Origin of the sequence: Klebsiella sp. 54, assembly GCF_018223875.1 — a bacterium.
GTDB lineage: Bacteria > Pseudomonadota > Gammaproteobacteria > Enterobacterales > Enterobacteriaceae > Klebsiella > Klebsiella quasipneumoniae.
Window position 1 is genome coordinate 227280 of record NZ_JAGRRA010000001.1, and the last position, 55715, is coordinate 282994.

General features: G+C 59.3%; 54 protein-coding genes and 1 riboswitch (2 of these 55 cut by a window edge). Of the genes, 31 read left to right on the forward strand and 23 right to left on the reverse strand.

All coding sequences use genetic code 11. The annotated features are described in order from the left end of the window. Positions 1 to 198: the 5' portion of an inorganic phosphate transporter PitA gene (gene pitA / locus KHQ24_RS01000; RefSeq protein ID WP_004204940.1), read on the reverse strand. The gene continues 1299 nt to the left of window position 1, outside the view; the window shows 198 of its 1497 coding nt (coding positions 1-198); the start codon lies at positions 196 to 198; its stop codon lies off the left edge, out of view. A 229-nt stretch (positions 199 to 427) separates the two neighbouring features. On the opposite strand from pitA, the gene KHQ24_RS01005 reads away from it, so the two are divergent. Next, complete coding sequence (locus KHQ24_RS01005) at positions 428 to 1621, forward strand: NAD(P)/FAD-dependent oxidoreductase (protein WP_004204939.1); 1194 nt, start codon at positions 428 to 430, stop codon at positions 1619 to 1621. A 39-nt stretch (positions 1622 to 1660) separates the two neighbouring features. On the opposite strand, the gene KHQ24_RS01010 is transcribed toward KHQ24_RS01005, so the two are convergent. From KHQ24_RS01010 to KHQ24_RS01045, 8 genes are all read right to left on the reverse strand, one after another. Continuing rightward, on the reverse strand, positions 1661 to 2674 hold the full coding sequence (locus tag KHQ24_RS01010; protein WP_032456703.1) for a magnesium transporter: 1014 nt from the start codon (positions 2672 to 2674) through the stop codon (positions 1661 to 1663). Positions 2675 to 2730: 56 nt separating this feature from the next. After that, a riboswitch (M-box (ykoK) riboswitch) is annotated at positions 2731 to 2912 on the reverse strand. Between the two features lie 98 nt (positions 2913 to 3010). Continuing rightward, positions 3011 to 3409 (reverse strand): nickel-responsive transcriptional regulator NikR, encoded by a 399-nt coding sequence (nikR, locus tag KHQ24_RS01015; RefSeq protein WP_211777091.1) that lies wholly within the window; start codon positions 3407 to 3409, stop codon positions 3011 to 3013. After that, on the reverse strand, positions 3397 to 4188 hold the full coding sequence (nikE, locus tag KHQ24_RS01020; RefSeq protein WP_135683842.1) for a nickel import ATP-binding protein NikE: 792 nt from the start codon (positions 4186 to 4188) through the stop codon (positions 3397 to 3399). Before nikE ends, nikR begins: the two co-directional genes overlap by 13 nt. Beyond that, complete coding sequence (gene nikD, locus KHQ24_RS01025; RefSeq protein WP_064189856.1) at positions 4185 to 4949, reverse strand: nickel import ATP-binding protein NikD; 765 nt, start codon at positions 4947 to 4949, stop codon at positions 4185 to 4187. The genes nikE and nikD overlap by 4 nt, the downstream gene beginning before the upstream one ends. After that, complete coding sequence (gene nikC, locus KHQ24_RS01030; protein ID WP_004202068.1) at positions 4949 to 5782, reverse strand: nickel ABC transporter permease subunit NikC; 834 nt, start codon at positions 5780 to 5782, stop codon at positions 4949 to 4951. Before nikC ends, nikD begins: the two co-directional genes overlap by 1 nt. Further along, positions 5779 to 6723, reverse strand: coding sequence for a nickel ABC transporter permease subunit NikB (gene nikB / locus KHQ24_RS01035; RefSeq protein WP_211777092.1), 945 nt, complete (start codon positions 6721 to 6723; stop codon positions 5779 to 5781). The genes nikC and nikB overlap by 4 nt, the downstream gene beginning before the upstream one ends. Beyond that, the gene (gene nikA, locus KHQ24_RS01040; RefSeq protein ID WP_064189857.1) at positions 6723 to 8291 is read right to left on the reverse strand and encodes a nickel ABC transporter substrate-binding protein; all 1569 of its coding nucleotides are present in this window, start codon (positions 8289 to 8291) and stop codon (positions 6723 to 6725) included. Before nikA ends, nikB begins: the two co-directional genes overlap by 1 nt. A 137-nt stretch (positions 8292 to 8428) precedes the next feature. After that, on the reverse strand, positions 8429 to 9289 hold the full coding sequence (locus tag KHQ24_RS01045) for a LysR family transcriptional regulator (protein WP_017899988.1): 861 nt from the start codon (positions 9287 to 9289) through the stop codon (positions 8429 to 8431). Positions 9290 to 9386: 97 nt separating this feature from the next. Here KHQ24_RS01045 and KHQ24_RS01050 point away from each other — a divergent pair, with 97 nt between their 5' ends. From KHQ24_RS01050 to arnF, 8 genes are all read left to right on the forward strand, one after another. Then, on the forward strand, positions 9387 to 9893 hold the full coding sequence (locus tag KHQ24_RS01050; RefSeq protein ID WP_012540376.1) for a phenolic acid decarboxylase: 507 nt from the start codon (positions 9387 to 9389) through the stop codon (positions 9891 to 9893). Positions 9894 to 10289: 396 nt separating this feature from the next. Beyond that, a complete protein-coding gene (arnB, locus tag KHQ24_RS01055; protein ID WP_004202075.1) occupies positions 10290 to 11429 on the forward strand; it encodes a UDP-4-amino-4-deoxy-L-arabinose aminotransferase in 1140 nt (379 codons plus the stop codon). Between the two features lies 1 nt (position 11430). Further along, a complete protein-coding gene (arnC, locus tag KHQ24_RS01060) occupies positions 11431 to 12414 on the forward strand; it encodes an undecaprenyl-phosphate 4-deoxy-4-formamido-L-arabinose transferase (RefSeq protein ID WP_004202077.1) in 984 nt (327 codons plus the stop codon). Further along, positions 12411 to 14396 (forward strand): bifunctional UDP-4-amino-4-deoxy-L-arabinose formyltransferase/UDP-glucuronic acid oxidase ArnA, encoded by a 1986-nt coding sequence (arnA, locus tag KHQ24_RS01065; RefSeq protein ID WP_032456699.1) that lies wholly within the window; start codon positions 12411 to 12413, stop codon positions 14394 to 14396. Before arnC ends, arnA begins: the two co-directional genes overlap by 4 nt. Further along, positions 14393 to 15295, forward strand: a complete 903-nt coding sequence (gene arnD, locus KHQ24_RS01070; protein ID WP_004202080.1) for a 4-deoxy-4-formamido-L-arabinose-phosphoundecaprenol deformylase — start codon at positions 14393 to 14395, stop codon at positions 15293 to 15295. Before arnA ends, arnD begins: the two co-directional genes overlap by 4 nt. Continuing rightward, positions 15295 to 16950, forward strand: a complete 1656-nt coding sequence (gene arnT / locus KHQ24_RS01075; RefSeq protein ID WP_004202082.1) for a lipid IV(A) 4-amino-4-deoxy-L-arabinosyltransferase — start codon at positions 15295 to 15297, stop codon at positions 16948 to 16950. Before arnD ends, arnT begins: the two co-directional genes overlap by 1 nt. Continuing rightward, on the forward strand, positions 16947 to 17285 hold the full coding sequence (gene arnE, locus KHQ24_RS01080; RefSeq protein WP_004202083.1) for a 4-amino-4-deoxy-L-arabinose-phosphoundecaprenol flippase subunit ArnE: 339 nt from the start codon (positions 16947 to 16949) through the stop codon (positions 17283 to 17285). The genes arnT and arnE overlap by 4 nt, the downstream gene beginning before the upstream one ends. Continuing rightward, the gene (gene arnF, locus KHQ24_RS01085; RefSeq protein ID WP_023319275.1) at positions 17285 to 17665 is read left to right on the forward strand and encodes a 4-amino-4-deoxy-L-arabinose-phosphoundecaprenol flippase subunit ArnF; all 381 of its coding nucleotides are present in this window, start codon (positions 17285 to 17287) and stop codon (positions 17663 to 17665) included. Before arnE ends, arnF begins: the two co-directional genes overlap by 1 nt. Here arnF and KHQ24_RS01090 read toward each other — a convergent pair. Then, positions 17662 to 18711, reverse strand: a complete 1050-nt coding sequence (locus tag KHQ24_RS01090) for an AI-2E family transporter (protein WP_004202085.1) — start codon at positions 18709 to 18711, stop codon at positions 17662 to 17664. The genes arnF and KHQ24_RS01090 overlap by 4 nt on opposite strands. A 133-nt stretch (positions 18712 to 18844) precedes the next feature. Here KHQ24_RS01090 and KHQ24_RS01095 point away from each other — a divergent pair, with 133 nt between their 5' ends. Continuing rightward, on the forward strand, positions 18845 to 20065 hold the full coding sequence (locus tag KHQ24_RS01095; protein ID WP_049004445.1) for an MFS transporter: 1221 nt from the start codon (positions 18845 to 18847) through the stop codon (positions 20063 to 20065). On the opposite strand, the gene KHQ24_RS01100 is transcribed toward KHQ24_RS01095, so the two are convergent. Together KHQ24_RS01100 and KHQ24_RS01105 are read right to left on the reverse strand one after the other, a co-directional pair. Further along, entirely contained in the window at positions 20066 to 20623 is a 558-nt protein-coding gene (locus KHQ24_RS01100; protein ID WP_017899984.1) for a DcrB family lipoprotein, read from the reverse strand. It lies immediately after the preceding gene. Between the two features lie 73 nt (positions 20624 to 20696). Further along, entirely contained in the window at positions 20697 to 21362 is a 666-nt protein-coding gene (locus tag KHQ24_RS01105; RefSeq protein WP_004202088.1) for a 7-cyano-7-deazaguanine/7-aminomethyl-7-deazaguanine transporter, read from the reverse strand. A gap of 206 nt (positions 21363 to 21568) precedes the next feature. Here KHQ24_RS01105 and tusA point away from each other — a divergent pair, with 206 nt between their 5' ends. Next, entirely contained in the window at positions 21569 to 21814 is a 246-nt protein-coding gene (tusA, locus tag KHQ24_RS01110) for a sulfurtransferase TusA (protein WP_002920858.1), read from the forward strand. A gap of 190 nt (positions 21815 to 22004) precedes the next feature. Here the strand turns inward: tusA and zntA are convergent, their stop codons facing one another. Next, entirely contained in the window at positions 22005 to 24215 is a 2211-nt protein-coding gene (gene zntA / locus KHQ24_RS01115) for a Zn(II)/Cd(II)/Pb(II) translocating P-type ATPase ZntA (RefSeq protein WP_211777093.1), read from the reverse strand. Between the two features lie 78 nt (positions 24216 to 24293). Further along, entirely contained in the window at positions 24294 to 24920 is a 627-nt protein-coding gene (locus KHQ24_RS01120) for a lysoplasmalogenase (RefSeq protein ID WP_004202090.1), read from the reverse strand. Between the two features lie 150 nt (positions 24921 to 25070). Between KHQ24_RS01120 and KHQ24_RS01125 the strand changes: the two genes are divergently transcribed. Beyond that, positions 25071 to 25421: a DUF2500 domain-containing protein gene (locus KHQ24_RS01125; protein WP_074194550.1), complete on the forward strand. Its 351-nt coding sequence runs from the start codon at positions 25071 to 25073 to the stop codon at positions 25419 to 25421. A 13-nt stretch (positions 25422 to 25434) separates the two neighbouring features. Here KHQ24_RS01125 and KHQ24_RS01130 read toward each other — a convergent pair whose 3' ends face one another. Together KHQ24_RS01130 and rsmD are read right to left on the reverse strand one after the other, a co-directional pair. Continuing rightward, positions 25435 to 25710 carry a DUF1145 family protein gene (locus KHQ24_RS01130; RefSeq protein ID WP_004202092.1) on the reverse strand — a complete coding sequence of 92 codons (276 nt, stop codon included), beginning with the start codon at positions 25708 to 25710 and terminating at the stop codon, positions 25435 to 25437. Continuing rightward, positions 25700 to 26296: a 16S rRNA (guanine(966)-N(2))-methyltransferase gene (rsmD, locus tag KHQ24_RS01135; RefSeq protein WP_004202093.1), complete on the reverse strand. Its 597-nt coding sequence runs from the start codon at positions 26294 to 26296 to the stop codon at positions 25700 to 25702. The genes KHQ24_RS01130 and rsmD overlap by 11 nt, the downstream gene beginning before the upstream one ends. A gap of 182 nt (positions 26297 to 26478) precedes the next feature. On the opposite strand from rsmD, the gene ftsY reads away from it, so the two are divergent. The 4 genes from ftsY to rpoH all read left to right on the forward strand — a co-directional run bounded on the left by ftsY (position 26479) and on the right by rpoH (position 30844). Then, complete coding sequence (gene ftsY / locus KHQ24_RS01140; RefSeq protein ID WP_062914635.1) at positions 26479 to 28002, forward strand: signal recognition particle-docking protein FtsY; 1524 nt, start codon at positions 26479 to 26481, stop codon at positions 28000 to 28002. Positions 28003 to 28004: 2 nt separating this feature from the next. Continuing rightward, positions 28005 to 28673, forward strand: a complete 669-nt coding sequence (ftsE, locus tag KHQ24_RS01145) for a cell division ATP-binding protein FtsE (protein ID WP_004202097.1) — start codon at positions 28005 to 28007, stop codon at positions 28671 to 28673. Then, positions 28666 to 29721, forward strand: a complete 1056-nt coding sequence (ftsX, locus tag KHQ24_RS01150) for a permease-like cell division protein FtsX (protein ID WP_002920816.1) — start codon at positions 28666 to 28668, stop codon at positions 29719 to 29721. Before ftsE ends, ftsX begins: the two co-directional genes overlap by 8 nt. Before the next feature lie 268 nt (positions 29722 to 29989). Next, a complete protein-coding gene (gene rpoH / locus KHQ24_RS01155) occupies positions 29990 to 30844 on the forward strand; it encodes an RNA polymerase sigma factor RpoH (RefSeq protein WP_002920815.1) in 855 nt (284 codons plus the stop codon). Between the two features lie 52 nt (positions 30845 to 30896). Here the strand turns inward: rpoH and KHQ24_RS01160 are convergent, their stop codons facing one another. After that, positions 30897 to 32420: a PLP-dependent aminotransferase family protein gene (locus tag KHQ24_RS01160; protein ID WP_004202101.1), complete on the reverse strand. Its 1524-nt coding sequence runs from the start codon at positions 32418 to 32420 to the stop codon at positions 30897 to 30899. A 118-nt stretch (positions 32421 to 32538) separates the two neighbouring features. On the opposite strand from KHQ24_RS01160, the gene KHQ24_RS01165 reads away from it, so the two are divergent. From KHQ24_RS01165 to livJ, 3 genes are all read left to right on the forward strand, one after another. Continuing rightward, positions 32539 to 33804 carry a 4-aminobutyrate--2-oxoglutarate transaminase gene (locus tag KHQ24_RS01165; protein WP_004202103.1) on the forward strand — a complete coding sequence of 422 codons (1266 nt, stop codon included), beginning with the start codon at positions 32539 to 32541 and terminating at the stop codon, positions 33802 to 33804. Positions 33805 to 33951: 147 nt separating this feature from the next. Continuing rightward, complete coding sequence (locus KHQ24_RS01170) at positions 33952 to 35196, forward strand: aromatic amino acid transport family protein (RefSeq protein WP_017899980.1); 1245 nt, start codon at positions 33952 to 33954, stop codon at positions 35194 to 35196. Between the two features lie 257 nt (positions 35197 to 35453). Next, complete coding sequence (livJ, locus tag KHQ24_RS01175) at positions 35454 to 36557, forward strand: branched chain amino acid ABC transporter substrate-binding protein LivJ (protein WP_002920812.1); 1104 nt, start codon at positions 35454 to 35456, stop codon at positions 36555 to 36557. Positions 36558 to 36994: 437 nt separating this feature from the next. Here livJ and KHQ24_RS01180 read toward each other — a convergent pair whose 3' ends face one another. The 3 genes from KHQ24_RS01180 to panM all read right to left on the reverse strand — a co-directional run bounded on the left by KHQ24_RS01180 (position 36995) and on the right by panM (position 40282). Then, positions 36995 to 39040, reverse strand: a complete 2046-nt coding sequence (locus KHQ24_RS01180; protein WP_211777094.1) for a DUF2207 domain-containing protein — start codon at positions 39038 to 39040, stop codon at positions 36995 to 36997. Positions 39041 to 39043: 3 nt separating this feature from the next. After that, positions 39044 to 39586 carry a LemA family protein gene (locus KHQ24_RS01185; RefSeq protein ID WP_043522571.1) on the reverse strand — a complete coding sequence of 181 codons (543 nt, stop codon included), beginning with the start codon at positions 39584 to 39586 and terminating at the stop codon, positions 39044 to 39046. Between the two features lie 312 nt (positions 39587 to 39898). Beyond that, complete coding sequence (gene panM / locus KHQ24_RS01190) at positions 39899 to 40282, reverse strand: aspartate 1-decarboxylase autocleavage activator PanM (RefSeq protein ID WP_048295678.1); 384 nt, start codon at positions 40280 to 40282, stop codon at positions 39899 to 39901. A 423-nt stretch (positions 40283 to 40705) separates the two neighbouring features. Here panM and livK point away from each other — a divergent pair, with 423 nt between their 5' ends. The 10 genes from livK (at position 40706) to ugpQ (ending at position 50789) form a co-directional block, all read left to right on the forward strand. Beyond that, entirely contained in the window at positions 40706 to 41815 is a 1110-nt protein-coding gene (gene livK, locus KHQ24_RS01195) for a high-affinity branched-chain amino acid ABC transporter substrate-binding protein LivK (protein WP_032456690.1), read from the forward strand. A 61-nt stretch (positions 41816 to 41876) separates the two neighbouring features. Then, complete coding sequence (gene livH, locus KHQ24_RS01200) at positions 41877 to 42803, forward strand: high-affinity branched-chain amino acid ABC transporter permease LivH (protein ID WP_002920807.1); 927 nt, start codon at positions 41877 to 41879, stop codon at positions 42801 to 42803. Then, positions 42800 to 44077, forward strand: a complete 1278-nt coding sequence (gene livM, locus KHQ24_RS01205) for a branched chain amino acid ABC transporter permease LivM (RefSeq protein WP_004202111.1) — start codon at positions 42800 to 42802, stop codon at positions 44075 to 44077. The genes livH and livM overlap by 4 nt, the downstream gene beginning before the upstream one ends. Further along, the gene (gene livG, locus KHQ24_RS01210) at positions 44074 to 44841 is read left to right on the forward strand and encodes a high-affinity branched-chain amino acid ABC transporter ATP-binding protein LivG (RefSeq protein WP_002920803.1); all 768 of its coding nucleotides are present in this window, start codon (positions 44074 to 44076) and stop codon (positions 44839 to 44841) included. Before livM ends, livG begins: the two co-directional genes overlap by 4 nt. A 1-nt stretch (position 44842) precedes the next feature. Further along, positions 44843 to 45556 (forward strand): high-affinity branched-chain amino acid ABC transporter ATP-binding protein LivF, encoded by a 714-nt coding sequence (gene livF / locus KHQ24_RS01215; RefSeq protein ID WP_004145133.1) that lies wholly within the window; start codon positions 44843 to 44845, stop codon positions 45554 to 45556. A 271-nt stretch (positions 45557 to 45827) separates the two neighbouring features. After that, positions 45828 to 47144 carry a sn-glycerol-3-phosphate ABC transporter substrate-binding protein UgpB gene (gene ugpB, locus KHQ24_RS01220; protein ID WP_211777095.1) on the forward strand — a complete coding sequence of 439 codons (1317 nt, stop codon included), beginning with the start codon at positions 45828 to 45830 and terminating at the stop codon, positions 47142 to 47144. Positions 47145 to 47250: 106 nt separating this feature from the next. After that, a complete protein-coding gene (gene ugpA / locus KHQ24_RS01225; RefSeq protein WP_002920792.1) occupies positions 47251 to 48138 on the forward strand; it encodes a sn-glycerol-3-phosphate ABC transporter permease UgpA in 888 nt (295 codons plus the stop codon). Continuing rightward, positions 48135 to 48980, forward strand: a complete 846-nt coding sequence (gene ugpE / locus KHQ24_RS01230) for a sn-glycerol-3-phosphate ABC transporter permease UgpE (protein WP_004202115.1) — start codon at positions 48135 to 48137, stop codon at positions 48978 to 48980. Before ugpA ends, ugpE begins: the two co-directional genes overlap by 4 nt. Position 48981: 1 nt before the next feature. Continuing rightward, complete coding sequence (locus KHQ24_RS01235) at positions 48982 to 50052, forward strand: sn-glycerol-3-phosphate import ATP-binding protein UgpC (RefSeq protein ID WP_064151020.1); 1071 nt, start codon at positions 48982 to 48984, stop codon at positions 50050 to 50052. Then, the gene (gene ugpQ / locus KHQ24_RS01240; RefSeq protein ID WP_108433216.1) at positions 50049 to 50789 is read left to right on the forward strand and encodes a glycerophosphodiester phosphodiesterase; all 741 of its coding nucleotides are present in this window, start codon (positions 50049 to 50051) and stop codon (positions 50787 to 50789) included. Before KHQ24_RS01235 ends, ugpQ begins: the two co-directional genes overlap by 4 nt. A 24-nt stretch (positions 50790 to 50813) precedes the next feature. Here the strand turns inward: ugpQ and KHQ24_RS01245 are convergent, their stop codons facing one another. Beyond that, positions 50814 to 51134, reverse strand: coding sequence for a DUF2756 family protein (locus KHQ24_RS01245; protein ID WP_004202118.1), 321 nt, complete (start codon positions 51132 to 51134; stop codon positions 50814 to 50816). A gap of 123 nt (positions 51135 to 51257) precedes the next feature. On the opposite strand from KHQ24_RS01245, the gene ggt reads away from it, so the two are divergent. Beyond that, entirely contained in the window at positions 51258 to 53003 is a 1746-nt protein-coding gene (gene ggt / locus KHQ24_RS01250) for a gamma-glutamyltransferase (RefSeq protein ID WP_023319264.1), read from the forward strand. Positions 53004 to 53092: 89 nt separating this feature from the next. On the opposite strand, the gene yhhY is transcribed toward ggt, so the two are convergent. Both yhhY and KHQ24_RS01260 read right to left on the reverse strand, forming a co-directional pair. Further along, positions 53093 to 53569: an N-acetyltransferase gene (yhhY, locus tag KHQ24_RS01255; protein ID WP_074195325.1), complete on the reverse strand. Its 477-nt coding sequence runs from the start codon at positions 53567 to 53569 to the stop codon at positions 53093 to 53095. Between the two features lie 239 nt (positions 53570 to 53808). Continuing rightward, the gene (locus KHQ24_RS01260) at positions 53809 to 54450 is read right to left on the reverse strand and encodes a bactofilin family protein (RefSeq protein ID WP_069603521.1); all 642 of its coding nucleotides are present in this window, start codon (positions 54448 to 54450) and stop codon (positions 53809 to 53811) included. A gap of 264 nt (positions 54451 to 54714) precedes the next feature. Between KHQ24_RS01260 and KHQ24_RS01265 the strand changes: the two genes are divergently transcribed. Beyond that, on the forward strand, positions 54715 to 55715 hold the 5' portion of the coding sequence (locus KHQ24_RS01265; protein ID WP_049004487.1) for an oxidoreductase. It continues 37 nt past the right edge of the window; the window shows 1001 of its 1038 coding nt (coding positions 1-1001); it begins with the start codon at positions 54715 to 54717; its stop codon lies off the right edge, out of view.

The following is a 55715-nucleotide window of genomic DNA, read 5'->3' on the forward strand; positions in this document are numbered from 1 at the left end:
CAGAACGCCGAAGAAGTTGAAGAGCGCCGCCATCGCCACAGCGAGCTGTGAGCGCATAGCGCGAGTGTAGATAACCGTAGCCACCGCGTTTGCGGTATCATGGAAACCGTTAATCGCTTCGTAAAACAGTACAAAAGCTAAAGCAAGCAATAATAATAGTCCGGTATGTAAATCCAGACCGGCAAATAAATGTAGCATAGGACGTTACGCCATTTTGAGGACATGAACGCGGCGCATTATCAGTGACTTTAGCGGCGCGGGCAAAGTGAAATATAGACTTTTTTTGATTTTCTTCCTGTTTAGGTTTTACCCTGTTGGGAGTAATCCTATATCTTTCAATGATGTATCTAATGCGGGATTTTTCCCGCTGGTGTGACCAGAGTGAAATATTTACAAAACCCGACAATTGGGGAACGAGGAATGCGGTGTGGAAAGGTTTGATGCCATTGTCGTTGGCGCCGGAGCGGCGGGAATGTTTTGCGCAGCGCAGGCGGGGCAGCTTGGCTGTCGCGTCCTGCTGCTCGACAACGGCAAAAAGCCGGGGCGAAAAATTCTGATGTCCGGCGGCGGCCGCTGCAACTTTACCAATATGTATGTCGAGCCGGCGGCCTATTTGAGCCAAAACCCGCATTTTTGCAAATCAGCCCTGGCGCGCTACACCCAGTGGGACTTTATCGAGCTGGTCGGCAAATATGGCATCGCCTGGCATGAGAAAACCCTCGGTCAGCTGTTTTGCGATGATTCGGCGGAACAGATCGTCACTCTGTTGCTGGCGGAATGCGAAAAGGGCGGCGTGCAGATCCGCCTGCGCAGCGAAATTCTCAGCGTGGAGCGCGACGAGCAAGGCTATCGGCTTCAGGTGAACGGCGAAACGCTGGCGACCAAAAAGCTGGTGATCGCCTCCGGCGGCTTGTCGATGCCGGGCCTCGGCGCCTCGCCGTTTGGCTATAAAATCGCCGAGCAGTTCGGCCTGAAGGTGCTGCCGACCCGTGCGGGTCTGGTGCCGTTTACCCTGCACAAGCCGCTGCTTGAGCAGCTCCAGGTTCTCTCCGGCGTCTCGGTGCCGTCGACCATCACCGCCGAGAACGGCACCCTGTTCCGCGAAAATCTGCTGTTCACCCATCGCGGCCTTTCCGGACCGGCGGTGCTGCAAATTTCCAGCTACTGGCAGCCCGGTGAGTTCGTCACCGTGAATCTGCTGCCAGACTGCAATCTTGAGGAATTCCTTAACGAGCAGCGCGGCGCGCATCCCAACCAGAGCCTGAAAAACACCCTCGCGATGCAGTTGCCGAAGCGGCTGGTGGAGTGTCTGCAGCAGCTGGGGCAAATTCCTGATGTCACGCTGAAGCAGCTGAACGTTCGAGATCAGCAAGCGCTGGTGGAGACGCTGACCGCCTGGCGCGTGCAGCCGAACGGCACCGAAGGCTACCGGACGGCGGAAGTGACCCTCGGCGGCGTGGACACCAATGAGCTCTCGTCGCGTACCATGGAGGCGCGTAAGGCGCCGGGTCTCTACTTTATCGGCGAAGTGATGGACGTCACCGGCTGGCTCGGCGGCTATAACTTCCAGTGGGCGTGGTCAAGCGCCTGGGCCTGCGCGCAGGCGCTGGTGGAAGGGTAATCTAAGCGTTCGGGCGCCCTGGCGCCCGAACGTATATGATCAGTTCAACCCAAGAAAATACTGGGCGATTTTGAAATAGATAATCAGTCCGGTGCCATCGATCAGCGTGGCGATAAACGGCGCGGAAACCACCGCCGGGTCGATGCCGATCCGTTTAAGCACCATCGGAATGACCGACGAGACAACTGCGCTCCACAGGGTAATGCATACCAGTGTCAGGCTGACGATCAGCGTGATTTCCATGCCGATGCCCATCATCCAGGCGCGCAGGCAGCCCGCCAGCCCCAGCGTTAAGGCAATCAGAAACGAGGTCGACACCTCTTTGCGGATCACCCGCCCCATATCGCGCAGCCGTACTTCTCCCAGCGCCATCGAGCGCACCAGCGTCGAAGTGATCTGCGTTCCGCTGTTGCCGCCGGTGCCGATGAGCAACGGAATAAAGAAGGCCAGCGCAATGGCCGACTCCAGGGCTTCTTCGAAATGCTGCAGCACGCTGCTGGTGTAGGCTTCGGCCACGAACAGCAGCAGCAGCCACACCGAGCGTTTCTTCCACAGCGTCCAGGGGCTGATGTCCAGATACGGTTTTTCCAGCGGCAGCGTCGCCCCCTGCAGCTGAGCGTCCTCGGTGACGTCATCCTCCAGCAGATGGGCGATCTCCTTTTCCATCAGGCAGCCGACCAGCTCGCCTTTATCGACGACGGGAACCAGCTCGAGGCCGCGATCGTTGAGCTCGGCAATGACCTGCGGGCGTTCATCGTCAGGTTTGACGCGGAACAGGCAGCTGTCCATCAGGTAGCGGATAGACTGCCCGACATCCCCTTCCTGCAGTAGCTTTTTGACCGACAGGCTGCCGCGCAGCTTTTTACCGGCGACAACAAACACCTGGCCGGGAATATCATCGCTGGTGAGCTGCGAGATAAAGTGCTCCCGCGCCTCATGGACGCTGAGATGTTCCTGCAGCGTAATAAAGTCGGTACGCATGTACTGGGCGATGGCATCGCCGTTGAAGCCAGAGGTCGCCTGATGGGCGGCGCAGAGTTGAATGGAAGACATGATTAAAATCCCTATAAAAAATCACTCATAGGGGCGAACAAGACAGGGTTAGCGCAGGCAGATCCCTACGTCCTGGTTTTAGCACTGCATAACGTATCTGAACGGTCATGACCGCCAGAAGTTACCTTGGCAACACCTTGATTCGATGGAAGCCTGTATTTCCCTTAGTGGTCTCTCTCGATACCAACAGGGCGGTAACTTGTATTTATGCAGGAGCCTCGCCATAACGAGATCGTTAAATGAAGCGCCATTATTGGCGAAGCGGGATAATTCACAAAGCGTATAATTTATGTGGTTTATCAACTGTTGATAAACCACCCAAGAATTTTCAAATCGTTAATCATCCGCTAAACACTGCAAATGCCCATGGCGCACGCCGCGCTGGGCAATCACGTCGTCGGCAAAATGCTGTATCTCGACCATGTCTCCCTTCAGCACCGCAATCTCAAGGCAGTCGTCATGACTGATATGCACATGCAGCGTGGCGACGGAGAGATCGTGATGATGATGCTGGGTGGCCATCAGCCGGCTCGCCAGTTCGCGTTTTTCATGCTCGTACACATATGACAGGACGGCATAACCGCGCCGCGGCTCCGACGGTGCGGGATCCTGGTTGAGGGCGTCTCGCAGAATATCGCGTACCGCCTCCGAACGATTGTAGTAGCCGCGGCGGGCGCTGAGCGCATCGAGAGCGGCCAGCAGGTCATCATCAAGAGTCAGGGTTACGCGCTGCATGGCATGGCCTCGTTAAGCAGAGTGGCAGGAAAAGGTGGCAGCACCGCCTGCTGGAGCGCCTGTCCGGCAGGGGAGCGCAGGCGCAGCGGTAGACTGACCGTTGCGGTTTCGACGATGCGTCCGTGCTCCATCACCAGCACCCGCTGGCAAAAGCGCTCCACCAGCCGCAGGTCGTGAGTGATGAACAGGCAGGCGGTGCCAAACTGGGCTTGCAGGCGCTTCAGCAGGGCGATAATCTCCGCCTGCAGCAGCAGATCGAGATTCGAGACCGCTTCATCCAGAATCAACAGCTGCGGCCGTACTGCCAGGGCGCGAGCCAGGCAGACGCGCTGCAGCTGTCCGCCGCTGAGCTGCGACGGGCGTTTATCGAGTAGCGTCGTGGAAAGGTCGACCGCCTGCAGCATCTCTTCCACCTGACGCGCGCGTTCCTCGCGCGACAAGCGCAACAGATGGCGCAGCGGCTCGCTGACGATCTCGCGCACCGTTTTGCGCGGATTCACCGCGCTGAAGGCGTCCTGAAACACCAGCTGAATATCGCGGCGGAAGGCGCCGACGGCCTCGCCCTTCAGGGCGGTCAGCGGTGTGCCGCGCCAGACAATATCGCCGTGCTGCGGCGTTTCCAGGCCCACCAGCATCCGCGCCAGGGTGCTCTTGCCGCAGCCGCTGCGCCCGAGCAGGGCCACCGTTTCGCCGGGGGCGATGGCGAGTTGGACCTCGTGCAGGACCCTGCCGTGGTGCGGGTAATTGTGGCTCACCCCGGTGACGCTGAGTAAATTCATGCTGTTTTCTCCAGTCCGTACAGCGCCAGATGCGCCGCCAACAGGCGTTGGCTCAGCGGGTGCTGTGGGGCGCTGAACAGCGTATTTACATCGCACTGTTCAACGAGGCGACCGTTCTCCATGACCGCTACGTAATCCGCCAGCCGCGCCACAACGCCCATGTCATGGGTCACCAGCAGCAGCCCCAGACCGCGGCTGGCGACGATATCCGCCAGCAGATTGAGGATCCGCGCCTGGGCGATGGCATCGAGGTCGGTGGTCGGTTCGTCGGCGATGATAAAGGGCGCGCGGCTGAGCAGGGCGAGGGCGACCATCATCCGTTGCAGCATGCCGCCGCTCATCTCAAAGGGGTAGCGTTTCAGCAGCGCCCGCGGATTATCCAGACCCACCTCTTCCATTGCCGCCAGCAGGGCGGCGTCACTTGCTTCGCGGCCCGCCGCCCGGCAGGTTTCCCGGGCGTGGGCGGACATGGTATGCAGCGGATTAAAGGCGCTGCGTGGGTTCTGCATGATAGTGGCGATAGTCGCGCCGCGCAGCTGTTCGCCGTGCACCGGCATGCCGTCAAGCAACACCCGGCCGGCGGTCTGGTTGACGCCGGGCGGCAGCAGGCCCAGCGCGGCGGCGCAGGTGAGCGATTTCCCGCTGCCGCTGCTGCCGAGCAGCGCCAGTACCTGGCCGCGGCGCAGGGTAAGCGAGACGTCGCTGACCAGCGGGCGGTCGGCGGTAAGGGCGATCTGTTGCAGTTGGATCTTCTGCGGCATCAGTGGCTATGCTCCGCGATCAGGTGAGGATCGAGGCGATCGCGCAGCGCGTCGCCCAGCAGGTTAAAGGCCATCACGCTGATGAACAGCGCCAGCCCCGGCCAGACCATCTGCAGCGGCTGGGTCCAGATATACTGCCGGGCGTCGTTGATCATCACCCCCCATTCCGCCGTCGGCGCGCTGACGCCGAGGCCAAGGAACGACATGCCGGCCACGTGAAGCATCATATGACCGATATCCAGCGAGGCGAGCACCAGCAGCGAGGGGATCACCGCCCCTGCCAGATGGTCGCTGAACAGCCGCCACTGGCTGGCGCCGCTCAGGCGGGCGGCGAGGATAAATTCGCGCTGGCGCAGGGAGACCACCAGATTACGCACCATTCTGGCGTACCAGGCCCAGTGCGACAGCGCAATGGCGAGGATCACGTTGGTCAGCCCGGTACCCAACACCCCCACCATAAAGAACGACAGGATCGAGGTCGGAAAGGTCATAAACAGTTCGGCGAGGCGCATCAGGCCGCGGTCGGCGCGGCCGCCCAGCAGCCCGGCGCTGCCGCCAACCGCCAAACCGATCAGCAGCACCAGCAGCAGGCAGGCCATTACCGCCCCCAGCGAGACGCGGGTGGCGGCCAGCAGGCGCGAGAAAATATCCCGTCCAAGATGATCGGTTCCCAGCCAGTGCGCCCCCCCTGGCGGCAGCAGCCGCTGCTGCAGGTTAATCGCCGCCGGATCCCAGGGCAGCCACCAGCCGCTGCCGAGGGCGATGACCGCCAGCAGCGCGATAACCAGCAGGGCCAGTTTCACCGGCCAGCGGAAGTTTCGCAGCCATCTCATACGCTCACCTCCTCATGGCGGCGCAGGCGCGGGTCGAGCGCCGCGTTAAGCACATCCACCGCCAGGTTAGCCAGTACGAACACCGTGACCATCATCAGGGTAAAGCACTGAATCACTGGATAATCGCGATTGAAGATCGCGGAAACCGCGTAGCGGCCAACCCCCGGCCAGGCAAAGATATTTTCGATAATCATCGTGCCGCCGATCAGCTCACCAATGTGCATGCCCATGGCGGTCACCACCGGCAGGGTGGCGTTGCACAGGATATGCCGCCGCTCCACCTGGCGCGTGCTCAACCCGCGCAGCCGCGCCCATACCACGTGACGCTGGCCGGAGACCTCCAGCATGCTGGCGCGCAGCAGCCGGGCGTTAATCGCCAGCGACATAAAGGCGATGGAGACGGCGGGCAATATCAGGTGCTGCCAGTCGCCGTATCCCATCGCCGGGAGCCACTGCAGATGCACGGAAAAGAGCATCACCAGCAGAAAGGCTAGCCAGAAGTTCGGCATCGACACGCCGAGGAAGGCAATCAGCCGTACAGCAAAATCCGGCAGGCGATCGCGATGGCGCGCCGCCCAGATCCCCAGCGGCAGCGAGGTGACGAGGATCAGCGCCAGCGCCGCGCCGGTGAGCAGCAGGGTGGCCGGCAGGAAGTGCAGCAGGTCGTCCAGCACCGGCCGCCGGGTGGCATAAGAGAGGCCGAAGTCCAGGTGCAGCGCCCGCCACAGCCAGTGCAGATACTGCATCGCCAGCGGCTGGTTGAGCCCCAGCAGTTCGCGGGTCGAGGCGACCATCTCTTCCGTGGGCGGCAAGTTCGACAGGCGCAGATAATCCAGCGCCGGGTCGCCGGTGCCGAGCCGCAGCAGCAGAAAGATGATGGCGGAGGCGGCGAGCAACAGCGGGATCAGCAGCAGCAGGCGGCGTAAAATATAGCGTAGCATTATGGCGTTACCGGTTTAATCTGGTCGAACGGGATCTCGGTGGTCACCGGCGCGAACGGGATCTCGCCGACCTCCTGGCGCGCAACCGACATCAGCGAGACATAGCTGATGGGTAGGTACACCGCGTCCTGATGCAGACGGGTCAGCACATCGTGGTACAGCCGTTTCCGCTGCGCCTCGTCGCTGGTGGTCAGCACCTCGCTAATCTCTTTATCAATCAGCGCTTTGTCGGGCAGGCCGCGCTGGGCCTGATAATCGGCATGCGAGGGCACGCGCATCGAGCTTAAAAAGGCATGCGGATCGTAGGGGGCGCCCCAGGTGCGATTGAAGATCATGCCGAACCGGCCTTCGCGCTGGCGCGCATAGATGCTGCTCTCCTCCTCGCCCACCAGGGTGACGCGGACGCCGACCTCCCGCAGATTGGCCTGAATAATTTCGGCCATCGATTTAGCCAGCGCGTCGGTGCCGATAAACGCCAGCTCAATCGCCAGCGCTTGCCCGGCTTTTTGTCGCCAGGGCTGGCCTTCCGGCTGCTGCCAGCCGGCCTGCGCCAGCAGGGCGCGGGCTTTTGCCGGATCGTAACGGCGCGGCGTCAGATCCTGCGGGGCGTAGGGGACCGAGGGCGCAAACAGGGTGTCGGCAACCTGCTGGGTGCCGTAGAGCACGCTATCGACGAGGGTCTGCTTGTCGACGGCGTAGTTGAGCGCCTCGCGAACCGCCTGCTCGCGGGTCGGGCCCTGGCTGGCGTTCAGCGCCAGCATCACCGTCTCCGTCGGGGCGGAGAGTCGAGCCACGTAGCCGGGGTGATGACGAAAGCGTTCGAAGGTATCCAGCGGTAGCAGCCCTTCGTCGCCGTAGAGCATGTCAATTTCCCCGGTTTCGAACGCCACCGCGCGGCTGGTGGCGTCAGGGATTACTTTGATGGTGATTTGCTGCAGCGCGGGTTTATTACCCCAGTACTGTTCGTTGCGTACCAGCACGTCGCGCTGATTGAGCTGCGAGCTCGCCAGTCGCCACGGCCCGGTGCCGATCGGGGCTTTGATGCCGTTGGCGGTGCCGCCATCGATAAACTGCGAGGGGGCGATAAAGCGGAACGGGCGGGGCAGGGCCAGCTCTTGTAGCAAAGGGGCGTAGGCGCTTTTCAGGGTGATCTGCAGCTCGCTGGCGCTGAGCGCCCGCACGTCGGTTATCTGATTGGCGAGCTCAAGCCAGGCGTGGCGTTGACGGTTGGCGAGCACCGCCTGGAAATTCGCCGCTGCGGCCTGGGCGGTAAAGGGTTCGCCGTTGGAGAAGGTCACATCCTCGCGCAGGGTGAACCACCAGGTTTTACCATCGTCGGAGTGACGCCAGCGGGTCGCCAGCCAGGGCTGCACGCTGCCGTCAGCCTGATACTTCACCAGCGGCTCATAGACCATGCTTTGGGCAAACATCTGGTTGGGGGTATAAAGATGCGGATTCAGCGGGCCGACGTTCACCGGCCAGGCGGTGGTGAGCGAGTGCTGCGCGGCCTGAGCCAGCAGAGGGACGCAGGCGATCAGCGCCAGCAGAGTGAGGCGGAAAATAGACAAGACGGCAATCTCAACGACAGGAAAGTATGACGATTTTAGTGATTCATCATACTTTCGGAGTAACCTGGATCAAAATTGCGCCGAAAAGTATAAGTAATCCGTATGATTATGCGCAGGGGCAGGCGCCGCTTTACCCCTCAGGGCGCCCGGAACAACCCCAGCAGCGTGGCCACCTGTTCGTCGATCGGCGCCAGATCCCGCTTGACGATCAGATGCAGCGGCGTCGCGCGGCGCGCGCCATGGCTGAGGGGCAGCCGCTTCAGCACGCCCTGATCGAGATGGGAACGAATGCGCTCTTCCGGCAGCCAGCCGAAGCCGACCTGATACATCACCGCATCAATGGCGGCGTCAATGGTGGAGAAAGTCCAGGCGTCACGCGTCGCCTGGCCATCGCCGGTCTGGTCGGCAATGCGCACCAGCGGCCATGGCGCCAGCGCGCTATCCTCCAGCGGACCGTCGAGGGCGGCGAGAGGATGGTCGCGGTGGGCGACGGCGATAAAATCAATATTCATCAGCCACTCTCCGCGGCCGGTAATATCCTGGCGGCGGGTCAGAACCATGACATCGGCTTCCGTTCGCGCCGCACCCTCGTCATCCATATTTTCCAGCACTTCGGTGAGTCTGACCTGCGTCTGCGGATAACGCTGCTGAAACTGGCGCAAAATGGCGAACAACCGCTGGCGCGGGAAAATGCTGTCGACCACCAGATCCAGACGGGTGCGCGCCCCGTTGCGCAGAGTGGCGGCATGCGTCTCAACGTAGGCGAAGGCCTGTAGCAGCGGTTTGACCTGATTCAGCAGCAGTTCGCCGGCCGGGGTCAGCACCGCCCGCCGCCCGGACGGCGCCAGCAGCGCTACCCCTAAACGCTCCTGCAGCAGCGCGAGGTTATAGCTCACCGAAGACTGGCTGCGATTGGTCTCCTCCGCCGCTCTGGCAAAGCTCCCCAATTCCACTACCTTTTCGAGTAACGCCCACTGCTCCAGGGTTGTCTTGTGCATAATCAATCTAAAATTTGGATGTATTTAATCCAAACATAGCGTTATTCATTCAATTTTTAAAGACGTATGCTGTCCTCAACAACACAGAGGAGAATAAATGATGAGCACTTTCGACAAACATGACCTCAGCGGCTTTATCGGTAAACATCTGGTCTACACCTACGACAACGGCTGGAACTACGAAATTTACGTCAAAAACGGCCACACCCTCGACTACCGTATTCACAGCGGCATCGTTGGCAATCGCTGGGTGAAAGATCAGGAAGCGTACATCGTGCGGGTGGGGGAAAGTATCTACAAAATCTCATGGACCGAACCGACCGGTACCGACGTCAGCCTGATCGTCAACCTGGGCGATAAACTGTTCCACGGCACCATTTTCTTCCCGCGCTGGATCATGAATAACCCGGAAAAAACCGTCTGCTTCCAGAACGATCACATTCCTCTGATGAATTCGTACCGCGATGCCGGCCCGGCCTACCCGACGGAAGTGATTGACGAGTTTGCTACTATCACCTTCATTCGCGACTGTGGCGCGGATAATGACGAGGTTATTAATTGCCCGGCAAGTGAATTGCCAGCTGATTTTCCTGCAAATTTGTAATTAAGCAGAAATAACTTTGTGATCTGCGCTAACTTTTTGTCATCAAGCGTGACAAAGACAGCGTCATTAATTGTTATCTGGTTTAACCCCCGTTTACTTTCCGCGATAGCGTTCCTGTTTTCTTTTCCAGACAGGAACGCTTTTTTGTCAAAATTCTGCCATAAATAAAACCTATCATTCTGTTTCTTAATGATTTATTTGGCTATGCTGAGAAAAGATTAATTTCTTAATATTATCCTAAGCAAGGTCGACTACATTAATAGTGGTCGAAATACCCTGAAATGGAATGCCGCGCTGAACTCACTTCATTTTAATTTCGTTTAAGTCCGCAGGCGCAGGATATTTTATTCTAACGACCCAGGTTTGTGCGTGGGTCATCTACAGAACAGGATGATGATGAGCGATTTTTTGCCTTTTTCGCGCCCGTCGATGGGCGACGCAGAGCTGGCAGCCCTGCGTGAAGTTTTAACGTCGGGCTGGATCACCACCGGACCGAAGAATCAGGCACTTGAAGCGGCATTTTGCCAGTTGACCGGCAACCGCCACGCGATTGCCGTCAGTTCAGCGACCGGCGGGATGCATGTGACCCTGATGGCGCTGGGTATTGGCCCTGGCGATGAAGTCATTACACCGTCCCAGACCTGGGTCTCCACTCTCAATATGATCTGCCTGCTGGGCGCCACGCCGGTAATGATCGATGTCGATAACGACAATCTGATGATCACCCCTGAGGCGGTGGCAGCGGCGATCACCTCGCGTACCAAAGCGATTATTCCTGTGCACTACGCGGGGGCGCCAGCCGATATCGACGCCATTCGCGCGGTGGGCGAGCGCCATGGCATTCCGGTGATCGAAGACGCCGCCCATGCGGCGGGGACCCACTATAAGGGCCGCCACGTAGGCTGGCAGGGGACCGCGATTTTCTCGTTCCACGCGATCAAAAACATGACCTGCGCTGAAGGCGGCCTGATTGTCACCGACGACGACGAGCTGGCCTCCCGTATCCGCAGCCTGAAATTCCATGGCCTTGGCGTGGACGCCTATGACCGCCAGACCCATGGCCGCGCGCCGCAGGCGGAGGTGATCGCTCCGGGCTTTAAATACAATCTTGCCGACATCAACGCCGCGCTGGCGCTGGTCCAGCTGGAAAAACTGCCTCACGCCAACCAGCGGCGGGCGGAAATTGCCCAGCGCTATCTGCGCGAACTGGCGGACACGCCGTTTACGCCCCTGACCGTCCCGGCCTGGGATCACCAGCACGCCTGGCATCTGTTTATCATCCGCGTCGATGAGGCTGCCTGCGGCATCAGCCGCGACGCGTTGATGGAAAAGCTAAAGGCGATGGGTATCGGCACCGGTCTGCACTTCCGTGCGGCCCATACGCAAAAATATTACCGCGAGCGCTTCCCGGAGGTTTCCCTGCCGAATACCGAATGGAACAGCGCCCGCATCTGTTCTCTCCCGTTGTTCCCGGACATGACCGATGACGATGTCACTCGCGTCATTTCCGCACTGCGCCAGCTGTCAGGACGTTGATATGCTTACTTACCCTCCCGTGAAGAAGGTCTCGGTGGTTATTCCGGTTTATAACGAACAGGATAGCCTGCCGGAGCTGCTTCGTCGTACGGATACCGCCTGCGCCACGCTGGGGCGGCAATATGAAATTCTGCTGATCGACGATGGCAGCAGCGACGATTCCGCGCGCATGCTCACCGAAGCTGCCGAGGCGGAAGGCAGTCACGTCGTCGCCGTGCTGTTAAACCGTAACTACGGGCAGCACTCGGCGATCATGGCCGGTTTCAGCCATGTAACCGGCGATTTAATCATTACGCTTGACGCCGACCTGCAAAACCCGCCGGAAGAGATCCCGCGGTTGGTAGAGAAGGCGGATGAAGGCTACGACGTGGTGGGCACCGTTCGCCAGAACCGTCAGGACAGCATCTTCCGCAAAACCGCGTCGAAGATGATCAACCGCCTGATCCAGCGCACCACCGGCAAAGCGATGGGCGACTACGGCTGCATGCTGCGCGCTTACCGCCGCCATATCATCGACGCCATGCTCAACTGCCATGAGCGCAGCACCTTTATCCCGATCCTGGCGAATACCTTCGCCCGGCGCGCGGTGGAGATCCCGGTGATGCACGCCGAGCGCGAATTCGGCGACTCCAAATACAGCTTTATGCGCCTGATCAACCTGATGTACGACCTGGTGACCTGTCTGACCACCACGCCGCTGCGTCTGCTCAGCATTTTCGGCAGCGTGATAGCCCTGCTGGGCTTCGCCTTTGGCCTGATGCTGGTGGTGCTGCGTCTGGCCTTTGGCCCGCAGTGGGCGGCGGAAGGGGTATTTATGCTCTTCGCCGTGCTGTTTATGTTCATCGGCGCTCAGTTTATCGGGATGGGCCTGCTCGGGGAGTATATCGGACGCATCTATAACGACGTGCGCGCGCGTCCCCGCTACTTTATTCAACGTGTTGTTCGCCAGCCGGAAACGGCATCTAAAGAGGAAGATCGTTCATGAAAGCCGTAGTCTTCGCTTATCACGATATGGGCTGCACCGGTATCCAGGCTCTGCTGGACGCTGGATATGATATCGCTGCTATTTTCACCCACCCGGATAACCCTGGCGAAAACCATTTCTTTGGCTCCGTGGCGCGCCTTGCCGCCGAGCAGGGCATTCCGGTGTGGGCGCCGGAAGACGTGAACCATCCGCTGTGGATTGAGCGTATCCGCGAGATGAAGCCGGACGTGCTGTTCTCCTTCTACTACCGCAACCTGCTGGGCGATGAGATCCTCAGTCTTGCGCCGAAAGGGGCGTTTAACCTACACGGTTCGCTGCTGCCGAAATATCGCGGCCGCGCGCCGCTGAACTGGGTACTGGTCAATGGCGAAAGCGAAACCGGCGTGACGCTGCACCGGATGGTGAACCGCGCGGATGCCGGCGATATCGTCGCTCAGCAAACCGTGGCGATTGGCCCGGATGACGCCGCCCTGACGCTGCACCGCAAGCTGTGCGCTGCCGCCACTGAGCTGCTGAGCCAGGCGTTGCCGGCGATCCTCGCCGGAACCACCGATGAACGTCCGCAGGATCACAGCCAGGCGACCTATGTGGGACGGCGCACCCCGGAAGATGGCCGCCTCGACTGGGAGCAGCCGGCGCAGACGCTGCACAATCTGGTGCGCGCGGTCTCCGATCCGTGGCCGGGGGCCTTCGGCTACGCTGGCGCGAACAAATTTATTGTCTGGAAATCCCGTGTACGCAGTGATCTACCTGCAGCCAAACCGGGCACCGTTATCTCCGTTGCACCGCTGATCGTGGCGTGCCAGGAAGGGGCGCTGGAGATTGTCACCGGCCAGACCGAACGCGGCGTGTACATGCAGGGCGCCCAGCTGGCGCAGGCGCTGGGCCTGGTGTCCGGGGCGGTGATCAGCAGCAAACCGGTGGTGGCGGTTAAGCGTCGTACCCGGGTGCTGATCCTCGGCGTCAATGGCTTTATCGGTAACCATCTGACCGAACGCCTGCTGCAGGACGACAACTATGAGATTTACGGCCTGGATATCGGCTCCGACGCCATCAGCCGTTTCCTCGACTGCCCGCGTTTTCACTTCGTGGAAGGCGATATCAGCATTCACTCCGAGTGGATCGAATATCACATTAAGAAATGCGACGTGGTGCTGCCGCTGGTAGCTATCGCCACCCCTATCGAGTACACCCGCAACCCGCTGCGCGTGTTCGAGCTGGATTTCGAAGAGAACCTGAAGATCATCCGCGATTGCGTGAAATACAATAAGCGCATCATCTTCCCGTCGACCTCTGAAGTGTACGGCATGTGCACCGACAAAAACTTCGACGAAGATACTTCCAACCTGGTGGTCGGGCCGATCAACAAACAGCGCTGGATCTACTCGGTCTCCAAGCAGCTGCTGGACCGCGTGATCTGGGCCTACGGCGATAAGAATGGCCTGAAGTTCACCCTGTTCCGTCCGTTCAACTGGATGGGGCCGCGTCTGGATAACCTCAACGCCGCGCGTATCGGCAGCTCCCGCGCCATCACCCAGCTGATCCTCAACCTGGTGGAAGGCTCGCCGATCAAGCTCATCGAAGGCGGTAAGCAGAAGCGCTGCTTTACTGACATCAGCGACGGTATCGAAGCGCTGTTCCGCATCATCGAGAACAAAGACGGCCGCTGCGACGGGCAGATCATCAACATCGGTAACCCGGATAACGAAGCGAGCATCAAAGAGCTGGCGGAGATGCTGCTGGCCTGCTTCGAACGCCATCCGCTGCGCGATCGCTTCCCGCCGTTTGCCGGCTTCCGCGAAGTGGAAAGCAGCGACTACTACGGCAAGGGCTATCAGGACGTTGAGCATCGCAAACCGAGCATCCGCAACGCCAAACGCTGCCTGAACTGGGAGCCGAAGGTGGAGATGGAAGAGACCGTTGAGCATACGCTGGACTTCTTCCTGCGCACGGTAGAACTGGTGGACGCTAAACATCCATGAAACAGGTCGGCTTACGCATAGATGTCGATACTTTTCGCGGGACGCGGGACGGTGTTCCGCGGCTGCTGGACCTGCTAGGCCAGCACGGGATTCAGGCAAGCTTCTTCTTCAGCGTCGGGCCGGACAATATGGGGCGCCACCTGTGGCGCCTGGTAAAACCGAAGTTTCTGTGGAAGATGCTGCGTTCCAGAGCGGCTTCGCTGTACGGCTGGGATATTCTGCTGGCCGGCACCGCGTGGCCGGGACGCCGCATCGGCGCGGGGAACGAGGCGGTGATCCGTGCGACCGCCGAGTCTCATGAAGTGGGCCTGCACGCCTGGGACCACTACAGCTGGCAGGCGTGGAGCGGCGTCTGGCCGCAGGAACGGCTGACGCTGGAGGTCGAGCGTGGCCTGCTGGAGCTCGAGCGCATCATCGGCCGGCCGGTCACCTGTTCGGCCGTTGCCGGCTGGCGCGCCGATCAGCGGGTGGTGAAAGCCAAAGAATCCTTCGATTTTCTCTACAACAGCGACTGTCGCGGCACGCGGCCGTTTCTGCCCCAGCTCGGCAGCGGCGTCTCTGGTACGGTGCAGATCCCGGTCACGTTGCCGACCTGGGACGAGGCGGTGGGCACGGCGGTGGATATCGCCGGCTTTAACCGCTATCTCCTCGACTGCATCCATCGCGACCCTGGCGTGCCGGTCTATACCATTCACGCCGAAGTGGAAGGTATTGCCTATGCCGATCAGTTCGATGAACTGCTGACCATGGCGGCGGAAGAAGAAATTCAGTTTTGCCCACTGAGCCAGCTGCTGCCCGCTGACTTTAGCGAGCTGCCGTCCGGCAAAGTGGTTCGGGGTGAACTGGCTGGCCGGGAAGGCTGGCTCGGACGTGAACAATTACTGACTTCGGGTGTTTGATGAAAAGCATTCGCTATGGCGTCTCTCTGATTGCGCTGTTTGCGCTGTATTACCTGCTGCCGCTCAATTTCCGTTTGCTCTGGCAACCCGATGAAACACGCTATGCGGAGATCAGCCGTGAAATGCTGGCCACCGGCGACTGGGTGGTGCCGCATTTTCTCGGGCTGCGCTACTTCGAAAAGCCGATTGCCGGTTACTGGATCAACAGTGTCGGCCAGTGGCTGTTTGGCCATAATAACTTCGGCGTACGCTTCGGGTCGGTCTTCGCCATCACCATGACCGCCGTGCTGGTGGCCTGGCTGGCGTGGCGCATCTTTCGCGATAAGCGGGTAGCCGTCCTGTCGCCAGTGATTTTTCTCACCGCGATGCTGGTGTATGCGATTGGTACCTATGCGGTGCTGGACCCGATGATCACCCTGTGGCTGGCGCTGGCGATGTGCAGCTTCTGGGGCGCGACGCAGGCGCAGAGCCGCGGCGGCAAAATACTGGGTTACGTGCTGTTGGGCGTCGCCTGCGGTATGGGGGTGATGACCAAAGGTTTCCTTGCGCTGGCGGTGCCGGTGGTGGGCGTTCTGCCGTGGGTGATCGCCCGTAAACGCTGGCGTGAAGTGCTGACCTACGGTTGGCTGGCGGTGGTCGTCTGTACGCTGGTGGTGCTGCCCTGGGGGCTGGCTATCGCCCAGCGAGAGCCGGACTTCTGGCGCTACTTCTTCTGGGTCGAGCATATTCAGCGTTTCGCCGAAAAAGACGCCCAGCACAAAGCGCCGTTCTGGTACTACATCCCGTTCCTGATCGCCGGCAGCTTGCCGTGGCTGGCCCTGCTGCCAGGGGCGCTGAAGCGCGGCTGGCGTGAGCGCGATGAGGCCCGCGGCGCGCTGTATCTGCTCGGTTGGGTGGCGATGCCGTTCCTGTTCTTCAGTATTGCTAAAGGCAAACTGCCGACCTATATCCTGCCGTGCTTTGCGCCGCTGTCGATCCTGATGGCCCGCTACGCGCTGGAGGCGGCGAAGACCGGCGCGAAAGCGCTGCGCATCAATGGGATGATCAACCTGGGCTTTGGCCTGCTGGGGCTGATCGCCGTGCTGGTGGTCTCGCCCTGGGGCGTGATGCACAAGCCGGTATGGACCAAGATTGAGCTGTATAAATGTCTGCTGGCGGCCATCGCCTTCGCCGTCTGGGCGCTGATGGGCTGGTTGGCGATGAAAGACGCTGGTCGCCGTTGGAGCCTGGCGGCGCTTTGCCCGCTTGGCCTGGCGCTGCTGGTGGGCTTCGCCATTCCGGACCGGGTTATCGACAGCAAACAGCCGCAGTTCCTCGTGGACATCGTCAGCGAATCCCTGCAGCCCAGCCGTTACGTCCTGACTAACAACGTCGGGATTGCCGGCGGCCTGGCCTGGGAGCTGAAGCGAAGCGATATTATTATGTTCGACAAACAGGGTGAGCTGAAGTACGGTCTCGACTGGCCGGACGCTCAGGGAAGCTTTGTCAGCCAGGCCGGGTTTGCCGACTGGCTGGCCACGCATCGTCAGCAGGGGCCGGTCTCGCTGGTGCTGTTGATGGATAAAGGAGAGAGTATGGTCGACTTACCGTTACCGAAACCCGATAACGCCTACGAGCTGGGTCGGGTGGTCTTCCTTCAGTACCTGCCGCAATGAGCGTCTGGATCTGTCTGGTGTTCGCCAGCCTGCTGAGCTGCGCCGGACAGCTGTGCCAGAAACAGGCGACCCGCCCGTCCCGTCGCGGACGGCGGAGTCGCCATATACTCTTCTGGCTGGGGATGGCGCTGCTATGCCTCGGCTGCGGCATGCTGCTGTGGCTGAGCGTCCTGCAGTCTATTCCAGTGAGCATCGCCTATCCGATGCTGAGCCTGAACTTCGTCTGGGTCACCCTTGCGGGCTGGGGCATCTGGCATGAGCCGGTCGCTCGCCGCCACTGGTTTGGCGTCGGGTTGATCGTCGTGGGCATTGTCATTCTGGGGACCAGCGTTTGATGGGCTTTCTCTGGGCATTATTCAGCGTCGGCCTTGTCAGCGCCGCGCAGCTGCTGCTGCGCAGCGCCATGGTGGCCTTGCCGCCGCTGACCGATATTCTGGCCTTTCTCCAGCATCTGCTGCATTTCGAGCCTGGTACCTTCGGCCTGTTTTTCGGCCTGCTGGGCTACCTGTTGTCAATGGTCTGCTGGTACTTTGCCCTCCACCGTCTACCGTTATCAAAAGCGTATGCGCTGTTGAGCCTGAGCTATATCCTGGTGTGGGCTGCCGCCATCTGGCTGCCCGGCTGGCATGAGCCGTTCTACTGGCAATCGCTGCTGGGCGTGGCGATTATCGTCGCCGGCGTATTGACCATCTTCTGGCCGGTGAAACGCCGCTAGCCGGGGAGCCGGCTTTTGGGACGCCCCGGGCCGAGCAGGATCGCCAGCTTGCTGCCCCCGACGGTGGTCTCCATCCAGATTTTACAGACGCTGGTTAACGGCACCGAGAGCAGCATTCCCACCGGCCCCAGCAGCCAGCCCCAGACCAGCAGCGACAGGAACACCACCAGGGTCGACATCCCCAGCCGGTGGCCCATCATGCGCGGCTCCACCATGTTGCCCAGCACCATATGCACCACCAGAAACAGCGCCCCGACCAGCAGGCACTCGTAGATGCCGCTGAACAGCAGCGCCTGCAGCATGGGTGGGATGGCGGAGATGGCGGAGCCGATATTCGGCACATAGTTCAGCAGGAACGCCAGCACCCCCCACATCAGCGCGAACTGTACCCCCATCGCCAGCAGCCCCAGCCAGACAATCAGCCCGGTCCACAGGCTGATTAGCGTTTTCAGCGCCAGATAGTGGGTAACGCCTTTCAGCGCCCGGTGCAGCCCGGCGATATGCAGACGAGGGTTATTGAGGGCAAAACGCAGTTTGTAGGGCAGGTGGCGAACCTCAAACAGCATAAAGATCACCGTCATCACCAGCAGCACAATGCTGGCCATCGCCCCGGAAAGCTGGGTCATCAGCGTCGTGGCCCAGGTCATCAGCCGTTCTGAATCCATACGTCGCAGCATGCGCTCCGGATTGATATGCAGGTTGAGAAAGGGGAGATACTCCTGGAGCTGGACGATCTTACGCGTCAGGGCGCGGTTGAAATCAGGCAGCATGGCGACAAAGTCATTGAGCGACGCCGCCAGCACGCCAAGCAGCGCGGTGAGCATCACCAGCATTGCCGTCACCACCAGGGTAATGGCGAACGGGCGCCGCACCCCGCGGCGAATGAACCAGGTGACCAGCGGGTTGAGGACGATAGCGAAAAACAGCGCCAGCAGGAGCTGCACCAGAATATCGGCGGCGGCGTGGATCCCGGCGAGGATAATCACCAGCGCCGCCAGCTTAAGTAAAATATGGAGCCCGGCTTTATCAGCCTGCGGAGGGGACATAGGCATTCCTTTTGTGAGTCGCGCCTGATAAGTGTAGCGGTTCGCCGACTGCCAATATTCCGAAAGGCGAGCTGCTTTTCCGCCGCCAGCGTGGTAATAGTGAAAGCTGGTTGTCGAAATCTGGTGGAACCTGATGCCCGAACCCGTCGCCGAACCGGCGCTCAATGGACTGCGCCTCAATCTGCGGATTGTCTCCGTCGTCATTTTTAACTTTGCCAGCTATCTCACCATCGGCTTGCCGCTGGCGGTGCTTCCCGGCTATGTGCATGATGTAATGGGCTTTAGCGCTTTCTGGGCCGGCCTGGTGATTAGTCTGCAATATTTCGCCACGCTGCTCAGCCGCCCGCACGCCGGGCGCTATGCTGACCTGCTGGGGCCCAAAAAGATCGTTGTCTTCGGCCTCTGCGGCTGCTTTTTAAGCGGCCTGAGCTACCTGCTTGCCGCCTGGAGCAGCGGCTGGCCGCTGGTTAGCCTGCTGCTGCTATGCCTCGGGCGGGTCATTCTCGGCATCGGCCAGAGCTTTGCCGGCACCGGCTCGACGCTGTGGGGCGTCGGCGTTGTTGGGTCGCTGCATATCGGGCGGGTGATCTCATGGAACGGCATTGTGACCTACGGGGCGATGGCGATGGGCGCCCCGCTCGGCGTGCTGTGCTATTCGTACATTGGCCTCAGCGGCCTGGCTGGGGTCATTATGGCGGTTGCGCTGGCGGCTATCCTCTGCGCGCTGCCCCGCGCAGCGGTGAAGGCGGCGAAAGGCAAAGCGATGTCGTTTCGCGCGGTGCTCGGGCGGGTGTGGCCCTACGGAATGGCGCTGGCCCTGGCCTCCGCCGGTTTCGGGGTTATCGCCACCTTTATCACGCTGTTTTATGAGGCCAAAGGCTGGGACGGGGCGGCCTTCGCCCTGACGCTGTTCAGCTGCGCGTTCGTTGGCGCGCGGCTGCTGTTTCCCAACGCCATTAACCGCTTCGGCGGGCTGAACGTGGCGATGCTCTGCTTTAGCGTGGAGATCATCGGCCTGCTGCTGGTCGGCTTTGCTGATACGCCGCTGCTGGCGAAAATCGGCACCTTGCTTACCGGGGCCGGGTTCTCGTTGGTCTTTCCGGCGCTGGGCGTGGTGGCGGTGAAAGCGGTGCCGCAGCACAACCAGGGGTCGGCGCTGGCCACCTATACCGTGTTTATGGATTTGTCGTTAGGCGTCACCGGGCCGCTGGCCGGCTTGCTGATGGCGTGGACCGGGATCCCGGTGATATATCTGGCGGCGGCAGGTCTGGTGATGGCGGCGCTGCTGCTGGGCTGGCGGTTAAAAAAACGGCCCCCGGGTGGCGAACCGGAGGCCGTCGCACCAGGCCAGTAATTACTGGATGGTGAGGGTGCTGATGATGCTTTCCGCTTCGGTCTGCGCCTGCTGCTGGTTGTCCGCCGGCAGGGTGACCTGCAGGGTCAGCAGTTTGTCATCCACTTTGCCGAGCAGTACGGAAGACCACGCGGTCTGCCCCTTGGCGGAGATGATGCTGTCCAGCTGCTGCAGGGTATGACCTTTGATCTCCAGCGACTTATTGCTCACCACCTGCAGCTGCGGGTCGCGGCTACGCTGCTGATCTTCCAGGCGTTTCGCCAGCACCGCCAGGTCTTCATTGGTGCTGTCGCCGACGATGACGATGACTGCTTTCTGGCCGGTGGCGTCAGAATAGACGTGCATGTTGTTCGCCTGAGTACCCAGTTTGCCGCTCTGGTCGGCCATGCCCGCAGGCAGGGTGAAGCTCAGCTTGCCATCCAGCAGGCTGATTGCCTGGCCGCTGGCATTGCTCTCCGCTGCTGCCCCAACGGTTGGCGCTTTTGAATCGCTGTTATCGCAGGCGGCAAGCCCCATCACCAGCAGGCCAATACCGACATATTTAACCAAATTGCGCATTGACATCTTCCTTTCGATAAACGGCCACTAATGGCTCATCCGGCTATCTTAACACATCAGTCCGCGAGTACCTTTAACTCGGCTGCAATGCCGACAAATCAGATTTATCCGCCAGCCTTTTCAACAGCATATTTAACAGAACGCCGTACATCGGCAGGAAGAAAATGATGCTGATAAGCACTTTAAAGCTGTAGTCGACGAGGGCGATCTCCCCCCAGTGAGCGGCCATAAACGGATCCGGGCTGCGCCAGAAGGCGATGAAGAAGAACGCTACGGTATCGCTGATGTTGCCGAACAGCGTCGAGGCGGTGGGGGCCAGCCACCAGTGACGACTCTGCCGCAGGCGGTTGAAGACGTGGACGTCAAGGATCTGCCCCAGCGCATAGGCCATAAAGCTGGCGATGGCGATGCGCGCGACGAAGAGATTAAAGGTGCCCAGCGCGGCGAAGCCCTGCCACTCGCCCATGTAAAACAGGGCGGAGATGGCGTAGGAGATGACCAGCGCCGGGACCATCACCGCAAAAATAATGCGTCGCGCCAGCGGTGCGCCAAAAATTCGCACCGTCAGATCGGTGGCGAGGAAGATAAACGGAAAACTGAACGCGCCCCAGGTGGTATGGAAACCAAAGATGGAGATCGGCAGCTGAACCAGATAGTTGCTGGAGGTAATCACCAGCAGATGAAATAGCGAAAGCCAGACGAGCGCTTTTTTGCGCTGTACGGTAGTAAACGGATTCATATTGTGACCTTTTTATGCCCGTCATGCTTCAGGTAAATGAGCAATCGGCAGCGGAACGTTGGGGTGAGGGAACCCAATTAAAAACGGCTGCATGATACTGCGTTGCCGGCGTAATGCAATGGTTGTTTTTCGCGCAAACGTTAACCTGGCTTGCGTACTGGCGAGCAGGGGGTAAACTAGGGCCGTTTTGTTGACGTGAGACTAAAATGAGCGAACTTTTCTCCACTCCTGACCACACTCTGGATGCCCTGGGACTCCGCTGCCCGGAGCCGGTCATGATGGTGCGTAAAACCGTGCGGACGATGCCGGTGGGCGAGACGCTGCTGATTATTGCTGACGATCCGGCCACCACCCGCGATATCCCGGGATTCTGCCGCTTTATGGAGCATGAGCTGGTGGCCCAGGAAACCGAAGCCCTGCCGTACCGCTACCTGATCCGCAAAAGCCACTGAGCCTCTCCCGGATGGCGGCGCGCAGCGCCTTATCCGGGCTACCCGACGGTCCGGAACCGTAGCCCTGCTAAGCGTAGCGCGAGCAGGGAATACCCCGGATGGCGGCGCGTAGCGCCTTATCCGGGCTACCCGACGGTCTGGAACCGTAGCCCTGCTAAGCGTAGCGCGAGCAGGGAAGCCGGTATCTATGCTACAACTTCTTACGCAATAACCGCAGCGCGTTAGCCGTTACCAGCACGGTGGCGCCGGTATCCGCCAGCACCGCCAGCCACAGACCGGTCAGGCCGAGCAGGGTGGTGACAAGGAAAATCCCCTTCAGCCCTAAGGCAATCGCGATGTTCTGGCGGATATTGGCGTGAGTCGCCCGCGCCAGGGAAATCATCTGCGCCAGGCCGGTCAGACGGTTGTGGGTCAGCGCGGCGTCGGCAGTCTCCAGCGCCACGTCGGTACCGCTGCCCATGGCGATGCCGATGGTCGCCGCTTTCATCGCCGGGGCGTCGTTGATGCCGTCGCCGACCATCGCCAGCGGCGCATCGGCATTCAACGCCATCACCGCTTCGACTTTGTCCGCCGGCAGCAGGCCGGCGCGGAATTCCAGCCCCAGTTCGCTGGCGATGGCCGCCGCGGCGCGCGGGTTATCCCCGGTGAGGATCACCCCCTGCACCCCCAACTGGTGTAAGGCATCCACTGCCTGACGCGCGTCGTCGCGCAGGGTGTCGCGCAGCGCCAGGATGCCGAGAAGCGTCTCGCCGCGCATGACCAGCACCACCGTTTGACCGGCGCTCTCCAGCTGCTGGATCTGCGCCTCATGCTCTGCCGGGGCGGCTTTGCTGGCCGCGCAGATCACGATACGGCTGCCGTTGACCTCGGCTTCGATACCGGAACCTGCCAGCGCCCGCTGGCCGCTGGCCAGCGGAATGCTCAGCTGGCGCCGCTGCGCTTCGCGGAAGATGGCCTGCGCCAACGGATGGCTGGAGCCTTGCTCCACCGCCGCCGCCAGCGCCAGCAGCGCGTTGTCGTCATTCTCAGCGGTGGTGATGACCGAGGTCACCTGCGGCTGCCCGACGGTCAGGGTGCCGGTTTTATCGAACGCCACCTGGCGCACCTGGCCCAGCTGTTCCAGCGCCGCGCCGCCTTTGATCAGCGCCCCGCGTCGGGCGGCGACCGCCAGGCCGGAGGTGATGGCCGCCGGGGTGGAGATGACCAGCGCGCACGGGCAGCCGATCAACAGCAGCGTTAAGCCTTTATAGATCCATGGCAGCCAGGCGCTGGCGAAGAACAGCGGCGGGACAATGGCCACCAACAGGGCCACCACCATAATGGCCGGAGTGTAGATCCGGCTGAAGCGGTCGATAAAACGCTCGATCGGCGCCCGACGTTCCTCCGCCTCTTCAATCAGCTTCAGGATGCGGTCGATGGCGCTGTCGCCCGGTTCGGAGATCACGGTCAGCTTCACCAGGCGGTCGACGCTGGTGGCGCCCGCCGCTACCCGTTCTCCGGCCTGGCGCTCCACCGGCACCGACTCGCCGGTCAGGGCGCTTTCATCAAAGCTGGCAAACGGCGACAGCAGTTGTCCATCCGCCGGCAGACGCCCGCCGGCAGCCACTTCAATCACATCTCCGGGGCGCAGATCGCGCTGGGCGACGGTTTCCCGCACGCCGTTGCGCAGACGGATGGCGGTGTCGGGCTTCAGCGCCATCAGCGCGCTCACGCCCTGCCGCGCGCGGCTGGCGGCCCAGCCTTCGAGACGCTCGCCGATCAGGAACAGTAGCAGGACCATCGCCGCCTCTGCGGTGGCGCCGATAAACAGCGCTCCGATGGCGGCGACGCTCATCAGCGTTTCAATGGCGAACCAGCTCCCGCTTTTGATCAGGCGCAGCGCCTGGCGGGCAACCGGCCACAGGCCGACCAGGGTGGTGGCAACAAAGGCTAACTGACCGGCAGGGTGGTTGACCTGCTCCAGCCCCCAGCTCAGGGCCATCATAATGACCAGCGTCAGCAACGGTAAATTGTCGCGCAGCTGCGAGCCCTGCGTTTTCTCTGACGCGGGGGCATCGGCATCGCGCAGCGTATAACCTGCCTGACGTACCGCCTGCTCAACCTGAGCGCGAACGTCGCCTTCGGCGTTAACCAATAATTTTTCCGTGGCGAACAGCACCTGAACCTGACTGACGCCGGGCACCTGACGAACCGCCGTTTCCACCTTGCGGGCGCAGGCGGCGCAGTCCATGCCGGCAACCTGCCAGCTGTAGCGGGCGTCGCTAAGCGCTTCGGCGGCTGGTGCGGTCTCTGCGGCGCAGGCGTGGTCTGTGCAGCAGCTCTCCGCCGGGGCGGGCGCTGGCCGCATGGTGAATGACGAGAATTGTGGGACTTTTTTATCCTGCGCGTCTGGAGTCGACATGGCACCCTCCGGTAAATGATAATTTTCTCATTAGCCGTAGGATACACTCTGGAGTCGACTCCAGAGTCAAGGACTAAATTACAGGTACAGCGCGCGCACGATGAGGAAGTGGCCGGCAAAGTAAAACGCGGCGGCAATGGCGTTATCGGCGCGGAAACGGCGACGATAGTGACTTACCAGCCACACGGCATTGCTCAGCAGCAGCAGAGCGGCGCCGGCGAAACCGGACAGCGCGGTGTCGGTAGGGCGGGCAAACCATAGCTCACCGGCCAGCCAGACCATCACCAGCGTCATGCCGATAAAGGTCAGCACCGGCATTTTCATCTCTTCCAGGCGGCTCCAGATCACCGCCATCAGCAGGGCGCCGAATACCAGCAGCACCAGCGGCAGCGGCCAGAAGAACGACAGCGTCAGCTGGCTGGCAAACCAGATGGTATACAGCAGATGCGACAGGAAGAAGGCGCCCACCGCGTACATCACCCGCTGGCGCGGCAGCAGGGTGAGGGCGTCGCCGAGCAGCGAGGCGCACAGGCCAGCCAGCACCAGGTAGCTGATGGCATTGAACATCGGCGCCTGCCAGGCCAGCAACAGCAACAGAATCAGGGTGACAGGTTTAAATACCCAGCGTCGCCAGGCTGGCCCGCGATAGGATGCATCGACATAAAGCCATGCGGAGAAACAGACAGCAATAAATGACCAAAGCATAGTAAGTCCCTGTATCTGTTATCATAAAGAAAGTTACGGATGCGTGAAGCTACCACTCAGTGTAGTGGTTTGGCGCAGCAGATGACAATGTTATTCCAGTCGCAGTATGCTGATTCCTGATATTTTTTATGGGTAACCTTAATGAGTAAAATGCCGCTCTTTTTTGTTCTGGTCGTCGCGGTGATTGTGGTGGCGGCTTCGTTTCGCTATGTGCAGCAGCGCCGCGAAAAACTGGCGAACGACGCCGCGCCGGTGTTGCAAAAGCGGGTGATCGTCAGCAATAAGCGGGAAAAAGTGATTAACGATCGGCGTTCGCGGCAGCAGACGGTGACGCCTGCGGGCAGCGAGATGCGCTATGAAGCGAGCTTTCGCCCTGAGAACGGCGGGCTGGAGGTGGTGTTTCGCCTTGACGCGCCGCAGTATCATGCGCTGAGCGTCGGCGATCGCGGGATGTTGCGTTATAAGGGCACAGCGTTCGTGGCGTTTACGCCCGATCCCTGAGCCCTTGTCAGGACTATTTCTTCAGCGTCGCCTTCAGTTTTTTCTGCCAGGCGACGAGCTCAAACACGCCGAAGATAAAAATGCGGATTTGCTCAAAGCGGCCCAGCGGCGGGGCATCTTTCGGCTGCGTCGCCTTGAGCAGCGTCAGCTGCAGACCATGCATCAGGATCATAAAAATCAGCGCGACGTTGACGAAGATATTCAGCGGCTTCGGGAAGGGCTGAAACAGATTCAATAACAGAAAGGCCCAGACGCACAGCATCAGCAGGCGGCCTAAATTAATCAGCATGGTTCTCTCCTTGGGCCTCACGTTGGTAAAGACGGTACGCGACCTGTCCGGCCACTTTTTCACGATACAGATGCCAGTTTGCCGGTACCGGCGGTAAACCGTTTTCGACTTCGCTTTCGACGTACACCAGGGCCTCATCGGCCAGCCAGCCCTGCGTTTCCAGCAGGCGCAGCGTCTCCTCCAGCAGCCCCTGACGGAACGGTGGGTCGACGAATACGATCTCATGCGGCGTGCCCGGTTGGCTCAGGAAGCTGAGGGTGTTGGTCGCGATCACCTTGCCGCGATCCGCTTTCAGGGTGGCCAGGTTTTTTTGCAACTGCTGAGCGACGCCGCGCTCCATCTCCAGTAGCGTAGTGCTGGCCGCATAGCGGGACAGCGCCTCAAGCCCCAGCGCGCCGCTGCCGGCAAAGCAGTCGAGGCAGTGCGCGTCAACGATGGACGGCGCCAGCCAGTTAAAAAGGGTTTCGCGAACCCGGTCGGTGGTCGGCCGCAGGCCCGGGCTCTCCGGCACCGGTAATTTACGGCCGCGCCATTGCCCGCCGATGATGCGGATCTGACCGCTGCCCGCGTGGTTTGGTTTTTTCATCTCTCTGCTCAAGTCTCAACTTCCGGCCTGCTATTCTAGCGATCGACGGCGGTTGACGAAACCTTAATCCGGGGGCGGTGCTGCGAGTTAAGTTAAGTGATAGACTATCCAACTAATTTCATCATTTTTTCAGCTTCTGATGAAGCTGCGCCATGAATAAACAGCGAGGAGTGTGGTCGCAAATGGCAAAAGAGAAAAAACGTGGCTTCTTTTCCTGGCTGGGCTTTGGACAGAAAGAACAGGCACAGGAAACCGAGACTGAACAAAAAGTAGAAGAACAACAAGCGGTTGCCGATGAGACGCCGGCGGCGGCAACCCCTGCCGAGCCGAGCGCGCCGAAAGCGGACCCGGAGGCGTTTGCCGAAGAGGTCGTCGACGTCACCGAGACGGTGGTCGAAAACGAAAAGGCCCACCTTGCGGAGCCTGCCAGCGCGCAGGAAGAAGAGTGGGTGGAAGCGCCTGCTCTGACCGAAGAAGCGCCTGTTGTTGAACCGGAGCCCGCGGTCAGCGAACCGGTTGAACAGCCTGCGGTGGTTGAGTCGCTGGCGGAAGAGGTTATCGCCGAACCGGTGGCGGCGGAGGTCGTGGCTGAGCAGCCTGTAGAGGATGCTGTTGCCCAGCCGCAGGAGACGGAAGCGCCGGAAGAGGACGCGCCGTTAAGCGATGAAGAGCTGGAAGCGCAGGCGCTGGCGGCCGAGGCGGCAGAAGAGGCGGCGGTGGTGGTGCCGGCGCCAGAAGACGAGGCGCCGGTGGAAGAACTGGCCCAGGAGCAGGAAAAACCGACGAAAGAAGGCTTTTTTGCCCGCCTAAAACGTAGTCTTCTGAAAACAAAAGAAAATCTCGGTTCCGGATTTATCAGCCTGTTCCGCGGTAAGAAGATCGACGACGATCTGTTTGAAGAGCTGGAAGAGCAGCTGCTGATCGCTGATGTCGGGGTGGAGACCACCCGCAAGATCATTACTAACCTCACTGAGGGCGCCAGCCGTAAGCAGCTGCGCGATGCGGAGGCGCTGTACGGCCTGCTGAAAGAAGAGATGGGTGAGATTCTCGCCAAAGTGGATGCGCCGCTGAACGTTGAAGGCAAAACGCCATTTGTTATTCTGATGGTCGGCGTGAACGGGGTGGGGAAAACCACCACCATCGGCAAGCTGGCGCGTCAGTTTGAGCAGCAGGGCAAAACGGTGATGCTGGCGGCGGGGGATACCTTCCGTGCGGCGGCGGTAGAACAGTTGCAGGTCTGGGGGCAGCGTAACAATATCCCGGTGATCGCCCAGCACACCGGCGCCGATTCCGCTTCGGTGATTTTCGACGCCATTCAGGCGGCGAAGGCGCGCCATGTTGATGTGCTGATTGCCGATACCGCCGGGCGTCTGCAGAATAAATCGCACCTGATGGAAGAGCTGAAGAAGATCGTCCGGGTGATGAAAAAGCTGGACGTCGACGCGCCGCATGAGGTGATGTTAACCATCGACGCCAGCACCGGGCAGAATGCGATTAGCCAGGCCAAACTGTTCCATGAGGCGGTAGGTTTGACCGGGATCACCCTGACCAAGCTGGATGGCACCGCCAAAGGCGGCGTGATCTTCTCGGTGGCCGACCAGTTCGGCATTCCGATTCGCTATATTGGCGTCGGCGAGCGTATTGAGGATCTGCGTCCGTTTAATGCGGGCGACTTTATTGAGGCACTTTTTGCCCGAGAGGATTAAGAATGATTCGCTTTGAACAAGTCAGCAAAGCCTATCTCGGTGGGAGACAAGCGCTGCAGGGGGTGAACTTCCACCTGCAGCCGGGCGAGATGGCGTTTCTGACCGGCCACTCCGGCGCAGGGAAAAGTACCCTGCTGAAGCTTATCTGTGGTATCGAACGGCCCAGCGCCGGCAAAATCTTCTTCAGCGGTCATGAAATCAGCCGCCTGAAGAGCCGTGAGGTGCCGTTCCTGCGCCGCCAGATCGGCATGATTTTCCAGGACCACCATTTGCTGATGGATCGCACCGTGTATGACAACGTGGCGATCCCGCTGATTATCGCCGGCGCCAGCGGCGATGACATTCGTCGCCGCGTCTCGGCGGCGCTGGACAAGGTCGGGCTGCTGGACAAAGCGAAGAACTTTCCGATTCAGCTCTCCGGCGGCGAGCAGCAGCGCGTGGGGATCGCTCGCGCGGTGGTCAACAAGCCGGCGGTACTGCTGGCGGATGAACCGACCGGTAACCTCGACGAGGCGCTCTCGGAGGGGATTTTACGTCTGTTTGAAGAGTTTAACCGCGTCGGGGTGACGGTACTGATGGCCACGCACGATCTGGGGCTTATCTCCAGCCGTCCGTACCGCGTGCTGACGCTCAGCGACGGCCATCTGCATGGAGGCATTCGGGGTGAATAAGCGCGACGCAATGAACCAAATCCGCCAGTTCGGCAGCAAGTTCGATCGCCTGCGCAACGCGGCGGGCGGCGGCGGCGGCGGGCGCAATGCGCCAAAACGGCCGAAAGCGGCGCCTAACCCGGCCTCGCGTAAGAGCAACGTGTTCAACGAGCAGGTGCGCTACGCCTGGCACGGCGCGCTCCAGGATTTAAAAAGCACACCGCTGGCCACCTTCCTGACGGTGATGGTTATCGCCATCTCGTTGACCCTGCCAAGCGTCTGCTACATGGTCTACAAAAACGTCAGCAGCGCGGCGTCACAGTACTATCCCTCGCCGCAGATCACCGTGTATCTGGAAAAAACGCTGGATGACGACGCCGCGGCGCGGGTGGTAGGTCAGCTGCAGGCGGAGCAGGGCGTCGACAAGGTGAACTATTTGTCACGTGACGAGGCATTGGGTGAATTCCGTAACTGGTCCGGCTTTGGCGGCGCCCTGGATATGCTGGAAGAGAACCCGCTGCCGGCGGTCGCCATCGTGGTGCCGAAGCTGGATTTCCAGAGCACGGAAGCGCTGAACACCCTGCGCGATCGGGTATCGCGGATCCAGGGGGTCGATGAGGTGCGGATGGACGACAGCTGGTTTGCCCGCCTCTCCTCGCTCACCGGGCTGGTGGGCCGCGTGTCGGCGATGATTGGCGTGCTGATGGTGGCGGCGGTGTTCCTGGTGATCGGCAACAGCGTGCGCCTGAGCATCTTCGCCCGCCGCGATACCATTAACGTGCAGAAACTGATCGGCGCTACCGACGGCTTTATCCTGCGTCCGTTCCTCTACGGCGGGGCGATGCTGGGCTTCTCCGGCGCGTTTTTATCGCTGATCCTGTCGGAGATTCTGGTGATGCGTCTCTCGTCGGCAGTGACCGAAGTGGCGAAGGTGTTCGGCACCCAGTTTGAGCTAAGCGGCTTAGGCTTTGACGAGTGTCTGCTGATGCTGATCGTCTGCTCGATGATCGGCTGGGTAGCCGCCTGGCTGGCGACAGTGCAACATTTACGTCACTTTACTCCCGATTAAAAAAAGCGTGATATAATCTTTCCCTGCTGCAATGAGTTCCTGTTCGCAGGGAAAGATACGCAAGCTTGTTCTCCTTTTCCTGCCCTCACTTTTTCATCGTGGTGTCACATTTTGTGCGTAATTTATTCACACCGTTGCATGGAACTTGTGGATAAAATCACTGTCTGATACTAATGTGAGTGATATTCTCGTTGCTCATGAATGCTGGCATGCTTGTTGCCTGATGGGGACAAGACCACGTCAGAAGATATCAATTGAGAGGATTTGAATGACCAAAGAAATGCAAACTTTAGCTTTAGCCCCCGTTGGTAACCTGGAATCGTATATCCGGGCCGCTAACACTTGGCCGATGCTGTCGGCTGATGAAGAGCGGGAGCTTGCTGAAAAGCTGCATTACCAGGGCGATCTGGAAGCAGCGAAAAAGCTGATTCTGTCTCACCTGCGCTTTGTTGTTCACATTGCTCGTAACTACTCGGGCTATGGCCTGCCGCAGGCGGATCTGATCCAGGAAGGCAATATCGGCCTGATGAAAGCCGTGCGTCGCTTCAACCCGGAAGTGGGTGTGCGCCTGGTCTCCTTCGCCGTGCACTGGATTAAAGCCGAAATTCACGAATACGTGCTGCGCAACTGGCGTATCGTGAAGGTCGCTACCACCAAAGCACAGCGTAAGCTGTTCTTTAACCTGCGTAAAACCAAACAGCGTCTGGGTTGGTTCAACCAGGATGAAGTGGAAATGGTAGCCCGTGAGCTGGGCGTGTCGAGCAAAGACGTCCGCGAGATGGAATCCCGCATGGCGGCCCAGGACATGACGTTCGACATGTCGTCGGACGATGAATCCGACAGCCAGCCGATGGCGCCGGTCCTGTATCTGCAGGACAAAACGTCAAACTTTGCCGACGGCATCGAAGACGATAACTGGGAAGAGCAGGCGGCGAATAAGCTGACTGACGCGATGCAGGGCCTGGACGAGCGTAGCCAGGATATCATCCGCGCCCGCTGGCTGGACGAAGACAACAAGTCCACGCTGCAGGAGCTGGCTGACCGCTACGGCGTCTCCGCAGAGCGCGTGCGTCAGCTGGAAAAGAACGCCATGAAAAAACTGCGTGCAGCGATCGAAGCCTGATACGCCACGCCTGCCTGATACCTGATATCAGGCTCCCCGATAACGCCCCGCCTCAGGTTGGGGCGTTTTGTTTTTCTGCGCCATCCATGGGCCGCAGCACCTCTGGACAGTGCGTCCGCAGGCAGCCGATCAGCACGCTGAACGCCGGCGCCATCTGCTCCTCGGGCTGGCTGGCAAATCCCATCAATAATCCTTTCTTACGCGCCGCCGTCAGGTAGTAGCGCGAGAGCGGCCGCACCAGAATGTGGCGCGCATTGGCCTCGCGGGCGATCGCCACATCGTCAGCCTCTTCCGGTAAATTGAGGATCAAATGCAGCCCGGCATTATCGCTGAAGTCCGACAGGGCGTCGGGCATACAGTGCCGCTGAATCAGCTCGGTTAAAAAGGCGCGGCGACGGCTGTAGAGCAGGCGCATGCGGCGGATATGGGCCGAGTAGTGACCAGCGGTAATAAACTCCGCCAGCGCCATCTGGATCAGCGAATGGCCGCCGCGGTAAAGCTCGGCGTGGGCGTGCTTCAGATCGCTGACCAGCGGACGGGGGATCACCACATAGCCCAGACGCAGGCCGGGATAGAGCGTTTTACTGAAGGTGCCGATATAGACCACCGGCGCGTCGGCCACCAGCCCCTGCAGGGCGGGGATGGGCTGGCCGGAAAAGCGAAACTCGCTGTCATAATCATCTTCGACGATCCAGCTCCCCTGCTGGCGGGCGAGCGCCAGCAGCCGCTGACGACGTTCAAGGCTCATCACTGCGCCCAGCGGATACTGGTGAGAGGGGGTGACAAAGATGAGCCGCGGCGCATCGTCAACCGTTTCCGGCGGACACAGGCCGTTGGCATCGACGGTCAGGGGCTCCGCCCGGACGTCGTTCATCGCCAGCAGGTGGCGAATGCCCCAGTAGGAAGGCTCCTCCACCCACGCCAGATCGCCGCTGTCGCACAGCATGCGGGTGACCAGATCGATAGCCTGGTGGATCCCCTCGGTGATAAGAATTTGATCTGCCTGACAGTGGACGCCGCGCGATACCCGCAGATAATCCACCAGCGCCTGCTGCAGCTCCGGGGTACCGCCGTTGCAGCTGTAGCTGAGCCGCTCGGGCTTTGGCCGACGGCTGATGCGCGCCTGGATCTTGCTGAACAGCGGATGGGGAAAGGCGTTAACGTCCGGTACGCCGGGAATAAACGCTCCCCACTGGCGCGGGCTGGCGCTGACCTGGCCGAGCAGGTGCTGGCCGCGGCGTGAAAGATGCGCCGTCGATGTCGCGATGCTGCTGTTTTCCCGCTCACCCTTAGCGGTCAAGGAACTTTCAGAGGCGGTTTGGGCAACGAATGTTCCGCTTCCCCGACGGGAAACCACATATCCTTCCGCCAGTAATTGTTCATAAGTTGTTAATATGGTGTTTCTTGATACGCCGAGTTCTCCCGCCAGGTCCCGCGACGGCGGCAGGCGGCTTTGCGGCGCCAGCGAACCGTCAAGGATCGCGCGGCGAAGCGCGTTGTATAAGCGTTTGTGCAGAAGAGGGTCGCGCTCTTCCTGCAGACGGACCAGCACCAGGTCACCCACTAGCGAACGCAATTGGATCCCTCAGATATTCAAAATTGGTACTCGATTATAGGGCCAACTCCTGTGTAAATAAACGACATCGTTTCTAATTTGTTGCGATAACGTGACATACACGACAGGAGATTCGCAGGTGAAAAGCTCAGAACTGAATCAACGTCGCCAGCAGGCGACGCCGCGCGGCGTAGGCGTAATGTGTAACTACTTTGTCGAGAAGGCGGAGAACGCCACGCTGTGGGATATCGAAGGCAATGAGGTGATCGATTTCGCCGCCGGGATCGCCGTGTTAAATACCGGTCACCGTCATCCGAAGGTGGTTGCCGCGGTCGCTGACCAGCTGCAGGCGTTCACCCACACCGCCTATCAGATTGTGCCGTACGAAAGCTATGTCACGCTGGCGGAACGTATCAACGATCTGGCGCCGATTGACGGGCCGGCAAAAACGGCCTTCTTCACCACCGGCGCGGAAGCGGTCGAGAACGCGGTGAAAATTGCCCGCGCTTACACCGGTCGTCCGGGGCTGATAACTTTCGGCGGCGGTTTCCACGGCCGTACCTTTATGACCATGGCCCTCACCGGTAAGGTCGCACCCTACAAAATCGGCTTCGGGCCGTTCCCGGGCTCGGTGTATCACGGTGTCTACCCGAATGCGGCGCATGGCGTGACCACCGCGGATGCGCTGAAAAGCCTGGAGCGCATTTTCAAAGCGGATATTGCGCCGGATCAGGTCGCGGCCATCATCCTCGAGCCGATCCAGGGGGAAGGCGGCTTTAACGTCGCGCCGGCCGATTTCATGCAGGCGCTGCGCGACCTGTGCGATACCCACGGCATTCTGCTGATCGCCGATGAAGTGCAAACCGGTTTCGCTCGTACCGGCAAGCTGTTCGCCATGCAGCATTATGATGTGAAACCGGATCTGATGACGATGGCGAAAAGCCTCGCCGGCGGTTTCCCGCTGTCGGGCGTCGTTGGTCGCGCCGAGGTAATGGATGCCCCAGCGCCAGGCGGACTGGGCGGGACCTATGCCGGTAACCCGCTGGCGGTGGCCGCGGCGCACGCGGTGCTGGATGTGATTGCCGAAGAGCAGCTGTGCCAGCGCGCTGAGCAGCTGGGTAGCCATCTGCAGGAAGTGCTCAACCAGGCGCGCGCCACCTGTCCGGCGATTGTCGATGTCCGCGGCCGGGGGTCGATGGTGGCAGTGGAGTTTAACGATCCGCAAACTGGCGAGCCGTCGCCGGAGTTCACCCGCCAGGTGCAACAGAAAGCGCAGGAGAACGGCCTGCTGCTGCTGAGCTGCGGCGTCTACGGCAACGTGATCCGCTTCCTCTATCCGCTGACGATTCCGGACGCCCAGTTCTCGAAAGCGCTGGATATTCTGGCGCGCGTACTGAAGAGCTAACGTCTCCCCGGCGGGCTGCGGCGGCAGGGAAGCCGAACAGAAACAGGAAGCCGCAGCCGGCTGTTTATGCTCAGCGTGAGTGGTTTATCACCCTGATATCACCTTTTTTCCGGCGGTGAAAACCGCCGGAGTAAAACGGAAAGTATTATGTCTGAAAACTCCACCTTTTCTCCCGTCCTCACCGGCCGGGAACGTACGGCTGTCCCTGCAAAATCTCTGAGCTTCGTCGAAGGGGTATCGATGATTGTCGGTACCAATATTGGCGCGGGTGTCCTCTCTATCGCCTATGCGTCAAGCAAAGCGGGCTTTTTACCACTGCTGTTCTGGCTGGTGCTGGTGGGTAGTCTGACCACGGTGACCATGCTCTATGTCGCGGAATCCACGCTCCGCACGCGTAAACATCTGCAGCTCAGTGGATTATCGAAGCGCTACGTCGGCGGCTTCGGCGCGCTAATGATGTTCCTCTCCGTCTGCGTCAACAGCGTCGGGGCATTGACGGCTTATATGACCGGCAGCGGCAAGCTGCTGCACTCGCTGTTTGGCATCTCGCCAGCGCTGGGCAGCGTGCTGTTTTTCGTCCCGGCGGCAGGGGTGCTCTATCTGGGGCTGAAGGCGATCGGCCGCGGCGAGAAATTTATCAGCATCGGCATGGTGGTGATGATCTCGGTGCTGGTGATTGCCACGCTGCTGAAAGAGACCACCCGCGTGGGCTATCTGCTCGACGGCAACTGGCTGTATATGGTTCCGGTCTTCAACGTCGTGGCGTTCTGCTTCTCGGCACAGTATATCGTCCCGGAAATGGCGCGGGGCTTCGCCGACAAACCGGAAAAATTGCCTAAAGCCATTATGGTCGGCATGGCGCTGACCTTTACCCTGCTGGCGCTGGTGCCGCTGTCGGTGATCTCGCTTAACGGCCTGGAGAATATTTCGGATGTGGCCACCATCTCCTGGGGCAGGGCGCTTGGCGAATGGGCCTTCTTCTCCGCCAACCTGTTTGCGCTGTGCGCGATGTTGACCTCCTACTGGGGACTGGGCGGCAGCTTCCTGACCAATATCTTCGATCAGTTCCGCCTGGGGAATGACGAACAGCCCGCCCGTCGCCTGATGGTGCTGCTGGTGGTGGCGATCCCGCCGTTCGCGCTGGCCTACAGCGGCATGGTCTCCTTCGTCAACGCGCTCTATTTTGCCGGGGTGTTCAGCGGCGTTATTTTATCGATTATGCCGATCCTGATGCTCAAGGGCGCCCGCCAGCGTGGCGACCTGACGCCGGGCTGGACCTGTCCGGCCTGGATGACCCATCCGCTTATCCAATGCTTCATTGTGTTGTTGTATCTTTGCAGCGCCGTCTACGCGATAGCGTCCGCGGTAGGCTACCTGCCCGCTGGCTGGTAATTAGGGCCTGTTTTGCACCGCGTCCGGTTCATGCTGGCGCGGTTTTTTTATTTGTCACTTATCTGTTACATAGCCCGCAATTTAGTCGTTTCAAATTCCTCAGAATGACGGTATGTTTAGCATAGTGTGCTGCAAAAGCGCGAGCAGCCCCCGGTAGATTAGCTATCATATGCTTTTCCTATCGATATAAACAAAATAATGCGCTAACAAACAACATCACAACAAATGCAAAAACCATAATAATGGGGAGCCTCAGGATGAATATGAAGGGTAAAGCGTTACTGGCAGGATGTATTGCCTTAGTTATGAGCAGCGCGGCGCTGGCGGAAGATATCAAAATCGCGGTAGTCGGGGCGATGTCCGGCCCGGTGGCCCAGTACGGCGATCAGGAATTTACCGGCGCCGAGCAGGCGGTAGCGGATATCAATGCTAAGGGCGGCATTAAGGGCAATAAGCTGCAGATCGTAAAATATGATGACGCTTGCGACCCGAAACAGGCGGTAGCGGTCGCCAACAAAGTGGTCAACGACGGGATCAAATACGTTATCGGCCACCTGTGCTCCTCTTCCACTCAGCCGGCGTCTGATATCTATGAAGACGAAGGCATTCTGATGATCACCCCGGCAGCAACCGCGCCGGAGCTGACCGCGCGCGGCTATAAGCTGATCCTGCGCACCACCGGACTGGACTCCGACCAGGGACCAACCGCGGCGAAATACATTCTCGACAAAGTGAAGCCGCAGCGTATCGCAGTGGTGCATGACAAACAGCAGTATGGCGAAGGTTTGGCCCGTGCGGTGCAGGATGGCCTGAAAAAAGGCGGGGCGAACGTGGTCTTCTTCGACGGGATCACCGCCGGTGAGAAAGACTTCTCCACGCTGGTAGCGCGCCTGAAGAAAGAGAATATCGACTTCGTCTATTATGGCGGCTATCACCCGGAAATGGGCCAGATCCTGCGTCAGGCCCGCGCTGCCGGTCTGAAAACCCAGTTTATGGGCCCGGAAGGCGTAGCGAACGTCTCCCTGTCTAACATCGCCGGCGAGTCGGCGGAAGGTTTGCTGGTGACCAAGCCGAAGAACTACGACCAGGTGCCGGCGAACAAACCGATTGTGGATGCGATCAAGGCGAAAAAACAGGATCCGAGCGGCGCCTTCGTCTGGACCACCTACGCGGCGCTGCAGTCGCTGCAGGCGGGCCTGAATCAGTCTGACGATCCGGCGGAAATCGCTAAATACCTGAAAGGCGCGACGGTAGACACCGTGATGGGCCCGCTGTCGTGGGATCAGAAAGGCGACCTGAAAGGGTTCGAGTTCGGGGTCTTTACCTGGCATGCTAATGGTACGGCGACCGACGCCAAATAATTTAACCGGCGCCTTTCACGCTGCAAATGCGTTGTCTGCGGCCCTCAACCCCGGTCACTTACTGATGTAAGCTCCCGGGGATTTCGGGTCTTGACGCCTTTTTGCAACGCGAAATGCTGGGTTAAATGGGTGGGGGCCTTTCACGCTGCAAATGCGTTGTCTGCGGCCCTCAACCCCGGTCACTTACTGATGTAAGCTCCCGGGGATTTCGGGTCTTGACGCCTTTTTGCAACGCGAAATGCTGGGTTAAATGGGTGGGGGCCTTTCACACTGCAAATGCGTTGTCTGCGGCCCTCAACCCCGGTCACTTACTGATGTAAGCTCCCGGGGATATCGGGTCTTGACGCCTTTTTGCTACGCGAAATGCTGGGTTAAATGGGTGGGGCGCCTTTCACGCCCCAGATGTGTTGGCCGGATAAATGCTATCCGGCCTTCTCTTACCAGCCACCGCCGCCACCACCACCGGAACCGCCGCCTGACGATCCGCCACCGGAAGAGCCGGAACCGCTATAGCCCGACCCTGACGAGTCACCCTCTGAACGCTGCACCGGCTTCTCGCCGGCGGCGGAATGACAGCTCTGGTAGAAATGATGCATATCCTGCCAGTCTGCCTGCGCTAACACTTCCGACATCGCGCCGGTGCTGCTTAAATATCGGGAAAAAGTGTTCGCCAGGGTCTTTCCTACGCCGAGCGCCAGAGCGACCGGCAGCAGGCTTTCAAAGTGAGCGACCATCTGGTCAGGTGGATAAAGTGTCTGATAACGCTTCTCTTCGGCGGTTTTAATATACAGCTTCAAGCCCTTGGCGACGGCCAGATCGTTTAACCCCTTCTGCGTATAGCGAGGTGTTTTCCAGGCGACGAACGCGCACAGTGCGATGGCGGTTAACAAGGCGCCAGGATAGCCGGCAGGAAGTTGGGTGAGGGGTAGCATGCCAAGCAGGAAAACACCGCCCGCCACGGTGGCGAAAGGGCTAAATACCAGCGCCATCAGGATCATCACTGGTCCCAAACTACGCAGGGTTTTCATCGGATTGCGTAAAAACCTCAGGCACAAATACGTCATCACCCCGCCGACCGATACAAACAGCAGACAGGGAACGGTGAGCGCCGCCGCCGCCGGGCTAAATCCGATGCCGCAAACGATCGGGATCAGCAGAGCAATATAAATACAATGACGCAGCGGTTTACCCCATGTCCGGCACAGCTGCGATTTCTGCTCTTCACAACATTTTTCCAGCCATCTGCGCGCGTTTTGCATCAACGTTTGATGCGGCGTACTGAGATTGATGTTCTTACGTTTAGCGCTTAAAAGCAGGCTCATCAACTGCTTTTCATTGGGGTTCAGCGGCTTATGTTTTTCGTCTGGCTGACGGGAAAGCCACTGCTCATCAACAGGGGATGAAGACCACGCGCCTTTGGTTTGGCTTTTTTTACTCGTTAATCTGATTGCTCGTTTGGCAACCAGTCCCAGCAAATCGCTACTGAATGCCACATCATCATACTTACGTTGCGTAATAAAGCGCAGATAGCCTGGCGACATCGCGGCGGGCAGCGAAAATAGCGGCGTCACCGGCGGCATTTTTAACCCCGCCGCGATGACGTTTTTGCGCCACCACAGCCAGTAGTAGCCAACAAGCAGTAGCAGGGGAAGCCAGATAATACTGGTGGCCAGCGTCGGCACCAGTAAATGGACCAACGGCCAGACCGCTTCGGGCGCGGCGGCGCCTGCCAGAATATCTCGAGGCCAGGTATAGACCACGGTTAGCCCTTCGCCGGTGGCAAGGGGGCGGGAAGTTTGTATGCTGCCATCAGGCAGGATGATCGCATGGTGGTCTTTCGCCCCCTGACGACCAGTGTAAACATCAATGGTGCGCAACCTTGCATCTCTGCCATCCGCATTCAGCTGCCCGGCGGCGTCAGGCAGTACAAGCTGGAAACGGGCTTTCCCGATTGGCCAGCTCCAGTCGTTGCCCGTCACGTTCCAGTACAGCTCATCCCAGTCATGGAAGCGGCTGAAATGGTTGCTAACCTGATAGCGAATTTCATAGTTATAAATACCTGGCTTCAGGGTGCGATCGGCGCTGCCAATGCGCACGGTCAGCGCTTTTGTCGTGCGATCGAGGCTGTAGGGTTCAGGGAGTCCATTGCGTGAGACCGATTTGATGACGTAATCAACGCTAAAAATTTTGCCGTCCTGCCGGTGCCAGGAGAGAGGTAGCGTGCGGAAAATGCCTCGACGAATCTCCTTTCCGAGGGACAGCACGGTGATATTTTCCCGCATCTCCATGCTGCCGTTTGGCTGAAAACGCGCCAGGGAATCGAAAAAGAGAATATGTTCATACGCGGGAACCCGGCGGACATTGGCCGGGAGTGGCGACGCCTCGGTGATAGCGTTATCGTCGCTGACGGCTAAGCCAGAGATGCTCAACAGCAGCAGCAACAGGCCAATACTGCGCAGTATCCGCATGGACCAGGTGGACATAGGTCACTCCATCCGCGGCAATTTGGCTTCTTCAGGGGACTCCAGTTCAAAGAACAGTTCCGCCCTGAAGCTAAACAGGCGGGCCAGCAGCAGGCTGGGGAAAGACTCCACCAGAATATTAAACTCACGGACCGTGGCGTTGAAGTAACGGCGGGCCATTTGCAGCTGTTCTTCTATTTCGCCAAGGGATTGCTGCAGCGAGAGGAAATTTTCGCTGGCTTTGAGTTCCGGATAGGCTTCCGCCAGGGCGAAGATACGACTCAACGTTCCGGCATATTGCTGCTCGCTGTCGGCCACCTGTCGGGGATTGCCGATCAGGACGCTGCGCTGGCGGCCGATCTCTTCCAGCAGCTCTTTTTCGTGCTGCGCATAGCGTTTGACCAGACTGAACAGATTGGGCGCCAGATCGTGACGGCGCTTGAGCTGGACGGCAATGCCACTCCAGGCTTCATCTTTGAAACGGCGTAGAGAGATAAAACGGTTATAGGTGAAGATCGCCCAGATAAGGATCACGGCGACAATAGCCAGCCCGATATACATTTCCATATGTTTATTCCATGTTGACTGCTGATGATCGCGTTGCGCTGAATACTTTCTGCGCAATTTTACGCGTCAGCGAATCTTACCGCACGTGAAACGCCAGGAGAAACTGTGCTTGCAGATTAAATTCTGAAATATCACGCGAGCCTTTGTCCTGGCGGATATCTGACAGGACAATCCGCAGTTTCACGTTCGGGGCACCATGGCATTATCGTCGCAGTATGAAATAAACAAGCCCAGCCGTTCACCCGCGGCTGGGCTTTATTCCGTTGCCGGGAGGCAACAAACAAGCGCTGTGTTACCTGACGAACGCTTTTCTTAATGCTTTTCCCAACCGGTCTGCTGGGCGCTAAAGCCGAGCGCCTGCATAAAGGCCGCCATCACGCCGCGGTCCTCCACCCCTTGGTCGGCGACGCGCCAGCTTTTGATGGCCGGGTTATCACGCAACGTCTCTTCCACTAAATATTGCCCGACGCCGCGGCGGCGGGTCACTTCACGCACGCACAGATCGCTGAGCTCACCTTCGACGCCGCGCAGGGTAACGCGCACGGCGCCCAGCAGGCGCTCGTTAAAGCGGGCGGCGTAGAGACGATGGTTTTCATCAAGGGTCAGCGTCGACAGATCCTGCGACGGCCAGATTTTCCCCAGATCAATGCGATCCTGATCGCTGAAGTGCTGTAAACGGATAATGGTCAGTTTCATGGGCGGCAAGTCCAGTGCAAAACAGAGGCGCCAGTGTACCCAAAATTGCTGTCTGGCGGAGCGCTGTTTTTTGCGCATACATCAGGGGATTCGTTTTCCTGGCGTTGTTGGGGTAGCGCAATCCGTCATGGATCGAAAAATAAGCAGAATTTTAACCTAATGTGCAGCGTTTTATTCCGCCTTATGTATCGTTATTTTATGCTGCCGCATGGACTTTTTTTTGTTTATCTTCAGCAAAATACAGAATATTATCTTTGCTTAATCGACTGAAAAATAGAGATTTTAATCTGTTTTTTAGTGAAAAGCTGCGCTAAACCATTAAACTCAATGGTAAAAATGGCGTTGTTTAATAAAAGCACAGAATGCTTTTTAACCATAAAAATACAAAACATTTACACCACATCACGAACGGGGTTCTGCAGCATGAAAAGGAACGCGAAAACCATCGTCGCGGGCATTGTCGCATTAGCGATGTCGCACGCGGCGATGGCCAAGGATATTAAGGTCGCCGTGGTCGGCGCGATGTCGGGCCCAGTGGCCCAGTGGGGCGACATGGAGTTCAATGGCGCGCGTCAGGCGATTAAAGACATCAACGCCAGCGGCGGCATTAAGGGCGACAAGCTGGTGGCCGTCGAATACGACGACGCCTGCGATCCGAAGCAAGCGGTCGCGGTAGCCAACAAAATCGTCAACGACGGTATTCAGTACGTTATCGGCCACCTGTGCTCCTCTTCCACCCAGCCGGCTTCCGATATCTATGAGGATGAAGGCATCCTGATGATCTCCCCGGGAGCGACCAACCCGGAGCTGACCCAGCGCGGCTATCAGTACATCATGCGTACCGCCGGCCTCGACTCCTCGCAGGGGCCGACCGCGGCGAAATATATCGTCGAGAAAGTGAAACCGCAGCGTATCGCCATCATTCATGACAAGCAGCAGTACGGCGAAGGGCTGGCGCGTTCGGTGCAGGACAACCTGAAAAAAGCCGGCGCCAACATCGTCTTCTTTGACGGCATCACCGCGGGGGAAAAAGATTTCTCCGCCCTGCTGGCGCGCCTGAAGAAAGAGAACATCGACTTCGTCTACTACGGCGGCTACTACCCGGAAATGGGCCAGATGCTGCGCCAGGCGCGCTCCGTCGGGCTGAAAACCGTGTTTATGGGGCCGGAAGGGGTCGGCAACGCCTCGCTGTCCAATATCGCGGGCGCCGCGGCGGAAGGGATGCTGGTGACAATGCCAAAACGCTACGATCAGGACCCTGCCAACAGCACCATCGTCAACGCGCTGAAAGCGGAGAAGAAAGATCCGAGCGGGCCGTATGTCTGGATCACTTACGCCGCGGTTCAGTCGCTGGCGCAGGCGATGGACAGAACCGGCAGCCAGCAGCCGCTGGATTTAATCAAAGATTTGAAAGCGCACGGGGCGAAAACCGTGATTGGGCCGCTGACCTGGGATGAAAAAGGCGATCTGAAGGGATTTGAGTTTGGTGTCTTCCAGTGGCACGCCGACGGCTCTTCGAGCGCGGCGAAATAAGCGCTGAAGATGAGTTATCCCTCCGCCCGCGAACCGCGGGCGGTTTGAAAAAGGTTACCTTATGTCCGAGCAGTTTCTCTATTTTCTGCAGCAGATGTTTAACGGCGTCACGCTGGGCAGTACCTATGCGCTGATCGCCATCGGCTATACGATGGTGTACGGCATTATCGGCATGATCAACTTCGCCCACGGCGAGGTCTATATGATTGGCAGCTATGTCTCCTTCATGATCATCGCCGCGCTGATGATGATGGGCATCGACACCAGCTGGCTGCTGGTCGCCGCCGGCTTCGTGGGCGCCATTGTGATTGCCAGCGCCTACGGCTGGAGCATTGAGCGCGTGGCCTATCGGCCGGTGCGTAACTCCAAACGTCTTATTGCGCTGATCTCCGCTATCGGGATGTCTATCTTCCTGCAGAACTACGTCAGCCTGACCCAGGGCTCCCGCGACGTGGCGCTGCCGAGCTTGTTTAACGGCCAGTGGGTTGTCGGCCACAGCGACAGCTTCTCCGCGACGATCACCACCATGCAACTGGTGATCTGGGTGGTGACTTTTATCGCCATGTTGGCCCTGACGCTGTTCATTCGCTACTCGCGGATGGGGCGCGCCTGCCGCGCCTGTGCCGAAGACCTGAAAATGGCCAGCCTGCTCGGGATTAACACCGACCGCGTTATCGCCCTGACCTTTGTCATCGGCGCAGCGATGGCGGCGGTGGCCGGCGTGCTGCTGGGGCAGTTCTACGGCGTGATTAACCCCTACATCGGCTTTATGGCCGGGATGAAGGCCTTCACCGCCGCCGTGCTCGGCGGTATCGGCAGTATTCCGGGCGCGATGATCGGCGGCCTGATCCTGGGTATTGCCGAAGCGCTCTCTTCTGCCTATCTCAGCACTGAATATAAGGACGTGGTTTCCTTCGCGCTGCTGATTCTGGTGCTGTTAGTAATGCCGACCGGCATTCTGGGCCGCCCGGAGGTGGAAAAAGTATGAAACCGATGCAAATTGCAATGGCGCTGCTCTCTGCTGCGATGTTCTTCATTCTGGCGGGCGTCTTTATGGGCGTGCAGCTGGAGCTGAACGGCACCAAACTGGTGGTGGATACCGCCGCCGATATTCGCTGGCAGTGGATCTTCATCGGCACCGCGGTGGTCTTTTTCTTCCAGCTGCTGCGGCCGCTGTTCCAGAAAGCGGTTAAGAACGTCTCCGGGCCGAAGTTTATTATGCCGGCGATTGACGGCTCAACGGTGAAGCAGAAGCTGTTCCTGATCGCCCTGCTGGTCATTGCCGTGGCCTGGCCGTTTATGGTGTCGCGCGGCACGGTGGATATCGCCACCCTGACGATGATCTATATCATCCTCGGCCTCGGGCTGAACGTGGTGGTCGGGCTTTCCGGCCTGCTGGTGCTGGGCTACGGCGGGTTCTACGCCATCGGCGCCTACACTTTCGCGCTGCTGAACCACTATTACGGTCTTGGTTTCTGGACCTGTCTGCCGCTGGCCGGCCTGGTCTCCGCGGCGGCTGGCTTCCTGCTCGGTTTCCCGGTACTGCGTCTGCGCGGCGACTACCTGGCGATCGTGACCTTAGGCTTCGGCGAGATCGTGCGTATTCTGCTGCTCAACAATACCGAAATCACCGGCGGGCCGAACGGCATCAGCCAGATCCCGAAACCGACCTTCTTTGGCCTCGAATTTAGCCGTAGCGCCCGCGAAGGCGGCTGGGATACCTTCAGCAACTTCTTCGGCGTCAAATACGATCCCTCCGACCGGGTGATTTTCCTCTACCTGGTGGCGCTGCTGCTGGTGGTGCTGAGCCTGTTCGTTATCAACCGCCTGCTGCGGATGCCGCTGGGGCGGGCGTGGGAAGCGCTGCGTGAAGATGAAATCGCCTGTCGTTCGCTGGGCCTGAGCCCGACGCGCATTAAGCTGACCGCCTTTACCATCAGCGCCGCGTTTGCCGGATTTGCCGGGACGCTGTTCGCCGCGCGCCAGGGTTTCGTCAGTCCGGAATCCTTTACCTTCGCCGAGTCCGCCTTCGTACTGGCGATCGTGGTGCTGGGCGGGATGGGCTCGCAGTTCGCGGTGATCCTGGCGGCTATTCTGCTGGTGGTGTCGCGTGAGCTGATGCGTGACTTTAACGAATACAGCATGTTAATGCTCGGCGGCCTGATGGTGCTGATGATGATCTGGCGTCCGCAGGGGCTTCTGCCAATGACGCGCGTGCAGTTGAAGCTGAAAAACGGTCAGGCGAAAGGAGAGCAGGCATGAGTCAGCCATTATTATCCGTCAGCGGCCTGATGATGCGTTTCGGCGGTCTGCTGGCCGTCAACAATGTGTCGCTGGAGCTCAGAGAGCGCGAGATCGTCTCGCTGATCGGCCCCAACGGCGCCGGGAAGACCACGGTCTTTAACTGCCTGACCGGTTTCTATAAGCCTACCGGCGGCACCATTCTGCTGCGCGACCAGCATCTGGAAGGGCTGCCGGGCCAGCAGATTGCCCGGATGGGCGTGGTGCGGACCTTCCAGCACGTGCGTCTGTTCCGCGAAATGACGGTGATTGAAAACCTGCTGGTGGCGCAACATCAGCAGCTGAAAACCGGACTCTTCTCCGGTCTGCTGAAAACGCCGGCCTTCCGTCGGGCGCAGAGCGAAGCGCTGGATCGCGCGGCCACCTGGCTGGAGCGTATCGGCCTGCTGGAGCACGCTAACCGCCAGGCCAGCAACCTGGCCTATGGCGACCAGCGCCGGCTGGAGATTGCCCGCTGCATGGTGACCCAGCCGGAAATTCTGATGCTCGATGAACCCGCGGCGGGGCTGAACCCGAAAGAGACCAAAGAGCTGGACGAGCTTATCGCCGAGCTGCGTAACCATCACAACACCACCATCCTGCTTATCGAACACGATATGAAGCTGGTGATGGGCATTTCCGATCGTATCTACGTCGTGAACCAGGGGACACCGCTGGCCAACGGGACGCCGGAAGAGATTCGTAATAACCCGGACGTGATCCGCGCATACCTTGGTGAGGCATAAGATGGAAAACGCGATGTTAACTTTTGACAACGTCAGTGCCCACTACGGCAAGATTCAGGCGCTGCACAACGTCAGCCTGCATATCAAACAGGGCGAAATTGTGACGCTTATCGGCGCCAACGGCGCGGGGAAAACCACCCTGCTCGGCACGCTGTGCGGCGATCCGCGCGCCTCCAGCGGGCGCATTGTCTTTGACGGTAAGGATATTACCGACTGGCAGACGGCGAAGATCATGCGCGAGGCGGTGGCGATCGTCCCGGAAGGGCGGCGCGTCTTTTCGCGTATGACGGTGGAAGAGAACCTGGCGATGGGCGGTTTCTTTGCCGACCGCGATCAGTTCCAGACCCGCATCAAATGGGTGTATGAGCTGTTTCCGCGTCTGCACGAGCGCCGTATCCAGCGCGCCGGCACCATGTCCGGCGGCGAACAGCAGATGCTGGCGATCGGCCGCGCCCTGATGAGCCAGCCGCGTCTGCTGCTGCTGGATGAACCGTCATTAGGGCTGGCGCCGATCATTATTCAGCAGATCTTCGATACCATTGAGCAACTGCGCGAGCAGGGGATGACTATCTTCCTCGTCGAGCAGAACGCCAACCAGGCGCTGAAGCTGGCCGACCGCGGCTACGTGCTGGAGAACGGTCACGTGGTGCTGGAGGATACCGGCGACGCGCTGCTGGCCAACGAGGCGGTGCGTAGCGCCTATCTCGGCGGTTAATTCATCGCAACCCGGCGTCGTTCAGTTCGCCGGTTTGTAGCCCGGGCGAGGCGCTTGCGCCGACCCCGGGAGCCGATCGCACAACTATTATCCGTGTCTCAGCTCCCACTTTACTTCCCCCGTCCTTTCATCGGCTTGTCATCTCTCTGACCCGTTACTATCTTTTTTTTGTAATAAAAAAGTTATTTTTCTGTAATTCGAACATGTCATGTTACCCCGCGAGCATAAAACGCGTGAAATCGCGCATCCGGCACAACAAGAGAGATAACCGATGATATCGTTACGACATACAGCTTTAGGACTGGCGCTGAGCCTGGCTTTTGCCGGTCAGGCCCTGGCGGTTACCACCATCCCGTTCTGGCACTCAATGGAAGGCGAACTGGGTAAAGAAGTGGATTCTCTGGCGCAACGCTTTAACGCGGCCAATCCTGATTACAAAATCGTTCCGGTATACAAGGGCAACTATGAACAGAGCCTGAGCGCCGGTATCGCCGCCTTCCGTACCGGCAACGCGCCGGCGATCCTGCAGGTGTATGAAGTGGGCAGCGCCACCATGATGGCGTCGAAAGCCATTAAGCCGGTCTACCAGGTGTTTAGCGAGGCGGGCATCAAGTTTGATGAATCGCAGTTTGTGCCGACGGTCGCCGGGTATTACACCGATTCGAAAACCGGCCATCTGCTCTCCCAGCCGTTTAACAGCTCCACCCCGGTGCTGTACTACAATAAAGACGCCTTCAAAAAAGCCGGTTTAGATCCAGAGCAGCCGCCGAAGACCTGGCAGGATCTGGCGGCCTACACCGCGAAGCTGAAAGCTGCCGGGATGAAGTGCGGCTACGCCAGCGGCTGGCAGGGCTGGATCCAGATCGAGAACTTCAGCGCCTGGCATGGTCTGCCGGTGGCGACGAAAAATAATGGCTTTGACGGCACCGACGCGGTTCTTGAGTTCAATAAGCCGGAGCAGGTGAAGCATATCGCGCTGCTCGAAGAGATGAACAAGAAGGGCGATTTCAGCTACTTCGGGCGTAAAGACGAGTCCACTGAAAAGTTCTATAACGGCGATTGTGCCATTACCACTGCCTCGTCCGGCTCGCTGGCCGATATCCGCCAGTACGCCAAATTTAACTACGGCGTCGGCATGATGCCTTACGATGCCGATGTGAAAGGCGCGCCGCAGAACGCTATCATTGGCGGGGCCAGCCTGTGGGTGATGCAGGGCAAAGACAAAGAGACCTACACCGGCGTGGCGAAGTTCCTCGACTTCCTGACCAAACCGGAAAACGCCGCCGAGTGGCACCAGAAAACCGGCTATCTGCCGATCACCACCGCGGCCTACGATCTGACCCGCCAGCAGGGCTTCTATGATAAGAACCCGGGCGCCGATATCGCCACCCGCCAGATGCTGAACAAGCCGCCGTTGCCGTTCACCAAAGGCCTGCGCCTGGGCAACATGCCGCAAATCCGCACCATCGTCGATGAAGAGCTGGAGAGCGTGTGGACCGGCAAGAAAACCCCGCAACAGGCGCTTGATTCCGCCGTTCAGCGTGGGAATCAGCTGCTGCGCCGCTTCGAACAAGCGACCAAATCGTAATCTGTAACTTGCCCGGTGGCGCTGCGCTTACCGGGCCTACGATGTGCCCTATGTAGGCCGGGTAAGGCGTAGCCGCCACCCGGCATTGTTCAGGAACCCAATCTCCATGTCATCATCCCGTCCGGTATTCCGCTCGCGCTGGCTGCCCTACGTGCTGGTCGCGCCGCAGCTGATTATCACGCTGATTTTCTTTATCTGGCCCGCGGGCGAAGCGCTGTGGTATTCGCTACAGAGCGTCGACCCGTTTGGCCTCTCCAGCCAGTTCGTCGGCCTGGATAACTTCGTTGCGCTGTTCCATGACCCGTACTATCTGGACTCATTTTGGACCACCATAAAATTCAGCGCCCTGGTGACCGTCAGCGGCCTGCTCATTTCGCTGTTTTTCGCCGCGCTGGTCGACTACGTGGTGCGCGGCAGCCGCTTTTATCAAACGCTGATGCTGCTGCCGTACGCCGTGGCCCCCGCCGTCGCGGCGGTGCTGTGGATCTTCCTCTTTAACCCCGGGCGCGGGCTGATCACTCACTTCCTTGGCGAGCTGGGCTACGACTGGAACCACGCGCAGAACAGCGGCCAGGCGATGTTCCTGGTGGTCTTTGCCTCGGTATGGAAGCAGATAAGTTACAACTTCCTGTTTTTCTTCGCCGCGCTGCAGTCGATCCCGCGTTCGCTGGTTGAGGCCGCTGCCATCGACGGCGCCGGACCAATCCGCCGCTTCTTCAAGCTGGCGCTGCCGCTGATTGCGCCGGTAAGTTTCTTCCTGCTGGTGGTCAACCTGGTTTACGCCTTCTTCGACACCTTCCCGGTGATCGATGCTGCCACCGCCGGCGGGCCGGTGCAGGCGACCACCACCCTGATTTACAAAATCTATCGCGAAGGTTTCGCCGGGCTCGATCTTTCCGCTTCCGCCGCGCAGTCGGTGGTGCTGATGTTCCTCGTCATTATCCTGACGGTGGTGCAGTTCCGTTACGTTGAAAGTAAGGTGCGTTACCAATGATTGAGAACCGTCGCGGGCTGACGATTTTCAGCCACACCATGCTGATTTTGGGCATCGCCGTCATTTTATTCCCGCTGTATGTTGCCTTCGTGGCGGCGACGCTGGATAACCAATCGGTGTTCGAAACGCCGATGACGCTGATCCCCGGCGGACATCTGCTGGAGAACATGAAGACCATCTGGGTGAACGGCGTCGGCGTCAACAGCGCGCCGTTCTGGCTGATGATGCTCAACAGCTTCATCATGGCGTTCGCCATTACGGTGGGCAAAATCGTGGTGTCGATGCTTTCGGCGTTCGCCATCGTATGGTTCCGCTTTCCGCTGCGTAACCTGTTCTTCTGGCTGATCTTTATCACCCTCATGCTGCCGGTCGAGGTGCGTATTTTCCCGACGGTGGAAGTGATCGCCAATCTCAACATGCTCGACAGCTATGCCGGGCTTACGCTGCCGCTAATGGCCTCGGCCACCGCCACCTTCCTGTTCCGCCAGTTCTTTATGACCCTGCCGGACGAGCTGATTGAAGCGGCGCGTATCGATGGCGCTTCGCCGATGCGCTTTTTTCGCGACATCGTGCTGCCGCTGTCGAAAACCAACCTCGCGGCGCTGTTCGTCATCACCTTTATCTACGGCTGGAACCAGTATCTGTGGCCGTTGCTGATTATTCAGGATGTGAATCTTGGCACCGCCGTCGCCGGCATCAAAGGCATGATCGCCACCGGCGAAGGCACTACCCAGTGGAATCAGGTGATGGCGGCGATGCTGCTGACCCTAATCCCGCCGGTTGTCATCGTTTTAGCCATGCAGCGCGCGTTTGTGCGCGGCCTGGTCGATAGTGAGAAATAAAATGGCTGGTTTAAAACTACAGGCAGTAAGCAAAAGCTGGGATGGCAAAACCCAGGTAATTCAACCGCTGACGCTGGACGTGGCGGACGGGGAGTTTATCGTCATGGTCGGCCCGTCGGGCTGCGGGAAATCCACGCTGCTGCGGATGGTTGCCGGACTGGAGCGGGTGACCAGCGGCGATATCTGGATCGACCGCAAGCGGGTGACCGAGATGGAGCCGAAGGATCGCGGCATCGCCATGGTGTTCCAGAACTATGCCCTTTACCCGCATATGAGCGTGGAAGAGAACATGGCGTGGGGGCTGAAGATCCGCGGCATGGGTAAGGGATTGATCGCCGAACGGGTGCAGGAGGCGGCGCGTATTCTTGAGCTGGACGGCCTGCTCAAGCGCCGCCCGCGCGAGCTCTCCGGCGGCCAGCGCCAGCGCGTGGCGATGGGCCGCGCCATCGTGCGCGACCCGGCGGTATTCCTCTTCGACGAACCGTTGTCAAACCTCGACGCCAAGCTGCGCGTGCAGATGCGTCTTGAGCTGCAGCAGCTGCATCGCCGCCTGAAAACCACCTCGCTGTACGTTACCCATGACCAGGTGGAGGCGATGACCCTCGCCCAGCGGGTGATGGTGATGAACAAAGGCGTTGCCGAGCAGATCGGCACCCCGGTCGACGTATATGAGAAACCGGCCAGCCGCTTTGTGGCGAGCTTTATCGGCAGCCCGGCCATGAACCTGCTGGAAGGGCGCATCAGCGATGACGGCGGTCGCTTTGAGCTGGCGGGCGGCATGCAGCTGCCGACGAATCATGAGCATCGGCGCCACGCCGGGCGTAAAATGACGCTCGGTATCCGCCCGGAGCATTTTATCTTAAGCTCGCAGGCGCAAGGCGGCATTCCGCTGCTGATGGACACCCTGGAAATTTTAGGTGCCGATAACCTCGCCCACGGGCGCTGGGGCGAACAGAAGCTGGTTGTCAGACTGCCGCACCAGCAGCGTCCGGCGGCAGGCAGCACGCTATGGCTGCATCTGCCTTTGGAACATCTGCACCTCTTTGATGGTGAAACAGGACAACGCGCATGAGTAACTGGCCTTATCCCCGTATCGTCGCCCATCGCGGCGGCGGTAAACTGGCGCCGGAGAACACCCTGGCGGCTATCGATGTTGGCGCCCGCTACGGGCACACGATGATTGAATTTGACACCAAGCTGTCAAAGGACGGGCAGATCTTTCTGCTGCATGACGATAATCTCGAACGCACCAGCAACGGCTGGGGCGTGGCGGGGGAGCTGCCATGGGACGATCTGCTGAAGGTCGATGCTGGCAGCTGGTTCAGCCGTGAATTTAAGGGCGAGCCGCTGCCGCTGCTCTCCCAGGTGGCGGAGCGCTGCCGCCGTCACGGCATGATGGCGAATATTGAAATTAAACCGACCACTGGCCTTGGGCCGCAGACCGGCAACGTGGTGGCCCTGGCGGCACGGGAGCTGTGGGCGGGAATGACCGCGCCGCTGCTGTCGTCGTTTGAAATCGATGCCCTGGAGGCGGCGCAGGAAGCCGCTCCCGAGCTGCCGCGCGGGCTGCTGCTGGATGAGTGGCGCGATGACTGGCGGGAGTTGACCACCCGGCTGGGCTGCGTCTCCATTCACCTCAACCACAAGCTGCTGGACGCCGGGCGTGTGGCAAGCCTGAAACAGGCCGGCCTGCATATCCTGGTGTATACCGTTAACAAACCCCAGCGCGCCGCCGAGCTGCTGCGCTGGGGCGTAGACTGCATCTGCACCGATGCCATTGACGTCATCGGGCCGGATTTCCAGCCTTAATATCCACTGCGCGGCGGCTGGCCTTTACGGGTTGGTCTGCCGCAGCATCCCTCCATTATTGTTCGGCAGTACCTGCTGCGGCGGATTGATATTCCCGCCCTGTGCGGCACGCTGCTGATTGGTCTGCAGCTGGTTTTGCAGATGCTGCTGCTGGGAGCGAGTCTGATTGTTCAGATTCTGCTTCAGCATGCTCTGCTGCTGCTGTTGCTGCACCTTCATCTCATTTTGCATGCGCTGCTGGCTGGGGACCACGTAACCCGGCTGATTGGGGTTGTTATCAATATTGATTGGCTGGGCTAAAACGCCGAGCGGCATCAGCGCCGCCAGAAATAACATCGCTTTCATGGTTTTCTCCTCCCGTGCGTGGGATCACTTAAGTGTACCTCGAATCCGCCATAACAATGATTTTTTAGGAGTTATCAACCAGGCTTAAGCGGGGAATGAAACCTACCTATCAGGAGTAAGACAATGATAAAAACAACAATCTGGCGTCAGGTGGTCATCGCTGCGTTGCTGGCGGGCGGGAGTTTTACCGTTGCCGCCAGTCCGCCACCGCCGCCGCCGGTCTCTTATGGCGTAGAGGAGGATGTGTTCCACCCGGTTCGCGCCCGACAGGGGATGGTGGCCTCGGTGGATGCCCTGGCCACCCGCGTCGGTGTGGACATTCTGCGCCAGGGCGGCAACGCCGTCGATGCGGCGGTGGCGGTCGGCTACGCGCTGGCGGTCACCCATCCGCAGGCCGGGAATATCGGCGGCGGCGGTTTTATGCTGCTGCGTACGAAAGACGGCAAGACCACGGCCATCGATTTCCGCGAAATGGCGCCGGAGCAGGCCACCCGCGACATGTTCCTTGACGATCAGGGTAACCCGGACAGTAAAAAATCGCTCACCTCGCATCTCGCCTCCGGCACGCCAGGCAGCGTCGCCGGTTTCTCTCTTGCCCTGGAAAAATACGGCACCATGCCGCTGAACAAAGTGATCCGCCCGGCGATTAAGCTGGCGGAAGAGGGCTTTATCGTTAACGATGCGTTGGCGGACGATCTGAAGACCTACGGCAGCGAAGTGATCCCGCAGCACGAAAACAGCAAAGCGATCTTCTGGAAGAACGGCGAGCCGCTAAAGAAGGGCGACCGGCTGGTACAGAAGAACCTGGGGAAAAGCCTCGAGCTGATTGCCGAGCACGGTCCGGATGCCTTCTATAAAGGCGCCATCGCCGACCAGATCGCTGAGGAGATGAAAAAGCACGGCGGGCTTATCACCAAAGCCGACCTCGCTAACTATAAGGCGGTGGAGCGCACGCCGATTAGCGGCGAATATCGCGGGTATGAGGTTTATTCCATGCCGCCGCCGTCTTCCGGCGGGATCCACATCGTGCAGATCCTCAATATCCTCGAAAACTTCGATCTGCAGAAATATGGCTTTGGCAGCGCCGACACCATGCAGGTGATGGCGGAGGCGGAGAAACACGCCTATGCCGACCGCTCTGAATATCTCGGCGATCCTGACTTCGTCAAAGTGCCGTGGCAGGCGCTGACCAGCAAAGCCTACGCCAAAGCGATCGCCGCTGAGATCGACGTCAATAAGGCGAAGCCTTCCAGCCAGATCCGCCCGGGCAAACTGGCGCCCTATGAAAGCAACCAGACCACCCATTTCTCGGTGGTGGATAAAGAGGGCAATGCGGTGGCGGTGACCTATACGCTGAATACCACCTTCGGTACCGGCATTGTGGCCGGCGACTCCGGCATTCTGCTGAATAACCAGATGGATGATTTCTCGGCGAAGCCCGGCGTGCCTAACGTCTATGGCCTGGTGGGCGGCGACGCCAATGCGGTGGAGCCGAAAAAACGCCCGCTGTCGTCGATGTCGCCGACCATTGTGGTGAAAGACGGCAAAACCTGGCTGGTGACGGGCAGTCCCGGGGGCAGCCGGATCATCACCACCGTACTGCAGATGGTGGTCAATACCATCGATTTCGGGATGAACGTCGCAGAAGCCACCAACGCCCCGCGTTTTCACCATCAATGGCTGCCGGATGAGCTGCGGGTGGAGAAAGGCTTTAGCCCGGATACCCTGAAGCTGCTGGAGGCGAAGGGGCAGAAAGTGGCGCTGAAAGAGGCGATGGGCAGTACCCAGAGCATTATGGTGGGGCCGGACGGGATGCTGTATGGTGCCTCCGATCCGCGTTCGCCGGATGATTTAACGGCGGGGTATTGATATGTTGCCCGGTGGCGCTGTTGCGCTTACCGGGCCAACCACGGCACGAACGTAGGCCGGGTAAGGCGAAGCCGCCACCCGGCAATAAGCTACTTCATTCTCGCCATATAATACGCATCCACATACTCACCGTTGCGCAGCGCGTAACGCTTGCCGGTGCCTTCGATCTCAAAACCGTGTTTTTTGTACGCCGCAATCGCTGGCTCGTTATCGGCGAACACCGTCAACTCGATGCGGTCAACGCGCAGCCAGTTATCGCACAGGTCGATCATCTCGCGCATCAGGGCGCTGCCGATACCGCGGCCCTGATGGCCTGCTGAAACCGCCATACCAAAGGTCGCAACGTGGCTGCGGCGAGGGCGCGGCTCGACATGGAGCGACAGATGCCCGGTAACCCGATCGTCCAGCGTCGCTACCAGATGGAAGGTATGGGGTTTGGGCTGTAGCTTCTCCTGCCAGGCTTCCATGGCGGGGTAAGGGATCTGTAGCGTGTCATGATAGACCTCCGGGTGCGCCATCAGCATACGTAAAGGTTCAGCATCGCGCGGTTCGGCATGGCGTATCACTATGTCACTCATTCCCTTATCCTCTTTTTGGTGGTTGATTCCCCTTCACCATCTCTGACGGCAGCCGGGGAGTCAATGTTGTTTTTTGCAAAAAAAGATAGACAAGTGCGAATGAGAATGATTATTATTGTCCTGCATTCAGGAAGACCCCTGCGGAAAGCCTGAAAGCACGACATTGCTCACATTGCTTCCAGTATTACTTTAGCCAGCCGGGTGCTGGCTTTTTTTTTGCTGCAATCTCAGGCGCTTTGCGGCCTGGCGGACGTCACGCCGTCTTCCGCAACCAGGCCGATGAGATGACTTTTGCTTTCCGCCGCGGCCAGCACCTCGGCGCTGCCGGTGAACAGGCCGCCCTTTTTAATCGCCAGCGAGCGATAGGTGAGGGTGCCATCCAAATTGCCATGCTCCTCAATGGTGATACTGTCGCCGCGACACTGGCCCTGCACCTTGCCGTCAATAATCAGCTCCCGGCAGCTGATGTTGCCCTCCACCTGGCCTTCACGCATCACCTTAATCAGATGTTCTTTAGCCTCAATGTTCCCGGTAAGCTGGCCGTGAATGTAGACATGGCCGCTGGCGACAATATTGCCAACGAAATGCACCCCGCTGGCGATGACCGTGGTCTCTTGTTTTTTACTGGCGACCGTTGGGGATTCTGGGTTATTTGCCGGAGGCGTGACCACTTCTGAAGTCTGGGGTTCCGTTTTATTTTTCTTAATAAACATTGGGTTAATCTTGTTCCGTTGGCTATGGAGGAGGAAGGCGACCAGCGCGCAGGCGGCCGCCAGGCGCGCCGGCACGATCGCATCGACAGACCAGGCGATCAGCGCGAGAAGCCAGAAAAAAAGGGCGCCGTTTAAGGCGAGATACTGTTTGTCCATCCGTAGCGGCTGGCTACTCCGTTAGTCATCAGCAACGTCCTGGTTTGCCCTCCACTTATCCGCAGTTTCGCCATTGAGATCAAGATATTTAACCGAAAAATGTCGATTTAATCTGTTGTTAATCAATGAGTTATTAATAATTACGTATGGATGGTACGAGACCTATTTTTTTGACGAATCTTCACGGAAAACGGACTGAGAGGATGAAGTCATGTCCCGGCTTGCGCTATGGTTGAAGGTAGCTCATTCACTAAGGACAGCGTTATGACTCTGCACTGCGCATTTATTGGCTTCGGCAAAAGCACCACCCGCTACCATCTTCCTTACGTATTACACCGCCAGGACCGCTGGCAGGTGGCGCACATCTACCGCCGTCGGGCGAAGCCCGAAGAGCAGGCGCCGCAGTATTCCCACATCCATTTCACCAGCGATCTCGATGAAGTATTAAACGACCCGCAGGTCAGGCTGGTGGTGGTCTGCACCCATGCCGACAGCCATTTTGAATATGCGAAAAAGGCGCTGGAGGCGGGGAAAAATGTGCTGGTGGAAAAGCCGTTCACCCCGACGCTGGAGGAAGCCAAAACCCTGTTTGCGCTGGCGAACAGCAAAGGCCTGACGGTGACGCCCTACCAGAACCGCCGCTTCGATTCCTGCTTCCTGACCACCAAGAAGGTGATTGAGAGCGGCAAGCTTGGCGAACTGGTGGAGATCGAAAGCCATTTTGACAACTACCGCCCGCTGGCGGAGACCAACCCTGGCGGTCCGCAAAACGGCGAGTTCTATGGCCTTGGCGTACATACCCTGGACCAGATTATTTCGCTGTTCGGCCGCCCGGACCATGTTGCTTACGATCTGCGCTCGCTGCGCAACAAAGCTAACCCGGACGATACCTTTGAGGCCCAGCTGTTCTACGGCGATCTGAAGGCTATCGTTAAGACCAGCCATCTGGTGCAGATCGACTACCCGAAATTCATCGTCCACGGCCATAAAGGCTCGTTTGTGAAATATGGTATCGACCAGCAGGAAACCAGTCTGAAAGCCAATATCATGCCGGGCGAGCCGGGCTTTGGCGCGGATGACAGCGTCGGCGAGCTGGTGTATGTCAACGACGCGGGGGAGACAGTGCGCGAAGCGGTCCCGCTGGAGAGCGGCGACTATGGCCGGGTATACGACGCGCTGTACGATACCCTCGTCAACGGCCAGCCAAATTACGTCAAGGAATCTGACGTTCTTACCAATATGGAGATCCTGCAGCGCGGCTTTGA

What these genes read in the sequence shown, in the direction of transcription:
- KHQ24_RS01050 (WP_012540376.1), top strand. Translation starts at nt 9,387, where the DNA reads ATGATGAGCACTTTCGACAAACATGACCTCAGCGGCTTTATCGGTAAA.
- nikC (WP_004202068.1), bottom strand. Translation starts at nt 5,782, where the DNA reads ATGAGATGGCTGCGAAACTTCCGCTGGCCGGTGAAACTGGCCCTGCTG.
- rpoH (WP_002920815.1), top strand. Translation starts at nt 29,990, where the DNA reads ATGACCAAAGAAATGCAAACTTTAGCTTTAGCCCCCGTTGGTAACCTG.
- zntA (WP_211777093.1), bottom strand. Translation starts at nt 24,215, where the DNA reads ATGTCGACTCCAGACGCGCAGGATAAAAAAGTCCCACAATTCTCGTCA.
- ftsE (WP_004202097.1), top strand. Translation starts at nt 28,005, where the DNA reads ATGATTCGCTTTGAACAAGTCAGCAAAGCCTATCTCGGTGGGAGACAA.
- ugpA (WP_002920792.1), top strand. Translation starts at nt 47,251, where the DNA reads ATGTCATCATCCCGTCCGGTATTCCGCTCGCGCTGGCTGCCCTACGTG.
- livJ (WP_002920812.1), top strand. Translation starts at nt 35,454, where the DNA reads ATGAATATGAAGGGTAAAGCGTTACTGGCAGGATGTATTGCCTTAGTT.
- KHQ24_RS01245 (WP_004202118.1), bottom strand. Translation starts at nt 51,134, where the DNA reads ATGAAAGCGATGTTATTTCTGGCGGCGCTGATGCCGCTCGGCGTTTTA.
- arnF (WP_023319275.1), top strand. Translation starts at nt 17,285, where the DNA reads ATGGGCTTTCTCTGGGCATTATTCAGCGTCGGCCTTGTCAGCGCCGCG.
- livG (WP_002920803.1), top strand. Translation starts at nt 44,074, where the DNA reads ATGAGTCAGCCATTATTATCCGTCAGCGGCCTGATGATGCGTTTCGGC.
- arnT (WP_004202082.1), top strand. Translation starts at nt 15,295, where the DNA reads ATGAAAAGCATTCGCTATGGCGTCTCTCTGATTGCGCTGTTTGCGCTG.
- KHQ24_RS01095 (WP_049004445.1), top strand. Translation starts at nt 18,845, where the DNA reads ATGCCCGAACCCGTCGCCGAACCGGCGCTCAATGGACTGCGCCTCAAT.
- nikE (WP_135683842.1), bottom strand. Translation starts at nt 4,188, where the DNA reads ATGAATTTACTCAGCGTCACCGGGGTGAGCCACAATTACCCGCACCAC.
- rsmD (WP_004202093.1), bottom strand. Translation starts at nt 26,296, where the DNA reads ATGAAAAAACCAAACCACGCGGGCAGCGGTCAGATCCGCATCATCGGC.
- livF (WP_004145133.1), top strand. Translation starts at nt 44,843, where the DNA reads ATGGAAAACGCGATGTTAACTTTTGACAACGTCAGTGCCCACTACGGC.
- livK (WP_032456690.1), top strand. Translation starts at nt 40,706, where the DNA reads ATGAAAAGGAACGCGAAAACCATCGTCGCGGGCATTGTCGCATTAGCG.
- ugpB (WP_211777095.1), top strand. Translation starts at nt 45,828, where the DNA reads ATGATATCGTTACGACATACAGCTTTAGGACTGGCGCTGAGCCTGGCT.
- ggt (WP_023319264.1), top strand. Translation starts at nt 51,258, where the DNA reads ATGATAAAAACAACAATCTGGCGTCAGGTGGTCATCGCTGCGTTGCTG.
- arnE (WP_004202083.1), top strand. Translation starts at nt 16,947, where the DNA reads ATGAGCGTCTGGATCTGTCTGGTGTTCGCCAGCCTGCTGAGCTGCGCC.
- KHQ24_RS01185 (WP_043522571.1), bottom strand. Translation starts at nt 39,586, where the DNA reads ATGGAAATGTATATCGGGCTGGCTATTGTCGCCGTGATCCTTATCTGG.
- ugpE (WP_004202115.1), top strand. Translation starts at nt 48,135, where the DNA reads ATGATTGAGAACCGTCGCGGGCTGACGATTTTCAGCCACACCATGCTG.
- arnA (WP_032456699.1), top strand. Translation starts at nt 12,411, where the DNA reads ATGAAAGCCGTAGTCTTCGCTTATCACGATATGGGCTGCACCGGTATC.
- KHQ24_RS01045 (WP_017899988.1), bottom strand. Translation starts at nt 9,289, where the DNA reads ATGCACAAGACAACCCTGGAGCAGTGGGCGTTACTCGAAAAGGTAGTG.
- KHQ24_RS01090 (WP_004202085.1), bottom strand. Translation starts at nt 18,711, where the DNA reads ATGTCCCCTCCGCAGGCTGATAAAGCCGGGCTCCATATTTTACTTAAG.
- livM (WP_004202111.1), top strand. Translation starts at nt 42,800, where the DNA reads ATGAAACCGATGCAAATTGCAATGGCGCTGCTCTCTGCTGCGATGTTC.
- KHQ24_RS01235 (WP_064151020.1), top strand. Translation starts at nt 48,982, where the DNA reads ATGGCTGGTTTAAAACTACAGGCAGTAAGCAAAAGCTGGGATGGCAAA.
- KHQ24_RS01010 (WP_032456703.1), bottom strand. Translation starts at nt 2,674, where the DNA reads ATGTCTTCCATTCAACTCTGCGCCGCCCATCAGGCGACCTCTGGCTTC.
- arnC (WP_004202077.1), top strand. Translation starts at nt 11,431, where the DNA reads ATGCTTACTTACCCTCCCGTGAAGAAGGTCTCGGTGGTTATTCCGGTT.
- KHQ24_RS01105 (WP_004202088.1), bottom strand. Translation starts at nt 21,362, where the DNA reads ATGAATCCGTTTACTACCGTACAGCGCAAAAAAGCGCTCGTCTGGCTT.
- ugpQ (WP_108433216.1), top strand. Translation starts at nt 50,049, where the DNA reads ATGAGTAACTGGCCTTATCCCCGTATCGTCGCCCATCGCGGCGGCGGT.
- KHQ24_RS01125 (WP_074194550.1), top strand. Translation starts at nt 25,071, where the DNA reads ATGCCGCTCTTTTTTGTTCTGGTCGTCGCGGTGATTGTGGTGGCGGCT.
- panM (WP_048295678.1), bottom strand. Translation starts at nt 40,282, where the DNA reads ATGAAACTGACCATTATCCGTTTACAGCACTTCAGCGATCAGGATCGC.
- KHQ24_RS01100 (WP_017899984.1), bottom strand. Translation starts at nt 20,623, where the DNA reads ATGCGCAATTTGGTTAAATATGTCGGTATTGGCCTGCTGGTGATGGGG.
- KHQ24_RS01260 (WP_069603521.1), bottom strand. Translation starts at nt 54,450, where the DNA reads ATGGACAAACAGTATCTCGCCTTAAACGGCGCCCTTTTTTTCTGGCTT.
- arnD (WP_004202080.1), top strand. Translation starts at nt 14,393, where the DNA reads ATGAAACAGGTCGGCTTACGCATAGATGTCGATACTTTTCGCGGGACG.
- nikR (WP_211777091.1), bottom strand. Translation starts at nt 3,409, where the DNA reads ATGCAGCGCGTAACCCTGACTCTTGATGATGACCTGCTGGCCGCTCTC.
- arnB (WP_004202075.1), top strand. Translation starts at nt 10,290, where the DNA reads ATGAGCGATTTTTTGCCTTTTTCGCGCCCGTCGATGGGCGACGCAGAG.
- KHQ24_RS01180 (WP_211777094.1), bottom strand. Translation starts at nt 39,040, where the DNA reads ATGTCCACCTGGTCCATGCGGATACTGCGCAGTATTGGCCTGTTGCTG.
- KHQ24_RS01170 (WP_017899980.1), top strand. Translation starts at nt 33,952, where the DNA reads ATGTCTGAAAACTCCACCTTTTCTCCCGTCCTCACCGGCCGGGAACGT.
- ftsY (WP_062914635.1), top strand. Translation starts at nt 26,479, where the DNA reads ATGGCAAAAGAGAAAAAACGTGGCTTCTTTTCCTGGCTGGGCTTTGGA.
- livH (WP_002920807.1), top strand. Translation starts at nt 41,877, where the DNA reads ATGTCCGAGCAGTTTCTCTATTTTCTGCAGCAGATGTTTAACGGCGTC.
- KHQ24_RS01130 (WP_004202092.1), bottom strand. Translation starts at nt 25,710, where the DNA reads ATGCTGATTAATTTAGGCCGCCTGCTGATGCTGTGCGTCTGGGCCTTT.
- tusA (WP_002920858.1), top strand. Translation starts at nt 21,569, where the DNA reads ATGAGCGAACTTTTCTCCACTCCTGACCACACTCTGGATGCCCTGGGA.
- nikD (WP_064189856.1), bottom strand. Translation starts at nt 4,949, where the DNA reads ATGCCGCAGAAGATCCAACTGCAACAGATCGCCCTTACCGCCGACCGC.
- nikB (WP_211777092.1), bottom strand. Translation starts at nt 6,723, where the DNA reads ATGCTACGCTATATTTTACGCCGCCTGCTGCTGCTGATCCCGCTGTTG.
- KHQ24_RS01120 (WP_004202090.1), bottom strand. Translation starts at nt 24,920, where the DNA reads ATGCTTTGGTCATTTATTGCTGTCTGTTTCTCCGCATGGCTTTATGTC.